The sequence below is a fragment of the Acidiluteibacter sp. genome, from assembly GCF_055129545.1.
Window position 1 is genome coordinate 115,344 of record NZ_JBSRUB010000012.1, and the last position, 57,671, is coordinate 173,014.

Sequence of the window (57,671 nt, forward strand, 5' to 3'; positions counted from 1 at the left end):
ACAGTAATTGTTGCAAAAGATCCAAAATTTACTACGATGTGTGAAGAGATTTTTGGACCAGTAATTACCATCTTTGTATACGATGAAAAAGATTTCGAAGCAACCTTGGATTTAGTAGATGACAATGCATATGCATTAACAGGTGCTATTTTTGCAAAAGATAGAATTGTAATCGAGCACATGTGTAAGCGATTGGTTAATGCAGCCGGTAATTTCTACATTAACGATAAGCCAACAGGCGCTGTTGTAGGTCAACAGCCATTTGGTGGAGCTAGAAAATCTGGTACGAATGATAAAGCTGGAGCAATGCAAAACTTAATGCGCTGGGTTTCTTCTCGTACAATGAAAGAAACTTTCGTAACTCCTGTAGATTATAAATATCCATTCTTAGGATAATCCAATTAGAAGAAAAACTAACAAACGCCTGTTAAGATTTTAGCAGGCGTTTTTTTTTAGGATACAACTTTATGATTAGTTTTGGATAGATGAATAAGCTCTGGAAAAAAATACCACCAATCTTTAGAAATAAGTATGTGTTTACGTTTATCGTATTCATTGTGTGGTTGTCATTTTTTGATCAAAACAATTGGATCGCTCAAATGCAATATCAGTTTGAATTAAACAAACTAGACAATGAGCGGAAGTTTTATGAAGAAGAAATTAAAATTGTCACTCAAGATTTAAAGGAATTACAAACCAATCCTAAATCCTTGGAGAAGTTTGCGCGTGAAAAATACCTCATGAAAAAAGACAACGAAGAGGTGTTTGTATTGATTGAGGAAGATTGAAATTAATTTATCAATAAGTAAATAAAACAATGTATCAATAACAGATTGCCTCGCAATCTCAATAAAACATCAAACATAAAAAAGGCTCATTTCGCAAGAAATGAGCCTTCAATTTTTAGTGCTTTATCTTATTTTGTTGGAAGTACTTTAGTAGAAACTTCTCCAAATCCAACTCTAATTCCATTTTTTTCAGCAAATCCACGCATGATAACGGTATCGCCATCATTGATGAATGTTCTTTCTGAACCATCAGTAAGCTTTATAGGTTTTGTTGCATTCCAAGCCAATTCTAGCATGGATCCATAAGAATCAGGAGTGTGTCCCGATATAGTTCCACTGCCATACATGTCTCCGGCTTTTATGTTGCAGCCATTAATGGTATGGTGCGCCAATTGCTGTTCCATGTTCCAATACATGTATTTATAATTCGATTTAGAAACCACAGATTCAATGCTTCCTTCTGGTTGAATTGAAACTTCTAAATTAATATCAATGTTCTTGTTTCCCTCAAATTTTAAATAAGGAAAAACTGCAGGTTCTTGAGTTGGTCCTGCCACTCTAAAAGGCTCCAACGCATCCATTGTTACCACCCATGATGAAATCGAAGAAGCAAAGTTTTTTGCTAAAAATGGTCCCAACGGCACATATTCCCATTTTTGAATGTCACGTGCACTCCAATCATTGAAAAGCACCATTCCAAAAATATATTTATCTGCCTCATCAGGAGAAATGTGATCACCCAGTTCTTTGCCAGGATAAGTAATAAATGCAGTTTCTAATTCAAAATCCAGTCGCTTACATGCACCAAAAACTGGAGCGCCATCGTTGGGTTTTTGTTGTCCTTTTGGTCGGTGAATAGCCACCCCTGAATTGATGATAGAAGAAGAGCGTCCGTGATAACCAACCGGAATATATTTCCAGTTCGGCAATAAAGCATTGTTCGGATCTCTAAACATCGTTCCTACATTTGTAGCGTGCTCTATACTAGAATAGAAATCAGTATAATCGCCAATGTTGGCAGCTAAATGAGTTTCCACTCTATCAATAGGTGTAATTACTTCCAATAATGCATTCTCTTTTTTTCTAAGTTCATCATTTCCTTTGGTGAAAATTTCTGAAATACGGTCACGGATAGCTCGAGTATACCCTTTTCCTTGCTCTATAAATTTATTTAATGAACCTTGATTGAAAATATTTTCGGTTTCAATTCCATCAAAATAGCCTAATTCAGAAAGGCATTGGAGGTCGATCACGCTATTTCCAATTCGAGAGGCCACTCTTTTCGACTTTTTTTCATTGCTTATGATACCAAACGGAAGGTTCTGTATTGGGAAGTCCGAACCTTCATTTATTTCAATCCAGCTAATTAGCTCAGGGTTGTTTGCTCTTATATTCATTTGAAATGTCTTTTAATTTAATACAAAAGTAACATTTTGCGTCTGGATAAAAAATGATGCAACCACATCAGAGGTTTTTGCGTCTACAATTCACAACTACTGAAAAAGGGCTACTTTGTAGTATTGAAGAAAGATTTAAGTTGTATAATTATGATACTATAATTAAATTAGCCCAACTTTAAATAATTAATCGATTTTAAGATGAGAAGAAGTCTACAACTCTTTGCCTTTACCCTAACAGTAATGCTCTCTAGCATTACATTTTATTCTTTCGGACAAGCGCCTACAGTCAATGTTTTTGAAGAACGCTTTGATGGTCCTACTGTAAATATGACTTCTTCTTCCGCCTCCGGATTGAACAACAATCGTTGGGCGGTAACAAATAGAGTAGGAGCTCAAGGAAGTACTCCTTACAGTAGTGATTCTGCAAAAGTAGTTGATGGGGATATTCTTTTTCTGACTTCTCCTGTTATTGATATGTCACCATATGTTTCTGCATTGTTGAGTTTTGATCATGTTGCCAAGATTGAAGGGTTGGATAGAGCTTATGTAGAATTGTCAATAGATAGTGGGTTGACATGGATTCATTTAGGGAAAAAGAACACCAATTACCAAGGACAAACCAATATGTTGGCTGATAGCAGCTGGTCTGAATTATCAGATGTAGTCGGTTGGAGAGGAACACCGACAGCCGCGAATATTATAGCATACCCTCAGCCAAATTGGTTTAGAAAAGAAAATTTTGACATTTCAGCATTAGCGGGAGGCCAGCCGAAGGTAATGATTCGTTTTGCATTAAAGAACGGAGGTAACTCTCAACCGGGTCCTGCTGGAAGAGCCGGTTGGTTTTTAGACAATATAATTGTAGCAGGTGCATTTTGCGAATTGTTTCCTCCTGCTGTAAATTTATCTCCTCCTACGTCTTATCCTGGATCTTATGGTGATGGTCGTGTTTACGATACTGGTCCCTTTAATTTTATTTCTACTGTGACAGATCAGTCTGGAATCCTACTTAGTTCTACTTATGTGGCTTATGCTCGATATGACAACAGTACACCAAGAGTTTTAATTATAAGAGATACAGTACCTATGGTAAATGTGTCTGCATCTAACTTTAGAGGAACAATTCCTGTTGCAAACGTTGGGGATTCTATTCGATATTCACTCATGTTTACAGATGCGAGTGGTTGTTTCAATAGAACACGTTTTCCACTAGCTGGAGAGCGATACATGATTATTTACCCAGATTTGCCACAACCTTGTCAGCAATTGCCTGAATTTCAATTCCCTTATAAAGAAGATTTTGAGACATTCCCAAGAGACGAAACAGGGAAAATGTACAATAACTGGGTGAATTTACAAGGAGACTTCCACGATTGGTGGGTAGGAGTAGATTCAACTCCAACAGCAGGTACTGGTCCCCACGGTGGGAAATCAGGAATTAAGTTTTTGTACTTAGAGGCAACAAGTCATATTGGTCAGGAGGCTCATATCGTTTCTCCATGCTTGGATTTCTTTGAAACACCAAACCCTACATTGGAGTTTTGGTACCATATGAATGGACAACATAGTAATGAATTACACATTGATATTTACGATGAATCTCTACCAGGCTGGGTGCTAGATGTTTCGCCCCCTATTATTGGAGATCAGGGCGATTTTTGGAGATTAAAACAAATTAATTTCTATAACTATAGAGATCGTGTGGTACAAATTAGGCTTCGTGGAAAAGCTGGTAAAGGTGGTGATATTGGAGACATTGCTATAGATGACTTCTATATTTACAATGGACCAATTCACAATGCTGCAGTTACCAAAGTGTATAGAGCTCCGTTTACTCCTAAAGTAAATGATCAATTGACTTTTGAATTAGAGAATTTTGGAGTTATTCCGATCACCACACTAAACGCTACATATAATATTTATGATCGCTTCAACAATATCGTAACTACTAATACTGAAACATTTAATGGATTAAACTTATTGCCGGCTGCTAAACAAGATTTAACGTTCTCAACTCCTTTTATTGCGCCTGATAGTATTTTTTATGCTCAGGTAATTGTTAATTTGGCGCAAGATACTGCGAATAAGAATGACACTAATATTACTCAATCTTATGGTGTAAATATGCGTCCGGTTTCCTATTATGATAACTATGATGTGGATGCAAGAGCAAAAGACTGGGTAAATTTCCCATTGAATACCGGTGTTGCTGACAAATGGAAGCGATACAAGCCCGGCACTGGATTTGGAACACCAAAACAAGCGTTTTCGCCTGATTATGTTTGGGCAGTGAATGGAAATCAAAAATTTGGTCCTGGTGTCGATAATCAGTTAATATCACCATTTATTGACATGAGTAACACTGATTCTACTTTTGTACAATTCTATATGAATAGGGATATTCCTATAGGAGATGGAGTCCATTTGGAATACAGTTTAAATAGAGGAACCACATGGAACCTAATCGGGGATGATGGAAACCCACCAGCAACTTTGAATTGGTACAACAGCGTTAATTGGCAAGGGATACCTTGTTGGGCAGATACGACAAGTGGTTATGAATTGTCACGGATAAAAACTACTTACTTAGATGATTCATCTGAAGTTCTATTTAGATTTAGATTCATGTCAGATACAAATGACTTCGCTGGTTATGGAGCTGCTGTAGATAATTTTAATATCATTAATCCTGAACCAATTGATGTAGCAGTTACAGAAGTGTTTTCTCCATTATCATATTGTGATATCGACTCAGCAGTAGTAGAATTTAAATTGGAGAATTATGGAACTACATCTATAAGTTCTATACCAGTTATTATTTCTGTAATTGATGAGAATAATGTTGTTGTGAGTTCAATAAACGAAACAGTAAATGTCACATTAGGTGTGTTTGATGCTGTGCAGTTTACTTCAGTTGGAAGAGTAATGTTTCCTTCTTATGGCAACTTTAAGGTTCAAGTAAGAGCTGATTTGCCTGGTGATGGTGATGCTAGAAATGATACTGCTTTTAAATACACTGAAAGTTATTATGGATGTGATCTGACTTTGAAATTTTCGACTAGTCTGACGATTGGAGGGAAAGGTTCATGGGAAGTACTAGTAAACAATGCATCTCCAGAAAGGAGATTATTTGAACTAACAGATACTTTGTTACCTCAGACAACATATACTAAGACTGTTTGTGTAAAAGATAGTCAAGAAGTGAAAATTAATCTTCAAGATGCGAATACCAATTTAATTCGTTTCGAAGTATTTGGATTCGGCTATAACTACTGGAGAACCCTAGGAGGTAATCAAAACGTTAATTCCCCTTCTTTCGATTGGATTTGTCCGGCACAATTAACAATGGGAGTGACTAATATTGAATTGCAAGGATTAGAAGGAAATCTGCCTTTGGCAATTGATTATCCAATTGAAGTAACTTTATTAGACAATGGATTAGATTCTATTGATGATGTGAAAGTAAATCTTCAAATTGACAATGGAACCATTATTACTGAGACCTTGGTTTTTGATCCTGAATTGAGGTATAAAGATGCTAGAACTCATGTATTCCAAGATGTTTGGACAGCAACTCCTGGAGTTCATAAATTCAAATCATGGACTAGTGAGCCAAACAGTAATAATTTCCCTGATACAAGACCTTCAGATGATACAGCATATTTTGAAATGAATGTGTTAGATACTATCGCAGCAGTTTCTGTAAATAATTATTGCAATGATTTCGAGAATCCTTCCAAAGCATGGAGGGCCTTAAATTTTAATACTTATAAAAAAGCTGGAAATAGTTTTCAATTGGGAACGCCAACTAAAACAAATTTAAATTCTAATAACAGTGGACAAAATTCTTGGGTGACAACCTTAGATTCGAATAATATTAATTATGATTCATCTAGCGTTATTTCAGATTTCTTTCAATTGGGTGCTCAAAAATGTTATGAAGTTAATTTCTTCCATCGATTTGAATCGGAGGAAGACAATGATGGAGGACATTTTCAATACTCTATAAACGATGGTAAATCATGGGTGACGCTATATGATAAGAGTGGTACAGCCACTGAATGGTTCAATACTGAACATGTTGCAGCAATGTTAAACAATAATCAGAATGCAGGATGGACCGGTTCAAGTGCTTGGATACAATCTAAAAATACTATTGGATTGTGGGAAGATAAAAACACTATTTTTAGATTTAGGTACCAATCTGATGGTTCTGTTACAAGCGAAGGATGGCAATTTGATGACTTCTGCATCAATGAAATAACAAAATCTGACTCAATGAGATATCAAACATGTTTCCCAGTTGGGATTAACACATTTGAATCTAGAAATATTTCATTAAGTCAAAATGTGCCCAACCCAACTAATGGGGTAACTACTATTACTTATGGTTTAACTAAGTCTGGTCAATTGAATTTTAATGTGACAAATATGTTGGGTCAAACCTTCACTCAGTTATCTGAATTCAAAAGCGCAGGAGATCATTTAATTGAATTAAATGTCGCTGATTGGGCAGACGGTGTGTACTTCTATTCAATCGAATTTGAAGGCGAGCGAATCATAAAAAAGATGATTATTTCTAAATAAGAATATATTGTTATATATTTAGAGGGAACTAGTAAATACTAGTTCCCTTTTTTATTTAATAATTACATGTAATGAAGCACTTTATACTATTTTCTAACTTATTTTTATTCCTGACGTTTAGTTTTGCTCAAACAACGGTGTTATCGGTGGAAGGTTTTGAAGGTACCACGAATCAATTTACAAGTTATGCGGCATCCAATCCTGTTGCAGTTTGGAGTCCCAATGCAGTGTATAGTAAAACAGGGACAAAATCATATCGGGGTGTTGTCACCTTCAATGATACCTTGTTTTTAGAGTCTCCTGCATTTTCCACCATGGGATATTTGAATGTAAACCTTTCCTTTAGTCAAATCTGTAAAATCGGAAGTTTAGATAAAGGAATGATTCAATATTCAATTAATAATGGGGCCACTTGGACTTACTTAACAGTTAATGAATATTTAGGGTTTGGGCTTTTTTCTCAGAACGTATTTTCTTCTAGATCTTATTCTGATTGGGTCACAAGTCAGCCAACAACTATCCCAAATAATACATGGTGGAAAGACGAGCGGTTTAATATTTCGTCAACTGCAAATAATAGCCAAGTTAAAATTCGATTTGTTTTGGTAGATGGTGACTTCAATGGACCCGCTTCTAATTATGGTTGGTTGTTGGATGATTTTAAAGTGGTCGGATCAGCTTGTGAGTTAGATCCCCCTGTTCTATCAAATGCAACTATAATTACTGGGTCTGTTTATAATACTTCCCCAACGAACCTCTCCATCGATGCCGTAGATGCCTCAGGAATTGCTTCCGCTAAAGCTTTTTATACCTTAAATGGAGGTTTGTTAGATTCTATTACTTTGATAAACGGAACAGGAAATACGTGGACTGGCAGCCTGCCTGCCGCTTCTATAAATGATACCATTTGTTATTATTATTCATTCATTGATAATTCAAGCTGTTTTAATAAAACAACATTGCCGTCTGGCCAATGCTATAAATATTATATCGATCCTTTACCACCTGTACAATGCATCGGAACTCCTATCAATTCATATCCATATAACGAGGCATTTACTTCATTCTTGGTAGGAAATACTGGAGCATTGCTTAGTGGTTGGGAAAATTCCACGAATGATGATTTTGATTGGTTTGTGAATACAGGAGGCACACCCTCTACAGGTACAGGACCAACATCCGATCATACAGGAGGGAACGGCAAGTATTTATACATGGAAGCTACAGGGCCACTGACTAATGATGAAGCGCACCTAATTACGCCATGCTATAATCTAGCAAGTAATACATTTTATCAGTTCAGTTTTTGGTATCACATGAATGGAGTGGGAATGGGTGAGCTGCACATTGATGTATTTGCAAACAACAATTGGGTATTAGATGCAATTCCTGCCATAACAGGAAATCAAGGCAATCAATGGTTAAAGGCTAGGCTTGATTTGTCGAGCTACTCTGGGCAAACCATAAAAGTGCGTTTTAGGGGAGTGAAAGGAGCTAGTTTTACTAGCGATATAGCACTAGATGACATAAATATTAGCGTTACAACAGGTGAGGATGTATCAATAGTATCGGTGAATAACCCCATTGATAAATCGTGTCTATTAAATCCATTACAAGATGTTCAAGTAACGATTTTTAATCCGGGAACAATCGGAGTTTCTTCTATTCCTGTTGCCTATCAATTAAATAATACCGCTATCGTAAGGGCAATAGCTACAGGAACTATTCTCCCGAATGGGACTCAATCTTACAGTTTTTCGCAACAAGTTACAATAACTCCCAATACATTAAACACGATCAAAGTGTGGACGGAGTTAAGTACTGATGTAGATCCTAGTAATGATACCTCGAGTTATACTTTTACTGTGAATTCCACAGTGAATGCCTTTCCGTTTCTAGAATTGTTTGATTCTTTCACGACCGGCTCCCCTGGAACATTAATCAATGGTTGGGTAAATGATGATTTAGACGATATTGATTGGAATGTCAATACAGGAGGAACGCCTTCTGCAAATACTGGACCTTCTCAAGACCATAATTCTACGGGTTCTGGAAATTACATGTACATTGAAACTAGCGGGATTCCTGCTGGTTCTGAGGCATTTTTAATTAGCCCTTGTATCGATTTAACCAATGTATTATCGCCTGAGTTAGAATTTTGGTATCACATGTATGGCTCCAATATGGGGGCACTGCATTTGGATATTTGGTCGAATGGAGCTTGGGTTTTAGATGTAATGCCAATTGTTTCGGGGAATCAAGGAAATGTATGGAAGAATCAAAAAATTAATCTATCAACCTATAACAACCAAGTTATTAGAGTTCGATTTAGAGGTGATGTGGGGTCTGGTTTCATGAGTGATATTGCCATTGATGAAGTTTCCATTACCAATTCAGCTAGAGTTGATGTTGCATTGAATTTACTCTCAAGTCCAATTTCACGAGGTTGCCAAACACCTTTGAATCAAAATGTGACTGTTACTGTGCAGAATTTTGGGAATGTAACTTTGTCAGCTATTCCAATAGCTTATCAAAATAACAATGGCATCATTTATCGTGATACAATAACCGGAAATTTAGCGCCATTAGCGAGTCGAACCTTTTCTTTTGCCCAAGGAGTTAATTTGCAAGCGATAGCCAACAATGACTTTTTGGTGTGGGTGGAGTCCTCATTAGATCTAAATGCCACTAATGATACCTTGAGACGGATCGTATCTACCAATGGAACGGTTAGTGTTTTTCCAGTGATAGAAAATGTTGATGCATTTGTGACTGGCGTTCCTGGAACCTTTTTAAATGGATGGGAAAATGAAACAATCAATGACAATCACGATTGGTATGTAAATTCTGGAGGAACACCGACATTACTTACTGGGCCCACTGGTGACCATACAACAGGGAGTGGAAATTATTTATGGCTGCAATCAGATGGAAATAGCGGGAAAAGTGCTCGATTATTAAGTTCCTGTTATGATTTTACAGCAGCTAATTCGCCGCAGTTGAGTTTTTGGTACCATATGTTTGGTGCTGATATGGGCACATTGCATTTAGATTTAATTATCAATGGGTTCTATATTCAGGATGTAATTCAACCCATTTCCGGAAATCAAGGACAAACTTGGTTAAATAAGGTGGTTGACTTGTCCGGATATTCAGGAGATGTGAGATTAGTTTTTAGGGGTGATGTGATTACAAAATCTGGAGCCATTGCAGGAGACATCGCATTGGACGATATTCAGATTACAGAGCTACCAGTAGGATTAGCGGCACAACAATCAACATTTTTTATTGGAGAAGTATTTCCAAACCCAACTGTTGGGACTGCTCATATTGTGGTGAATACTGCATCACAAGAACAACTTAATTTAACCATTTTAGACATCAAAGGACAAGTGGTCGGAACAGATCAATTTCAATTAAACGGCGGTCAACAAACCGTTGAAATGCCTGTAGCTAATCTCGAACAAGGTATATATATCTTGCAGTTCAATTCAGAGAATAAGACTTTTACTCGAAGATTGATTGTGAAATAAAAGTGCCCTTCGATACTATTTTTAGCTCCCAGAGTAGTTTAGGAAAATAAATAACCCTTTTGTGGGACACTAAAAATCACTCAGGGTACTTATTTGAATTATAAATCCCACTGTTCTTCAACTTGAAGTGCAGTGGGATTTATGCGATTATAAAACTTATATGATTGTCTACAATTTCTCTTATTAGTCATTAATCGTTTTTGTCACACTTAGCGCAGAAGTTCACACTGAGCTCCGCCGAAGTGAAGTGAACCATTAATAATTAAAAAGTGGTAAATCTTCCATTAAGTCATTCACTTCCTTTTTAATTGCTTTCAATTCAGCTTCATCAGTCTTGTTTATTATTGCACGGTCGATTAACTCAGCAATCAATGGAATTTCTTTTTCAGTAATCCCTCGTGTCGTGATCGCTGGAGTGCCAATACGAATCCCTGAAGTCACAAAAGGACTTCTTGTATCGAAAGGTACCATATTCTTGTTAACAGTAATGTCAGCTAATCCCAGGACTCTTTCAGCTTCTTTACCAGTAATGTCTTTTGAATTTAAATTAATCAACAAACAATGGTTATCAGTTCCGCCAGAAATAATGTTAAAGCCTCTTTTTACTAACTCTTCACCCAATAATTTTGAGTTTTTCATCACTTGTAGCGTGTAATTCATAAAGGAATCCTCTAATGCTTCTCCAAATGCTACTGCCTTTCCTGCGATTACATGTTCCAAAGGCCCACCTTGCGTGCCTGGGAATACTGCAGAATCCAACAGTGCGGACATCATTCTCACTTCTCCCTTTGGAGTTTTGATGCCCCATGGATTTTCAAAATCCTGTCCCATCATGATGATTCCACCTCTCGGACCTCTCAACGTTTTATGAGTAGTCGTAGTTACGATATGGCAATATGGAAGCGGATCATTCAAGATTCCTTTTGCAATCAATCCTGCTGGGTGAGAAATGTCTGCCATTAGCAATGCGCCAACTGAATCAGCGATTGCTCGCATTTTTTTATAATCCCAATCTCTACTATAAGAAGAGGCGCCGGCAATCATTAATTTCGGTTGTTCTTTTTTAGCGATTGCCTCAATTTTATCAAAGTCAATTCTGCCGGTAGATTCTTCTACACCATAAAAAGTAGAGTGATATAATTTACCTGAAAAATTCACAGGTGATCCATGTGTCAAGTGGCCTCCATGAGAGAGATCAAACCCTAGAATAGTATCCCCAGGATTTAATACCGCCAACATGACTGCTGCATTGGCTTGTGCACCTGAATGTGGCTGAACGTTCACCCATGCTGCATTGAATAATTCTTTCGCACGGTCAATCGCCAATTGCTCCACTTGATCCACGATTTGACAACCACCATAGTATCGTTTACCAGGTAATCCCTCAGCGTATTTATTCGTTAAAACCGATCCCATTGCTTTTAATACTCCTTTACTTACGTAATTCTCAGAAGCTATTAATTCCAATCCTACAGTTTGTCTTTTCTTCTCTTTCTTGATTAACTTAAATAGTACTTTGTCTTTCATAATCGATATATCTTGGACGGCTAAAATTAGTCAAATACTTCGTATTTTTTAATGAATCAATAAGTCAATAATTGAATCAGTCAATCAGTGAATAGTTGGATAAGTCAGTGTTGGATTCCTTCTTTCAAAGACGGACAATTCGTATTCTTTAATGCTTCAATACACTAATGAGTCAATAGGGTATTACTTTAATGAGTCGATCAAAAGCGCTTCTGGTTACTATTTTAATATACTACCCTTAGTAGATCTTGTAGCGCATCTCGGTACATTTTAAAAAAGTACCCTGAGTGGACAAAGCGCTGCTTTGTTTGTATCGAAGGGCACTTTTTTAAACCACTCGATGTCCTACAACATTTATATCGAAGGGCACTTTTGTTTTTACCGAGATGTCCTTTTAAAAGAATATACCTGCTAACAAAAAAAAGGAAGACTATTGGTCTTCCTTTTTTTGATTCATTTCATATACTTTCTTACCACCGTAGGCTGCTCCTGCAATTAAGAGAAACGAAAGTCCTCCATCAATAGGAACACATGGAGGAGGGAAACAAGGACCAGGCCCACCGCCACCACCAGGACCACCACCAGGTGGTTGAGCTTTTAAATCGGACGTTGCCAAAACGAGGATGGCAACTAATGGTATATATTTTAATATCTTCTTCATAGTATCTTCTATTCTGATTGCAAATATAGAAATTTAATTAGAAATTAAACTTCTCTGTAATGACTTCATTATTTGTACGAACCACAATTAAATGGATTCCTTTAAGAGCAGATGTATGAGCCAACTGTTGACTTCCTGCACCTTCCATTCCGATGAACTGAGTCGCTGCTACTTTTTGACCATTTAAATTGTAAATGTCGATTTGTGCTTGTGATCCTTCTGCAACATTGAAGTCCAATTGAACGATGTCGCCTCTTTTCAAGATTGAAATACCTGAATTGGCTGATTGGTTTTGATCAGCTTTTGCCAACAAGTCTTTACAATCTTCAGCCGACTTGAACAAATGCAAGTTGAATCGATCGTACTTTCCAATAGTAGATGCAAAAGTATAATCTGCAGTTGAATTCAAATCAATGACTTTTCCTTCCATTTTATCTTCCAATAATACGCAGCTGTAAATCGATAGTAACTCCGATACATCTTTTGCTGCTATGGTGTAAGAGCCATTTTCTCCAGCGGTGAATGCAACAGGAATTTTCTGGTTCTCAGAAAATGTATTAATAGTGCTATGTACCATATGAATTGATCCTTTTACTAATGTTATTGCAGGAGCACTTTTTAATGGGCTTTCAAGGAATGGTGCATCGTTTTCATTTGATCCATAATTTGCCGTTGCAGAAGTATGAAGAGATAATTCATGACTGTAATTATTCCCTAAACTTTTAACTAAAAGTTTAAATTCCTTTTCTTCTTTTTGTCTGTAAATTAAACTTGAAGCTAATGAAAATTTATTGCTTTCACCGATGTTTAGTGTTTTAGAGGTGCCTGACGAATTGTTAACCCAAAAGCCTTGACTATGAGGAATAAATCCACCATTAAATAGTCTGTAGCTACCTGAGGATTGCTCGTAAATATAAAATTGGCTAGTAACACCAGTAGGTTTACTAACAGAATTAAAATTTACAAAAGAATAGTGAGGGTTTCCAATAAAGTTCATTCCAGGCTGTAATGTAAAAGATCTAGTCCCAGTAAATGGCGTACCTCTATGATCAATAGTCTGTGCTGAAAAAGTAGTTAAATTATCCCCTAAAAATAATTCAACACCTTCTCCGGCGATTAATGGTTCAGCTATTGAAGTCACATATCTGTATGCTTTGGTGGTGTTGTTATACTTTGTCACACTATAAAAAATTGGGCCACCTGAACCATCTCTAGCATCTCCATCGTTACCACCTACACCACTCATAAATAGTTCTTGATCCCAATCATCGATAGTAGTGCTTTGAACTGGTGTTGTTAAATCTGCATAATTTGCAGGGCGCGTGCTAAAATATCTTTGCATTATAAAATTGCCTACAAATGAGTTACTAACCGACTGTTCTATTTGTGCATTAGTTGTTGCATCAGAGATAAAGGTAAAGGTTCCACCATCATTGATCAATTGTCCTGATGAAATTTTAATATATGTCTTTAATTCCCATGCGCCGCTTTTAAGAGTAACACTATTTGAATTATTTACAAATACATTAAAAAAGCTTACCGGTGTTGCACTATTATTTCTTAACTCTTGATTTACAATGCCAGTAAATGCTATTAATCCAGTTGATGCGTCTATTGTTCCAGAATTAGTCAAATTTCCTGATACATATAAACTATCATTCGTGTTAAAGGCTATGGTAGCTCCTGTCTCAATAGTCACGTTCTTTGCAAAACTTGAAGCACCATTAATTAAGACAGTCCTTGGCGAAGGAATTGTAACATCGTCGTTTTGGGTAGGCACACAATTACAACTCCATGTTAAAGGGTTGTTCCAGTCATTATCTGAAATAGCAGTGTATGTTCCATTAACTTCAGCTAAAGTAAAGTAGGCGCCATCTGGAAGATTTACACCAGTAAATTTTATTGAGTTATTTATAGCATTGTAGATTAATCCAGTGGTATGAAGCCTTGTACCACCGTTTGTGAAATTTCCATCATTTGTTTCTATTAAAATAGCGTAATTGTTTGGGTTTACTGCGAACTCATTCCCTTCCAAAAAGAACTCTAAATCGATGTTTCCTGGATTTTGAAATCTATTTACTCTCCAAGTTTGATTCCATCGTTCAATTGTACCTGAGGGAACTGATGTATTGGTGCCGAAGCCAGCATTGTCGTGGCCAATATTTAAAAAGTCGTATTGTATATTTAATGAAGTGGCATTACTCATTAAAAGGTTACCACGACCTCTGGCAGAATTTGAAGATTGACCATTAAAAAAGCCTACACCTATAACTTCATTGTTGTAAGTTGTTCGCCATTTATAAAAATTATTTAAAATTGGTAAATCGTATTTTGATGCTAAGTAAGTTCTTGCAATAACCGATTCAACATCAGAAATATTGTTGTTGTATATTATTATTTCTGCTATCTCACCATTTAACGGAAAGCTATAATTACCTCCTGCTTTTCTCATCCCCACACTAGATGTATCGTAATTCGCAAAAGCTGTTCTTGTTAATGTTCGGCTTGCTGTTATTGTTTTTTGACCTAGTGTTCCAGAAGTAGCACCACCAGTTGATGTTATTGTTACAATACCAAATTCATTAATTTTGTTTTTAATGAGATTGTACTGTGTAGGAGAAGTATATGGATTGAAAATCTCATCACCCTTAGAAAATAATGCATGTTTGTTTAATGCCATCACTACTCCATTTAGTGGATTTTGTGATTTGTATACTGTAATCATTGAAACTGCTCCTGTTGTAATTTCAGCAGTAAAATCTAAATAATCATTCACTCCATCAAAAACAACAGTGGGTTTGCTATTCAATCCCGATGCTTTAAATGTTGGTTGATTAAGAGATGTTGGTTGATTTAAATGATTAGTGTTGGTTGATAGGTCTAACCAATTAGAAACTGGGTCATTATCGCTAAGTGAAAGTTGACTTGCATCTAACCATACCTCTAAAGTAGAAGAATTACCAATTCCTCCTGGGCCAGTTTGACCAATAAAAACTAAGGGTAAAAGCAGGTTGAAAATCAAAGGGATAAAGTGAATTTTCTTCATCGTTAATATAATTATTTTAATTTAATGTGTAAAAATACACTATTTTTTTAAAGAGAGCGCATTTGATCCGATTATTCCTGCTGACACCAATATATATATCAAAGGATTGTGGACGAATCCTACTAATATACGTAAGTATGGATAAAAAGTTTGGAACGAATCAAAAATATACGCCATGACTAGGAGTAAAAGTGCTAATATAATAATAGATCCATATATGACAAATGCAAATAAGTGCGATTTGTTTTCAGGATGACTATATTTTAAGCCAAGAAAGGTAAAAGTAATGAATACGATAGTAAAAAGCAGGGTTAACCCCAATTTAAGTTGATTTAAATCAGATACATTCCATTCGGATAGAAATGCTAATTCAGTCGTTTTTTGATAGTAAAAGGTGGCGCCTTCAATTTTGGCATTGATGCTCTTAAAAAGGACTTCTCTCATATAACTAAATACAAATAGAAGGATTAGTGTAAAACTCCAAATTAGTTTTCTTACCATTTGAAATAATTGAAGAATTTAATGCGCAACATCCAGAGTAGAAAAACTACCCCGTATACAAATAAGGTGAACGTGTAGGAATGATGAAAATCCAATTGATCCGGAGCATACACGACCACTAAAGCCAATGCGATTACACGTAGCACATTGAGGGCGTGTATGATACTTATTCCAATAAGAATAAAAACTAATTTTGACCACCACTTTCCTGCAAATGACAATATAAAGGTAGCATATAAAATAAACAAACTTAAACCATCGCATGGGCCACCAATGATGACTCCACTGCTACCTTGAATTCCTAATAAAGTAGGGGCGGTAGAAATTTGATCAATAGTTTGGTAACCCATTAATTCCAATATCCATTCTCCCAAGCTAATAATTTGAGCAATTAGAAATCTATCAGTTTCAGAATATGGTACTATTATCCACTCATATATACTTAACAAACCTACATAGTAAAGGATCATTTTAGTGGTAAAAATCAAACCGGATTTATTCTTAAAATAGAAGACTTTTAGTTTTTCAAACATAGTTGCAAAATAAAGAATATAATTCGTTTCTTTGTTCGTTGTAGTGTCACCTTCGACCTAATTTATGCAAAATCAAACTACCTCATCTTCCACTTTTCAAATTGATCCCAGGGTATTTTTGATGTACCTCATGCGTTATTGGTATATTGTACTTTTAGGTTTGGTTTTTTCTGCTGCTTATGCGTTTTACCAAGTTCGTTACACCCCCCCAACTTATTCAACCAATGCACGAATGTTGGTGAAAGATGAATACTCCTCATGGGGACAAGAGTATTTTTTGCCGGGAATGGAATTGGTGAGTGGAAGAAATCGATTAATCAATGAAATCGGGATTATATCTTCATATCCATTGATGGAACGTGTTGCTAAGAAATTAGATTGGCAAATATCTTATTACAAGTTGGGGAATATAAAAACCTCAGAAATGTATCCTAAATCTAGTTTTTCCGTCGACTTAATTAAAGGCGAAAGAATTGATGGGCGGTGTTTTGTTAAATTTTTTGGCAATGATCTTTTTCAAATCAGCAGTTCTCCAGAGGAATTTGCCGATTCAAGTACCTTTAAACAAGGTGAGCCTTTTACCTTTCAAAATGCAACTATAGTAATAAATCAAACCTATAGTGAAGTTGATGAAGAAGGTGACATTTTTGCATTTGAATTTAATTCGACTAGCGGAATGACTAGATATTTTCAACAATCGATTACTGTTGATGTTGAAAATATGGAATCTTCCATATTGATTCTTTCGCAGCAGAACCAAACACCTCGAAAATCCATAGACTTTTTGAATGTGTTAATGGAGGAATACATTCAGTGGGGGATGGACCAGAATAGTGAGATTGCGGTCAACACAATAGCTTTTGTTGATCAACAGTTGAAAGGTATTGCAGATTCCTTATTGATTACGGAATATCAATTGGAGCGTTTTCAGCAAAAGAATTTTTCTGACCGTATTTTTATTTCAGAAGGAGGGAATAATATGGTCGAGGTTTTTGAACTAGAAGAGGAATTGACACAGCGGAGTATTCAACGTGAGTATTATTCTGCATTGATTAAAACGCTGAACTCAGAAAAGTTTACTGCCTTTCCTTCTGCTGCTGTGTTTGGTTTCCAAGATCCCAATGTGGATCGGATGACCATCAGAATTCAGGAGTTAGTAGAGGATGAAAAGGAGGCCAGTTTTCGAATGCAGGGAGCAAACTTAAGATTTGAACAACAGCAACAAGAATTAGATCGCCAAAAAGACGCATTATTATTAGTTGCAGAAGCAAATCGTTCTCAAGTGAATGCTTTAATTGATTCTCTGAAAAGAGTGATTGCTGAAGAAGAGATTAAGGTGATGCGGATTCCTAAAGAACAACGTGAATTCTTAAACTTAAAACGGGAGAATAAATTGTTGAGTGATTTGTATACTTTTTTATTAAATAAGCGATCAGAGGCTAGTATAGCAAAAGCGTCCAATGTTCCCAAAGCCCAAATTTTAGATTATGCAACGCCATATAGAAGTTACAATGTTGGCGAAAAAGCTTCAGCTGTCTATTTAACTGCCTTTTTATTTGGTCTGTTTTTGCCTGTGGGAATAGTTCTGCTTATTTACTTTATGAATTCTAAAATTGTTGACCGGTCAGATTTAGAGAAGATAACGACTATTCCAATATTGGGCTCTATAATGAATAAAAAGGATTTAGACAGCAATATTGTGGTGAGTACGAATCTGAAATCCATTGTATCCGAAGCCTTCCGAAGTATTCGTACCAATATTAACTACATGGTAGAAGGAAAAGAACAGCATGTAGTTATGGTGACTTCCTCCATTTCAGGTGAAGGAAAAACGTTCACCTCCATAAATTTAGCGGCCATTTATGCGGCTTCAGGAAAAAAAACCATTTTAGTTGGCGCTGATTTAAGAAAGCCAAAAATTTTCAAAGACTTTGAATTAACGAATGAAGTGGGATTAAGTACCTTCTTAATTCGAAAAGGAGAGCTCAACGATTGCGTTAGAAATACTAAAATAAATAATTTAGACTTGATTTCTTCAGGACCTATTCCTCCGAACCCTGCTGAGTTAATTGAAAGTAACAGAATGAGTGAGTTTCTAGTAGAATTAAAAAAGGTGTACGATATCATAATAATTGATACACCGCCTGTTGGATTGGTGACTGATGCATTAATAATCAATAAACATGTGGATGCTTCGGTCTACATTGTTCGACACGGCTACACGAAGAAATCTTATCTTGAAAATATCAATCAATTGTATGCCGATCACAAGATTAAAAACTTAGGCATTGTAGTAAATGCAGTGAAAGAAAAGAGTGGGCCGCTTGGCTATGGCTATGGCTACGGTTATGGTTACGGTTATGGTTACGGTTACGGCTACGGGTATTATTCTGATGATGCCCACGATAACTCCCGGACAAAGAATGATTAAAGGCGGATTGATTTGGGATTTTTTTGGTAAAGTGATCAACCAAGGAGTATCTTTTATTGTGTCTATTTTTTTAGCGCGATTGCTCTTTCCTGAGGACTTTGCGTTGATTGCTATGGTGATGGCCTTTTATGGGTTAGCCCGTATTTTTATAGATTTTGGCTTTTCTGCTGCAATTGTTCAGCGATTAAATGTTTCACAAATTCAATTGAGTTCGGTATTTTGGTTTAGCACCGTAGTTGGTCTTTTGTTAAGTTTCCTATGCTTTGCATCTGCTCGTTTAGTGGCTAATTTTTACGAACAAGAGCAAGTTTATCAGGTAGCAAAAGTTATGTCCTTTATCATAATAATAAGTGCACTGGGTGGAGTACATTCAGCTATTCTGCAAAAAAATATTCAATTTAAAAGCTTATCGAAAATAAGTATTACAAGTGCAATGTTATCAGGGTTTGTTGGTGTTCTATTGGCTTTTAATGGATTCGGGGTTTGGAGTTTAGTGGCTCAGTATTACTTGTCAGGAATAATTCGACTTTTCCTTTTGTGGCAAGCTACAAAATGGATTCCATCCTTTAAATTTTCCTGGGTAGAGTCTAAACCCTTGTTTCTATTTGGAAAGAATATGTTTCTTTCTCAATTGTTGGATACCTTTTATACGCAATTAGATGTATTTGTAATTGGAAAATTGTTCGCTCCTGCTACTTTAGGTTTTTACTCTCGCGCTAAAAGTTTGAATCAACTTATTGCACAGCATTCTGCTGGAAGTTTAAATGCAGTTTTATTTCCTGCTGTAAGTAAAATTCAACAGGATAAAAAAGCAGTAAAAGCATTAGTAGTGAAATTTTTTCATTTGGCTGCTTTTATTTCTTTTTTTTTAGGAGGATTGATGTATTTAATTGCTCAGGATGTTATTATCTTGTTGTTTACAGATAAATGGTTGAGTTCAGTCCCCTATTTTAAAATTATGGTTTTATCTACCTTTGTATATCCGGTAAGTGCAATCGTATTAAATCCAATTAATAGTTTAGGTCGATCAGATATATTTTTGAAATTAGAAATTGTAAAAAAGGGTTTAATAACTATAGTATATTTTGTAGGCTTTCAATATGGTCTCCTCGAGTTTCTATATTGTATGTTAGTTTATGGATTTGTTGCTATAGTGTTAAATTGTTATATATCCGGAAAGTTAATAGGTTGGAGATTACGCGATCAGTTAGGTTCTCTTCTAAGCTATGGTGCTCCAATATATATTATTACTTTTATTATTCAATCGATGCTTTCAAACTTTGAGATGTCAATAATTTTACATTTAATTGTGAACTCAATTTTATTTCCAGCGTTTACTCTATTTTATTCTATTGTTTTTAAATTGAAGGGATTGTTCATCTTAAGGAATGTATTGCAACCATTTTTAAGAAAACTTTTTAGTAGAGGTTTGTAATTAGTATAAATTTATTTTTTAATGACGTAATTTTGGTTTATTCTCTTGGAGTAATTAGTTTAGATGACTTAATTATACCTAGATTAGTAATCTTAAATAAATGTTCATATTTTCAATATAGAGTAATTTCAAAATTATTAAATGATCAACGTAACGAATACTTTTTTACCTCCAATTGAAGAATTTATTGAATACCTTACCATTGCCTGGGATAAAAAATACATAACTAATAGAGGTGAATTAGTTCTTAGGTTAGAAGAAGAATTGAAGCGTTATTTGCAGGTTAAAAATTTAACCTTGACTGCAAATGGAACGCTCCCAATTCAAATGGGTTTAAAAACTTTGGGATTAAAAGGGGAGGTGCTAACAACTCCATTTTCATATATTGCAACTACTTCATCCATTATTTGGGAGAACCTAAAGCCGGTTTTCGTAGATATTGATCCAGTCCACTGGACAATTAATGAAGAATTAATTGAAGCTAAAATTACTGAGAGTACTACAGCAATATTAGCAACTCATGTTTTTGGAAATCCCTGTAATGTAATAGAAATTGAAAGAATCGCTGAGAAATATAATCTTAAAGTTATTTATGATGCTGCACATTGTTTTGGTGTTAAATATTTAAATAAATCGATTTTCAATTATGGTAATTTGAGTACGTGTAGCTTTCATGCGACAAAATTATTTCATACGGGTGAAGGTGGATGCTGGGTTACAAATGATGATTCAATACAAAGTGATATGTTTTTTGCACATAAATTTGGACATGATGGGCCTGAAAACTTTAAAGGATTAGGGATTAATGCAAAAATGTCTGAACTTCAAGCAGCCCTAGGGTTAGCAAATTTTAAATATATTGATGAAATAATAAAGACAAGAAAGATTGCAGTAGAATATTATAATTCGAGGTTGGATTTGAAAAGGTTTGAGAATATTACAATTCGTAAGGATACCGAATGGAATTATCAATATTACCCAATTTTATTCAAAAATGAGCGAGAATTACTAGCTGCTCAAGAAAGACTTCAAAAACAAAATATTATTCCAAGAAGATACTTTTATCCTTCTTTAAATAATCTAAGCTTTGTAGGTAATATTCAAAAATGCCCAATAAGTGAAAATATTTCTAGTAGAATTTTATGTTTACCTTTGAGTGCCCAAATAACAACTGATGAGATTGATAAAGTTTTTAAGTACCTATAATTCATGAACAATAAACAATTATTTATTATTGGAAATCCACGCTCCGGAACTTCGTTGTTAAGGATAATTTTACATAGTCACTCTAAAATTTCAATTCCTGAAGAATGTCATTTTTTCTTATGGTTAGAAACGAAATATAGTAACTGGAATAATACTTTAAAAACTGAGTTCCTCAAAGATTTATATGCCTCAAGAAAATTTGAAACTTGGAAAATAGATAAAAGTAAATTTGAAGAGGAATTCTCTTCTTCTAACTTTAAAAATTATGCTTCTTTAGTAACATTTATATATAGTTACTATGCAAGAGATAAAGGTAAAGAGAATATAGAATATTGGGGAGATAAAAATAAGTTATGGCGAGATAAATTACACAAAGTACCCGAGTACTTTCCTAATGCAAAATTCATACATTTAGTTCGTGATGGTAGAGATGTTGCATGCTCATTTATTGAATTAGATAAAAAAAAGAGTTCTAATATGGATTCTATATATTATCCAAACTTACCAACTGATATTTCTGAAATCGCTCAAAGATGGAACTTAAATATTGAAAAAATTAATGAATTTCTATCTTTGCAGGATAAAAGAAAATACATTGAAATTAGATATGAGGAATTGGTTAGAAATACCAAAGATACAATCATGAAAATTCTATCTTTTTTAGAATTAGAGTTTGAGGAAGAGTGTTTAGATTATTACAAAAAGGATTTTTCTAAAATTGAACCTATAGAATATATGGACTGGAAGTCAAAATTAGTTCAGAAGCCCGACATTGGTAATATTTTTAAGTATAAAAAAATATTAAATACTTATGATATAAGTTTATTCAATTCAATTGCTAGAGAATCCCTTTTAAAGTATAATTATGAACTCTGAAAATTATTACAATACAATAGCTAAAGATTACCGAAACATTTCAAGAAGAAGAGAGAAATATTTAAAGAAAGTTGATTCTTTGATATTGAGTCACAATAAAACTAACGTGATAGATTATATGGATGTTGGTTCAGGAGACGGAATTAGAGCTTTGAAATTGGCAGAAGAAATGAATGTGATTAATTTACAATTAGTTGATAATAGTGAGATTATTAATTTATTTAACTTAGGGAGTAGTGATATTGAGGTAAATAAATGTCTTACTGCAATTAAAGATATAAATCTAAAAAAGAAATTTAATTTAATCACATGTTTATGGAATGTTTTGGGACATGTGGGAAATTTTCAAGAAAGGCTGTTAAGCCTAAAAGCATTGAGGGAACATTTATCTGCTGAGGGGTCAATTATCATAGACGTAAATAATAGATACAATATAAAGGAATATGGATTTAATTCTGTTCAAATAAATCTTACTAACGACTTAAATAAAATAGAGAATGCTGGTTATTTTGTTTTAGAACACGATGATTGTAAAACAGAGGTTTTTATTCATTCTCCGTTTGAATTAAAGGAACTATGTGATGTTGTAGGTTTGAAAATTGAAAAGGAGATTTACATTAATTATTCAACTGGCGAAATAGAAAATTCTATATTCGAAGGCCAATTATTTTATATTCTTAAACATAAGTGACTTGAGAAGTGAAGTTTTTGATTCTGTAAAGGTTAGTGTGCGATTAATGGTCTTCAATAATGTTGAATATATAAAACAAGCAATTGAAGGGGCTTTAAATCAAAAAACAAATTTTTCATTCGAAATTGTGATTGGGGATGATTTCTCAACTGATGGAACTAAGGAGATTTTAAAAAATTATGAAATGACATACCCTAAAAAAGTTAGGGTACTAAAGCGCCCATCAGGAGGGGAATATTCAAAGTTTCGCAAGGGGAAAAATCAAATTGCAAATTTTGCAAATATTATTGATAATTGTAAAGGAGAGTATATAGCACTGCTTGATGGGGATGATTATTGGTCAAACGAAAATAAATTACAAACGCAATTTGATTTGCTTGAGTCTGATCAATCCATAGCACTTGTATTTCATAGAGTGAATTTATTGGTAAATGGCAAGGAAAAGGAGTTCCAAAATCCCAAACAATTTCTTAATTCTAAATTTAATTTTTTAGAGTTTTTAAGATTTAACAATTTTATTGCCACGAGTTCAGTTTTTTTTAGAAAACCAGTAGAATATAAATTTCCTGAGTATATCATTAATTTGCCATTTGCAGATATTGCCTTTTACAAGTATATTACATCATTTGGGAGTTTTTTTTGCATTGATCAGGTAATGGGAGTATATAGAATTCATGACGGTGGAATTTGGTCTGGTGCTAAAACTTCTACTACATTTAATAAGAATATCGATTTTTATTTAGGATTATATCCAAATTTATCCTCTGAAGAAAAAGTTGTTTTGAGTAGAAAAATTAGGGATCTTTCAAAAGGGTATATTCGTCAGAATTATAAAAATATTAGTTTGACATTAATTGCCAAAATAATTGTAGGAAATTTAAAAGTTTATAGACCATTAAAAATTCGATACAATAAGTTTTGACATGGAAGTACTAGTGAGTATAATTATTCCTTGTTATAATTCTGCCTCAACCGCAGCTGAGACATTTCAGTCTGTTTTGGATCAGACCTATCAAAATTGGGAAGCTATCATTGTAAATGATGGTTCGCCTGATGAGATTGAGGTGTTAGCTGCTGAATGGGTTGCTAAAGATTCTAGATTCAACTATTATAAGAAAGAGAATGGTGGATTGGGAACAGCTAGGAACTATGGAATTAAGATGTCTAAAGGAGAATATATTTTGCCATTAGATTCTGATAATAAAGTGGAAGTGGATTATTTGGAAACGGCAATACCGATTTTCCAGTTGGATCCTAAAATTGGTGTTGTATACGGGAATGCATTTTTTTTTGGAGAAAAGAAAGGAGTTTGGAATGTAGGTGAATATGATGAATTTAAACTGATAAAGTCTAATTATATTGATGCCTGTGCAATCTTGAAAAAAGAGGTGCTAGATGTAATTGGTTTATATGATACTAATTTTCCTTATCAAGGGATAGAAGATTGGGAGCTTTGGTTAAGGTGCATTAAGAATAAAGTTAATTTTTATTATCTGGAAAAAATTGCTTTTCATTATAGGGTTTCGAATTCCTCTATGATCCATTCGTTTACATCTGAAATGACAGAAGCTAATACGAAATATTTATATAAGAAGCACTTTTGGTTTTTAATACAAATCTACATTAAGTACCGACGTGAAAACAAAATTTGGTTGCGGAATATTGCAACTGTCTTAAAGGCATCAATATCGCTCCATTGAATTGGATTATTGCCTTTTAAGTATTTTTTATTGCTTGAGGATCAAGCTTTCTCTATCCATATATTTCCACCTTGATTTTTGTACATTAAAGGCATGTTACTAAAAACCTCTTGATAATGTTGGTGCAGTTGATGTGTGAATATTTTTATTTTAAATTCATTGTTGTACATTAAGAAGGCTTTCAAAATATAGTCCTCATTCCAACTTCTTCCTTCTTTTATCCAGCTTTCTGGATATTCAAACCCTGCGAATACGTCGTGAAAGTGAATAAGAACGCCTGATTTTAATATTGGTAGAATTTCAAACAGAATGTGGTTTACATCACTATTTGTTTTTGAAATATGAGTGCTGTCAATTAGTAAAATGTCGCCTTTGTCTAATTTTTTAAACTCTTCCAATGGAATGTCTTGTACAAATTTTTCATGAATCGTAACGGAGTCATAATCTTTTTTGGTCAATAAAGATTTTAATCGTTCTGGATAAGGTTCAATGAATGAAATGTTATTTTTTAAGTTAAAAACATCCCTAGTATCTAACATGACTGCAGAGGAATATCCTGAGCCTACTTCAATAATGTTTTTTGGTTGAAAGTGTCGGATAAAGAAATGTAATATTAGTGCATCAGAATAAGAGTAATACGTATTGTTGAAAAAATATCTCTGCCCATCTGTTTTTTCAGTATTAAAAGGAACTTCACTATAGTAAGCTTCAAAAGCTCTTATCAATTCTTTTTGAGTATCGATGTTTAATTCAATTCCATTTATCGCTGAATCGCAGGCCCAAGCTTTATTGTTAGTCGATTGAAAATTATTCAACTCCACTACAGGGGAATAAAAGTGGCCTGGCGGTACCCAGCAATTTCTTTTTAATGCTAGATAACGCGAAAATATTCGTGATGGTGCAGAAATTAGACTTTTAAGGCTCATAGGTTAATGAATCTCATATTTTAATTAATATGCTACAAAATTAAGGATTATTAGTTGAGGTTCGAAACATTGAAAAGTAAGAGGTTAGATTAACTTGTAATTCACCATGAATTATATCGTCTGAAATAAGTTCTTATAGATTTGAAAATATAGGTTAATTGGTAGAATAGATTATTAATTATAATTTAGTCCATTATAAAATAATAGCAATTCCTTGGAGTTAGATTTATCCATAATTATCATCAATTATAATACATATGATCTTGTATTTGATTGTGTTAAGTCAATACTAAAAGAAACACACGCGATTACTTTTGAAGTAATAATTGTGGACAACGCCTCCAAACAAAGAAGTATTGAACAAATTATAAATTTAGATGATAATATTCGTCTAATAAACTCAAGTGAAAACCTCGGTTTTGGAAGGGCAAACAACTTAGGAATGCTTCATGCAAAAGGGAATCATTTTTTGTTATTAAATTCTGATACAATTATTATTGATAATGGCATTGAAAAATGTTATTCCTTTTATTTAGAGGAAGTAAAGTGTGGGTTGTTAGGATGCAAAGAATTGGATATTGATTATAAGGTGGGTTTACCATCAAGTTTTTATTTGGAGAAGCATACGATTTTCAATTATTTTTTAAGAATGCCCTTATTTCAAGTTTTTAGGTTAAAATCTAAAGATGGAGAAATGAAAATGAGCGCTAAAGATTATAGGGCAAATTCAATTTCAGGAGCGTTTATGTTTTTTGGTAGAAGTATTTTTGAAGCAACAAAGGGGTTTGATCCTGATTTTTTTATGTATTATGAAGAAACAGAGTGGTGTAGAAGAATAAGAAAAGAGTTTCCAATATTTTATAACGATGAAATTGCATTCATTCATTTAAAAGGGAAAAGTGCTTCACCAGATATAATGGTTAGACAAATGCACCTTTCATCTGGCCTTTTTTGGTATAAAGAAAGCCTACTATCTTATTTTATGTTTTTGATAATTAGCTATTTTATCTATTTGCCTTTTTGGTTTTTACTTTGGGTTTTTTCCTCAAAGAAGAGTAGTAAGATTCATTATATGAAATATATAAGAATTTATCTTAGTCTTTTTAAATATTACACTTCTTCCGTCCTAAAATACTCTAATCGCTTTGGAGCTAGAGACCAAATGTTGAAATTGAGGGAGTTGTAAGCCAATTTCTTCTTTCTACTATTTGATCTATTTATGCTATCATTTAACCCAAAGGATTAAAGTTTTTACCATTTGAATAAAGACTTATCGAGTTTCTTCGAATTCTATTTTTAGGTAAACTGTAAACTGTTTAATTAGTTTACAGTTTAAAATGTTGTATTAATTGAAGAAACATTTACAAAGGTAATTTGCTTAAAAAGGCCTGTAAAAAAGGATGGCTTTTTCATATGAGTCATAATTGTATTTAAAGGATTCCCCTGTATATTTGTATTCTATCAATAACGTTGATTGTTGGTAAATCGAGCTTTTTGTTGGCTTAAAAATATTATTGGTTAATGCTACACACATTTATTCTTCATTTTCGACCCATAGAAAACTACCCACCAATTCAAAATTTACTAACAGTGCTATCCGAGCAAGGTTCAAAGTTTATATGTGTCTCCACAAATGGAGATCTAAGTCCTAAATTTAATATAAAGGATGTTAAAATTATAAGACCTGGAAGGGTCTCTAATGGTAAATTTAGGCTATGGGTAACTTACCTAAGTTTTAATATTACATCGCTTTTTTTATTGATTTATTGCAGGCCAAAATCTATTTTGTATTATGAAAGTTCATCAGCAATGCCTGTTTATATCTATAAGCGATTCTTTAATAAAAAAGTAAAAGTTCATATCCATTATCATGAATATACAAGTATTAAAGAATATGAAAAGTCAAGCTTTTACGAAAGGATCTGTCATAAAAGGGAAAAGTATTTGTACAAAACTGCAGATTGGATTTCCCATACGAATGAAACTCGGTTATCGAAGTTTTTAAAAGATGAGAATTTGATTTTAAATTCTAGGCAACATAAATTTTTACCAAATTATCCGTTATCAAATTGGGGTATTAAAAATACCGTTAGAAGAGAGAACGAACCGTTAAAGCTAATTTATGTTGGATATGCTTTGGACGAAAAAAGTAGCTTTATCTCAGAGCTAGTATTTTGGTTATCAAATAGTAGTTTGCAAGTGATTCTGGATGTATATCTAGTTAAAGAAGATAGTCTTCCGAGTAAACTTTTAGGAATACACGGTTCAGTAAAAGTTCAAATTTTTGATTCAATAGCCTATCAAAAAATACCTCAAATACTTTCAAAATATCATGTAGGTGTAATTTTATATCGTGCACCAACTGATAACTACCGATTTAATGCTCCTAATAAACTTTTTGAATATTTGCAATGTGGCTTAGATGTATGGTATCCCGATACGATGCAAGGTATTTTTGAATATGATTCATTTGTTAAGCCTAAAGTCATTCGGCTAGACATGAATAACTTAAGTAGTTTGGATGTGAGAAAATTATTGGTAAGCAAACAAGGAAAAGAAACACAATTCTCATTTGAAGAAACTTATTTGCCATTGAAAAAGAAATTATTTCAACTATGAAAATTTTATTAGTTGGTTCCAATAAATCATGGGCAATCGAAACAAACTTTAAGAAACATCTGGTTAATTATGCTGAGGTGGATGAGTTCTGTGCCCATGATATGTTTTTAGATTATTATACTCAATCAACTTTTCATAAAGTCATTTATCGATTGGGTTGGTCTGCAGTTTTAAAAACGATTAATCGAAATTTAATTTCCTATGTGGTAAATAGTCAACCAGATGTTTTGTGGATTTTTAAAGGAATGGAAATCTTTCCTTCGACCCTAGAGAAAATTAAATCATTGGGTGTGAAATTAGCAAACTACAATGCAGATGACCCATTTGAATATACATTTAAAGGGTCGGGAAACAAAAATGTAAAGAATAGCTTATCACTGTATGATCATCATTTTTCATATAGTCGTCGAATTGTTGATCGATTTCAAAATGAATTTAAGTTAGAAAGCAGTTGGCTGCCTTTTGCATATAATATTGCTAAACTGCCCAAAAATAAGATAGAATATACTGATGTAGTTTGTTTTATTGGTAATCCTGACGAAGAAAGGGCTAAGCTTATTCAATATTTGGGTCAAAACGAAATTAAAATACATCTCTATGGGGCTAATTGGCAGAAATTTATTAGAAACAAAAGAAACATAACAATTTTTAAAAGTGTGGTGAATGAAAATTTCATTGATACAGCTCAAAAATACTATTGTCAATTAAATATTTTTAGACCTCAAAATATCAATAGCCACAACATGCGAACATTCGAAATGCCTGCATTGGGTTGTGTGATGTTTGCACCTAGAAGTAAGGAACATTTATTGTTTTTTGAAGAAAATAAAGAATCATTTTTTTATTCTACAAAAGAGGAATTATTAGCTAAGTTTAATCTTTTTTTTGAGTTGAATGAAAATGAAAAGAAGTATATTTCAGGAAGAGCTTACAAGAGAAGTATTGAAGAGAAATATAGCTATGCTGATCGATCTGAAACGGTTATTCAAGTATTTAAGAAATTGATTAAATCTGAAAAATAAAAGATAGGTTTATAAAGAGTTTAGTTGTTTGTTCTTAATTCTTTGAAGTATGATTAAAATTTTTATTAAAAAATTGAAGTTTAAATTACATTAATATTTTTTTTAAATAAAAAGCATCAATTTATTTGTGAATTGGTATCATTTTCGGATCTAATAATCTTCATTTTTTACATATGTTTGTATGCTTATTGAAAATAGTTACTTGAATATTAGAGTTGTTAAAAATCAAGTAGAAATAGCAACGATTTACACGATAAATTTATGAAAGTCTTAATTTTAGCAGGAGGGTTTGGTACTCGAATCAGTGAGGAAACTTCGCTTAAACCAAAACCAATGATAGAAATTGGAGGAATGCCCATTTTATGGCACATTATGAAAACATATTCTGCCTTTGGTTTTAATGAATTTGTCATTCTTTTGGGTTATAAAGGATATGTTATTAAGGAGTATTTTTCTAATTATTTCCTGCACCAAAGTGATGTGACTATTGATTTAGCATCCAATAACATTCAAATCCACAACAATGCATCAGAGCCTTGGAAAGTGACCTTACTAGATACTGGAATAGATTCGATGACAGGAGGTCGGATAAAAAGAGCAAAAGAACACATTAATAACGAGCCCTTTTTATTGACCTATGGCGATGGTGTCGCAGATGTAAATATTGCTGAATCAATAAATTTTCACAAGCAGCATGGGAAATTGATCACGATGACTGCTGTGCAACCTGCGGGTCGTTTTGGAGCTTTAGATATTGCAGATTCAAATCGAGTTTCTAGTTTTGTTGAAAAACCGCCTGGTGAAGGCAATTGGATCAATGGGGGCTATTTTGTTTGTCAACCAGAAGTCTTGGATTACATTGACGGGGATGATACCGTTTTTGAAAAACAGCCATTGGAGAAATTAGCCACTACTGGTGAACTGTATAGTTATAAGCACAAAGGTTTTTGGCAATGTATGGATACGTTAAGGGATAAAAATCATTTAAACACTTTATGGGGCACAAAAGCACCCTGGAAAATCTGGTAACCATGTTTAATAATTATTATAAGAATAAGAAAGTATTAATTACAGGGAATACTGGTTTTAAAGGATCTTGGCTAAGTATCTGGCTTGAAACACTGGGTGCTGATGTCTACGGAATATCTGATAAAGTTCCGACGGAACCCGCTCTATTTGATATCGCCAATTTAAAAGATTCCGGATCAAATGCTTTTGAAGATATACGAAATCTAGATTCACTGACGCAATTGGTAAAAAAGATAGAACCTGATGTTGTTTTTCATTTAGCAGCACAACCCATTGTCAAGTTATCTTATGACGATCCTATTGAAACTTTTAGCACGAACGTAATGGGCACGGCAAACCTGTTACAGGCTGTTAAGAGTTTAAATAATAAGTGCTCTGTTATAATGATCACCAGTGACAAATGTTATGAAAATGTAGAGTGGGAATGGGGATATCGGGAAGACGACCGGTTAGGCGGAAAAGATCCTTACAGTGCTTCAAAAGCTGCAGCTGAAATTGTCATTAAGTCTTATTTTGAATCTTTTATAAAGGATAAAAAGAAAAATATAAAAATGTGCTCCGTAAGGGCAGGAAATGTGATTGGTGGAGGTGACTGGGCCTCTAATCGACTAATTCCCGATATATACAGAGCTTGGTCGCAAAAGGAAAATGTACACATAAGAAGTCCTTATTCAACAAGACCATGGCAACATGTTCTAGAACCTTTAAGTGGTTATTTAAATCTTGCTCAAAACCTTGATAAAAATGAAGAATTAAATGGATTGTCATTTAATTTTGGACCTAATTCTAATCAGAATCAATCTGTTTTAAATGTATTGAATGAGTTAGAAAAGCATTGGGACAAAGAACATGAAGGTGAATTATTTACAATACAATCAGATGCTTCATTTCATGAGGCAGGTCTTTTAAAGTTGAATTGTGATAGAGCGCTTCAATATCTAAATTGGAAACCCAACTTAGATTTTAGCGAAACATTGGAGTTGACTTCAAAATGGTACAATGAGTTTTACAATGGAGATCATTCCAATTTAAAAACTTTTACCATAAACCAAATAGAATATTTTTGCGAAGAAGCCCAAAAGAAGAATATAGAATGGACCAAGTAACAGCAATGGAAGGAATCACTATAGCGCCATTAAAAATTATTAATGGTAGCGAAGGTAGCGTCATGCATGCATGTAAAAAAAGTGATAACGTTTTTGACAACTTTGGGGAGGCTTATTTTTCTACTGTAAATTATGGTGCAATAAAAGGGTGGAAAAAGCACCTTAAGATGACATCAAACATAGTAGTTCCATCTGGTGCAGTTAAATTTGTATTTTTTGACGATAGAGCAGATAGTAAGACAAAAGATCGTTTTTTTCAAGTGACACTGTCATTAGAAAACTACTGTCGTCTTACTATTCAACCTGGTGTTTGGATGGCATTTAAAGGGTTGTCCTCACAGAGTAATCTAATTTTAAATGTGGCAAGTATAGAGCATGATCCTTTGGAGTGTTTGGTTAGGCCCATTGAAAGCTTCTCTCCATCTTTTACAATATAGTATGTCCAAAAATATTTTAATAACAGGCGGGTTAGGTTATGTTGGAGGCAGATTAACTCAATACCTAAGTTCCATTGGGAATCAAGTATATGCTTTAAGTAGATCGAAAAGGGATGTTGGACTTAAAAATGTAACAGTACTTTCTAATGAATCTGTTATAGAAGAACATGTTTTAAGAGACATTCATATAGATGTAATCATTCATCTTGCAGCAACAAATGAAATTATATGTGGGTCAAACCCCATTTTAAGCAATGAAATAAATATTAATGGGACGTTGAAATGGCTGAAGTGGGCTGAGGCAAATCAGGTGGGGCACTTTATTTATTTTTCTACAGTGCATGTGTATGACCGTCCTTTAAAAGGGGAATATTCTGAAACCTCGAATTGCAATCCAGCTCATCCTTATTCTATCACTCACAAGGCTGCTGAAGACTATGTAAATTGGTATCACCGAGATTTTAATATTAATTGTAGTATCATTCGGTTGTCAAATTCATTTGGCTTTCCAGCTTTTAATACAGCTGATCGTTGGTCCCTTTTTGTGAATGATATCTGTAAGCAGATAGTTGCTGATAAAGAAATTGTCATTAATTCGAATAGATACCAGCAAAGAGATTTTATTTCACTTTACGATGTTTGTTCTGCTGTGGAATTAATAATTGAAAAAAAAGCATCTTTAGAAAAGAAGTCTTATCCGTGTGCGATTTATAACCTAAGTCAAGGAAGTTCGAAATCACTAATGGAAATGGCAGTAATGGTTCAATCTATTGCAGAAGAATACTTCAATGAAAAAATAAATCTACTATTTGATAAAGAAAAAGACGCTCAGGAGAAGGAGTTAGTGATATCAAATCAAAAGCTTAAAGCGCTAGGCTGGTCAAACAGTTTAGTAGAAGAAAGAGATGAGATAGTTGGTTTACTTGATTTTATAATCAAATATAACTTAAAATGAAATTATTAGCAGTTTCTACTAGTTGTTTCACCACGGCTAATAGAGAGTTTTATCGTAGATTAAATGCAGATGATTTTGAAGTGACCTTAGTAATCCCTTCTGTCTGGAATTTTGGTAAAGAAACGTTGCCTGCTGACTGTCCAGAGTCTGAAGATCCAACTATTAGATTTCTCAAACCGACAAATTTTCATCAACGACTTTATCGACTAAGAGGTCTGAAATCAACTATTCTGGAATCAAAACCTGATGTTATTTATTTCGAAGGAGATCCTGGAAGTTTAATGTGTGCTATTTTGGGAAGAATTGCAAAAAGAAATGGAATAAAATTAGCTGCTCTATCCTGTGAAAATTTATCCCAAAACCCATTAGCAGTTGTAAAAAGAGAAGGTGGTAAACAATTCATAAATAGTCTAATAAAGTATTTATTAATTCAATATTCTAAGAAGAGATTAGCTTGTTTATTTGTAATTAATTCTGCTGGGTTATCTTATTTTAAAAGCCTAGGATTTAAAAAAGTAGTCAAGACACCATTAGGCTTTAATGAGCAAGTATTCAAAATAAATATAGAAAAACGCAGGGAGATTCGAGCACGTATAGGTGTTAGCGATAACACCATAATTATTGCTTACTATGGCAGACTTGTATATGAAAAGGGAGTGCATCTGCTTGTGAAGGCCTTAGAGGATTTAGAGTTAAATAATTATAGAGTATTAATTGATAAATTTTCTAGATATGCCAATGCTTATCAAAAGGTATTGCATGAATCAATTCTCCAATCAAGTATAAATAAGTATACGATTTTCTTCGAGGCTAAACATTTAGAAATAGCGGACTATATGAACGCCTCGGATATAACAATTCTCCCATCGATTGTTACAAAAAAATGGGTAGAACAATACGGTAGGGTCGTACCTGAAGCAGTTGCCTGCGGAAACTTAATGATTGTGCCTTCTGAAGGTGCACCAAAGGAGTTTTTTGATAAGGATTATCCCTTTGTTTTTAATTCAGGAGATGTAACAGATTTAAAACTTAAAATTGCTAAGGCTGTTGAAGCGATAAATGAATCAAAATTTGATAAAGAGTATTACGCATGTAATTCATTAAAGAATTACAGCATGAAGGCTCATGTGGCTAAATTTAAGTCAGTTATTTTTTAGTTTAAGGTGTTTTCTTGTTTTGGCAAGTTTATCCTATTTACCTTAACTTTAAATTGTTGAATTATTGCAATTGGAATTAATAATTGCAACAATTTTAGTGTATTTTCTTTTTTAATTCTTAATAATTAGGTTTATAGGTTTTTTTTAATATGTTTTCAATAAAGCTTTCTCATTTATTTTATCTATTTGTTTTTAGCTATTTATTGCTTTTTTTTGACTATTACATTTGGTCAGCTATAGGCATCACGTTTTCTATTTTTATTTTTATAACTTTTCTTAGTCGATTAGGTACTGTCGTGCCAATTAGAGAGTTAATTGTTTTGATTGCTTCTCTCCAATGGATTGTGGGAGCTAAACTTTCATATTTGGCAGGCAAAGTACATTATCGATACTATATGTATGTTGATGAAGAAACCTATATGTCTTATGTCGTTCCTGCGACCTTATTGTTTGCAGTAAGTCTTTATGTTTTTAAAATAGACTTAAAGGTAGAACGTATAAAATCTCTATTCGTTTTAAATAATAAACTTCTTTCTCGGCATTCAAAGTATCTACTTTTTATTGGTATCTCGGCAACGCTCATTGCGAGTATAATTTCAATACCAGCTCTCTCTTTTTTTTTATATCTGTTAAGTTTATTTACTTACGTAGGGATTATTTATTTATTTTATCTACACCCTAAAAATAAATGGCTAATATTTTTTAGTGCAATGGGCTATTTTTTAATAACCTCAATTGCGGCAGGTATGTTCCATGATTTGCTATTAATCGGCGTCTTTTTCTCATTTTTTATTGTAGACAAAAAAGTTGGTTTGTTGAAGAAGCTTATGTTGTTTTCTCTTAGCTTTTTTTTGGCTTTTATTATACAAGCCGTAAAAGCAGACTTTAGAGAACAAGTATGGGGTTCAAATAATTCAGTTAGCCCAACAGCTGTTTTTTATGCGTTAGTAATGGAAGAGCTATTTCCGACAGAAGAAACTATTAAAACCAATAGTAAATCAAATTCAGAAGAAGAAAATTCTTATGAAGAGAATACTCGCTTAAATCAAGGCTGGATTATTAGTAAAGTCATGGAAAATATTCCTAAAAATAAAGACTTTATGGGAGGGTCTACAATTTCTGAAGCAATTGTTGCTAGCTTAATTCCTCGTTTTTTAGTTCCTGATAAAAAAGGTACTAGTAGTGCACTAGAAAATTTCAGTTTAATTTCTGGTCTAGAGCTCCAAGAAGGTACTTCTATGGGGCTATCACTAGTCGGTGAGTTTTATGCCAACTATGGGCGAACAGGAGGTATGATTGCACTATTTATTTATGGATTTTTATTGAATTGGATTATGAAACTGTTTCTAATTAATTTTGCAGGTGCATCTCCAATTGCTTCTGTCCTTCTAATCGTGCTGCTTTATCAAGTAGTAAAAGCAGAAACAGATTTTATAAAAGTAGTTAACCATTTGTTTAAGTCATTTGCTATAATTTTTTTGGTGAATTTTTTAATTTCAAACTTAAGTACCAATCTTTTTATAACTCAGGATGAAAACAAAGAGTAGTTTTTACTTCTTGATCAAAAATGTTTATAAAAGGCTTGAGTTCAATGTTTAAATTTTTTGGTCATTGTTTTTTTAATTATAATACTTTAAAAACGTTATTTTTGAAACCTGTTGATTAAAGTCTTGGTGAAAGTTAGAAGAGGCTTTGATACACTTTAATTAATAATGATGGAGTTTTATGCAAGAGGTTCTATAAAAGAAAATAACTGAATGAGCATTCGGTATATTAAAAATTCAATTCTTTGACTATAATCAAATAATAAATGCTGGCAATTATAACAGGAGTGAGTGGCCAAGATGGCGCTTACTTAGCTAAAGAATTAATAAAACAAAATATCAGAGTGATAGGACTGATTAGAAATGAACAGTCTTCATTATTGGGGTTAGATTACCTTAAAGTTAGGGAAGATGTGGGGTTAGTAATGATTGACTTGGAGGATGCGAAAAAGGTTAATGCCTTTATTTCAGAAAAGAAACCTGATTTTATTTTCAATCTTGCGGCTCAAAGTTCAGTTGCTGAATCGTTTAAAAATCCTCATTCCACTATACTTTTTAATTTACATTCTACCTTAAATCTTTTAGAAGCGATAAGAAGCCATAGCCCACATACACGTTTGTATCAAGCCACAAGTAGTGAAATGTTTGGTTCTGTTGATAGCTTACCAATTTGCGAAAACACATTATTAAACCCACAGAGTCCTTATGCAATTTCCAAGTCTTCTTGTCATCATCTGGTCAGGAATTACAGGGACTCGTATCACTTGCATGTAAGTTCAGGTATTCTTTTTAATCATGAATCAGTACTTCGCCAAGAGAAGTTCTTTATTATGAAAATCATTAAAGCGGCTTTAGATATTAAAAATGGAAAACAGGAGATATTAGAGGTTGGAAACATTGATATCAAGAGAGATTTCGGATACGCACCTTATTATGTTAAGGCAATGATAAAGATGGTGCAAATGGATAACCCTGATGATTATATTATTTGCAGTGGAAAGTCAATTAGCTTAAGAAGTGTAATTTATCATCTATTTACTTTTTTAGATATTGATCTAGACAGAATTCGTATAAATGCAAACTATTTCAGACCATCTGAAATTCAAGATATTTATGGAAATAATTCGAAAGCTAAAATTAAGCTTGGTTGGGATTATCATATGGAGTTTACATCGGTATTAGAAGAGATTTTAATTGAATATCAAAACAACTTTTACAATGGCTAAAATAACTTATTTTTTACGTAAAAGAAGAGTAGGTGCTAATTTCAGTGTTGAACAAATATTTGAAGATTTAGCATATCGGTTCGGTAAAAAATTTACAATAGTGAATTATTTTTTACCTTTTGTAAGCTCTGGACTTTTTAAGAGGATAGTAAATGTTATAGCTGCATATTTAAATCAGAGTGATGTTAATCATGTTACGGGAGATATAAATTATGTTGCTATATTACTTCAAAAGAGCAAAACGATTTCTACGATCCTTGACTTAGGTATTTTACATCGAACCTCAGGTATAAAGCGAAGAATATTGTTGAATGTTTGGTTTAAATGGCCCGTTTATCGAAGCAGATATGTTACAGTTATATCCCAAGCAACTAAGGATGACCTATTAGATAATGTAAGTTGTGACCCCGAGAAAGTTAAAGTTATTTACGTGCCTATTAGTAAGTCATTTGTGCGTTCGGATCAACCTTTCAATAATGAGTGTCCATGTATACTACAAATAGGAGGTGCTCCAAATAAAAATTTAAAAGGGCTTATTTCTGCAGTTGAGGGAATTAATTGTAAACTTCTTATAATTGGGAAGATTTCAGAAGAAAACTTGACACTTTTAAAGAAAGGAAATATCAGTTATGAAAATAAGGTTGCTATTCCTTTTTCAGAAATTATAGCATCTTATATTGCTGCAGATTTGTTATTTTTTGCCTCAACTTTTGAAGGATTTGGTATGCCAATTTTGGAAGCTCAAGCGGTAGGAAGACCTGTTATTACTTCTAATATTTTATCGATGCCTGAGGTTGGCGGTAAAGCTGCTATTTATGTTGATCCATATAATACTGTTGAAATAAGAAAAGCTATTTCTGAAGTTATACATAATGAAAGCCTAAGGAATGAAATGGTTTTAGGAGGGTTTGAAAATGTTAAGCGATTTGATGCAGATCAAATTGCCAGTCAATATGAAGAACTTTATCATCAAATATTACGTTAGTTTTTTATTTTCTAATTACTTGAAATCAGTAATATTTTTTGATAAGCAAGTTCTTTTTACAATTCCTTAGAAAGGGTTGTACATTATTCAATAACACAAGAATGAATCCGTTTATAAATCTTCGTAAATCAATTTAATTATGAGTTTTGTAACTTTATTCATTCGAAAAAGATTGAAATATTCTTTCATTAGCATAGAAAATGTATTCGATGTTCTATTGCCATTTTTAAATGGGAAAAAAGTGGAGTTACCCCATGAGAGTGTTGGACTGCTTCCTAGATTGAAAAACCTTTTTTTTATGGCCAATTTCAAGACCTCCATCAAACACATTACTGGGCATGATCATTATTTGTTATGGTGGCCATTTAAAAAGACCATATTGACCATTCATGATATAGAAGCATTGAAGCGTAAAAAAGGGGTGAGGCGATGGATCTTTAAAAAATTATGGTTCGATATTCCAATTCACAACGCTGCTGTTGTGACCACCATTTCTGAATTTACTAAAAGTGAGTTGCTTTCTATAGGGCAGTATGCTGCTGATATACAAGTGGTGCCTAATCCGCTAACCTTGCCACTGAGCCTTACCCCAAAAGAATTTAATGCTGCTTGTCCACGCATTTTAACCATAGGTACAAAAGCGAATAAAAATCTTCCTCGAATGATTGAAGCAATGGAAGCCATTAATTGTGAATTAATAATTATCGGTCAGCCTACTGAAGCGCTAATCGATATACTGAGCAAACATTATATTAAGTATGAATTTAAATTTGGCCTAAGTAATGAGGATGTGATGACAGAATATAAAGCCTGTGATTTGGTTTCTTTTATCTCTACCTATGAAGGATTTGGATTGCCCATTATAGAAGCTCAGGCGGTTGGCCGCCCTGTAATTTCAAGCGCTATTTCGTCTATGCCGGAGGTAGCAGGCGAGGGAGCCTTATTAGTTGATCCGTATAATATTGAAGCTATTCGTTACGGTCTAATGCAATTGATAAATGATGAAGAGTTGAGGAGTGAACTAGTGAGGAAAGGGTTGCAAAATGTAAAACGATTTCAACCTCAATTAATAGCGGTTCAATACCAAGCTATCTATGATGGTTTAAATGAGGGTAAATCTTCTTAATTAACCAAAAATTGAAGTAACTTTACTTCCAAATTTTATTTGTAAATAAATTAGATTTTGTACTCCATTTCTACCTATAATTATCAAACTTTCAATTCTAATACCGCTGTAAAGATAAATAACTGTCAAGTTTTTTTTGAAGGATCGATATCCAATTTATCTACCCTTCAAAATATATTGGGTTCGGATGAGGAAATAATAAAAATTATTGAATTAGCTTACAGCAAGTGGGGAGAAGAGTTCGTTAATCAAATAGAAGGTAGTTTTTGTGTTATTCTATTTGATGAAGAGAAAAGAATGCTCTTGATGTATAGAGATCGGTTCGGGATAGTCCCCTGTTATTTCCATAAAACCGACCATCTTTTTGCTTGCTCAACACAAGTGAAACCCTTACTAACCTTACCCAACTTTAAGCCAGAATTAGACCGAGTAGGCCTCGGTGATTATTTATCTTATGGGTATGTTCATGCACCAAAAACATTGGTAAGCGGTGTGAGTCAGTTGTTGCCTGGTCATTACCTCAAATTAACAGACGATGAAGTGAGTCTTCATGCTTATTGGTCGGCAACCGATACCTTTGATTACACCATAGATGGTAGAACTGAAGAGCAACATGAGTTCCATATTAATCGAATTCAGGACGAAATAAAGACGTCAATTCTGATTTTGGAGGAGGAGTTGTCTAAACTACAAACACCTGACGACGTTTTGAGTCTTGTTGGGTTGATTGACCATCCTACACCTTATTCCATTCGATATCTTTTGGGGAGAAATCAGCCTATTGAGCAACATCAAGCTATTGGCAGTTCTATTGGTCATGCCGTTCTTTGGGGAGAAGGTCCAATCTTTCAAGTCTTAGAGTCATTTCAATCGCATCGATGGTTGTTGAGTTATCCAAAAAGCCTGAGACGTTTTGTAAGTAAATGGCTTAAAATTCCTTATAAAAAGGAGCTAAAAGAGACTTATCAGCAGTTGATTCAACAAGACTATTATGACTTAGACTATTTATATCCTGCCTATAAACGTTTATACCCGATAGCGCCTTTACAGCAGAGTTTGAGCGTAAGTTTTGAAGATATACCGAAAGAAATAGCTAAATCTACTGTTGTATATCAAACTGCAGGGTTTGCTTTTCCATATTTATCCAAAGTTGGTTTATTGGAAATGCAGACGCAGTTAACGAATGCACAATTACTGGCGCTTTACCAAGTGACAAAAAATAGAACGCAAGCGGTAGAATTTCCTTTTTTGTCACCTAAACTACAGCGTTACTTATTGCATTTGCCAGATGAACACAAAGTGTTTTTGCGGCAAAAATTAAAATCAACCATTAAAGACATTGATAATCCTCATCTATTATTGATTGCATTAAGTGAAGAAACTCAATCTGAACTTTTGAGTCGATTTCAGAATCGATCATTTGTGAATGGACAATTTAAAGTTGATATTGGGAGGAGATTTGACCGGTTAACAGTCGTAAAAAGGAAGCAGTTGTTGGAATCAATTTTGTTATTGGAGCTATGGTTAACAGAAAATAAAATAGATGAGTAAGAAGCCAAAAGTAATCGTCTTTATTGATTGGTTCTATCCGGCTCATAAAGCAGGTGGCCCTATTCGTTCAGTTTACAATACAGTGATGGCTTTGAGTCAAGAAGTAGACTTTTATATAGTGACCTCAGCATACGATATAGGAGAAGTTAAGCCCCTAGATGGTATTCAAACTGGAATATGGCTTCAAAAAGAAAATTATTCCATCATTTACCTGGAAAAAGAAACACAAACCAGAAAGACATATAAATCCCTGTTAAAGGAAATTGAGCCAGAGACTATTTATTTAAATAGTTTGTTCTCTGTGGGATTTACATTAAAACCGATATTGGCGAATACAAATAAAATAAGAACGGTTTTAGCTCCAAGAGGAATGTTAAAGAAAGAAGCTTTAGCCATAAAGCCCTTAAAGAAAAGAGTCTTTTTATCTTTAATGCGTTCAACCCGATTAATGAATTCGATCACTTGGCATGCCTCCTCTGATATAGAAGCAGATGAGGTGTATCTTCATTTTGGATCTAAGTCAGAAGTTCTTGTTGCTCAGAATATGGCAGTTTCGATGCTTGAACGTCCTGTATCAACCATATCAAAGGTGACTGGTGTATTGCGATTAGTTTTTATTTCAAGAATTAATGCGATTAAGAATTTAGATTTCTTATTAGAAGTATTAAGTGAAATCAAGAATCCAAAGATCTCATTGGATATTTTTGGACCAATAGAGGAGGAAGATTATTGGCAACGCTGTACAAAAGTGATCCAAAAAAAAGAATTGAATGTAAGCTATAAAGGGATTTTAGGTCAATATGAAAAAGAAAAGGTGCTGTGGAATTATGACTACCTGGTTTTGCCTACAAAAGGAGAGAATTACGGACATGTAATAGTAGAATCCATATTGGCATCATTGCCAGTCGTTATTAGTCAGGAAACTCCATGGGTTAATTTAGAAATGGAAAAAGTAGGATTTGATTTGCCACTAACGCTTCATTCATTTGTGGATTGCTTTCTTCGACTATTGAATCAAGATTTAGAGAGCTACACTGATTATGTAAATGGAGCTAGAGCCTATTCCAATAGTAACATTGTTAATTCAAAAGTACTCTCAGACAATAAAAAATTATTCTTAAACGATTAGAATTGATAATTTAGCCTTCAAATAAAAAAAGATGACTTATATATTAGGACTGAATGCATACCACGGTGATTCTTCTGCTTGTATTTTAAAGGATGGGATCGTAATTGCAGCAACAGAAGAGGAGCGATTCAGAAGAATTAAACATTGGGCGGGCTTTCCAACTCAAGCCATTGAATTTTGTCTTAAAGAGGCCGGAATAAGTATTCGAGATGTCGACTTTATTACTATTTCTCGTGATCCATCTGCAAATATTCACAAGAAAATAATTCACAGTGTAAAGAATTTGGTAAGTGTGAAAGCGCTGAAAGATCGATTGGCTAATTCTAAAAAAGTAGGAAGTGTAAAGTCTGAGTTAAGCGCTTTTTTTAATGTTTCTGAGGATGCTATTAAAGCTGAGGTGGTGAATGTAGAGCATCACCGAAGTCATTTGGCAAGTGCCTTTTTTGCTTCCCCATTTGAAGAGTCCGCGATCTTATCTATTGATGGATTCGGAGATTTTACTTCAACCATGATAGCAACTGGAAAAGGAACTAAAATTGACGTAATTGATAAAGTGATTTATCCCCATTCTGCTGGTATATTCTATACCTCATTGACGCAGTATTTGGGTTTCTCTCATTATGGTGATGAATATAAGGTGATGGGGTTAGCTCCATACGGTGAGCCAAAGTATACCGAAGAACTGAAGAAAGTGATTCGATTTACACCGGACGGATTGTTTGAGTTGGATACAAAGTATTTCAAACATGCTAAAGAAGGAGTGAGTATGAGTTGGGAAGGCGGAGATCCAAAAATCGAATCCATTTACTCAGAAGAATTAGTTAAATTGTTAGGTCCTGCCAGAATGAATGGTGATGAGCTCACACAGAAACATAAGGATATTGCAACCTCAGTTCAGAGAGTTACTGAAGAGTTGATTTTTCATATTTTAAATCATTTACAAAAGCGTACTGGCCTAAAGAACGTTTGTATTGCAGGTGGTGTTGCACAAAACTCTGTTGCAAATGGTAAGATTTTAGAGCGAACAAGCTTTGAAAAAGTTTATATTCCTTCAGCAGGTCATGATGCAGGAACCGCTATGGGGTCTGCACTTTGGCTGTTTAATCACATCCAAGGGAATGATCGATTGCCTGCAGTTTATGATGCATATACAGGGTATAGAGCAACAAATGAAGAAGTAGAGTCTTGCTTGAAAAGCAATAATGTGGAATACAAAAAGTATAGTGATGAAGAGTTACTTGAAGTTGTAGCACAATCTCTAGTCGACGGAGCGGTAGTGGGATGGTATCAAGGTAGAGCAGAGTTTGGACCAAGAGCATTGGGGCATCGTTCGATACTTGTAGATCCTACTCGAACAGATGCAAAGGAACTGTTGAACTCTAAAATTAAACGTAGAGAAAGTTTTCGACCCTTCGCACCTTCCATTCTAGAAGAGTATGTTAGCGAGTATTTTGAAAAAGTAGATAAAGTCCCATTTATGGAGAAAGTGTATCCAATTAAACTTGAAAAGCATAAAGTTATACCTGCTGTAACACATGTAGACGGAACAGGTAGATTACAAACTGTGGGTAAAGGAGATCGATACTACGATTTAATAAGTAAGTTCATGGAAAAGTCAGGGGTTCCTATTTTATTGAATACATCATTCAATGAGAATGAACCAATAGTGAATACTCCACAGGAAGCATTAGACTGTTATTTAAGAACTGAAATGGATGTGTTAGTTTTAGAGAATTATGTTGTCAAAAGAAACTAAAGATATAGTATTATTTTTTGTGATACTCCTCGGTATTGTCATTGGAGTTTTATTAATGGGTTCATTTTCAAATCAAACTGATTTTGGTGATGCCGCTTTAGGAAATGGCACTGTGTCTTATTTTGCCAAGGATAAAGATGGAAATTCAATACATTATTTACCCAAAGAGGATGCGGATAGCTTTATCAATGGTATTAAAAAGTACACTAGTTTTAAAACGGTTTTATTCCTAGGTAATTCTCAGTCGCATAGCATTAATCAAATGGAGCATGGAGATAATACCATGTCAGGTTTTTTATTTGAAGAGTTGCTAAATGATAGTATACTTTTTTTGTCTGCTAGTATTCCAAATGCCAACTTGCAAGAGCATTATTTATTGTATGAATTTTTTAGACAAAAATTAAAAAATATTGATTTACTAATCCTTCCTGTTTTTTTTGACGACTTTAGAGAGGATGGAATTAGGGATGCTTATTTTGGAGGATTTGCAAATGGTCAATTCTCTGTAAGCCAGTCGGGCGAGGTGTCGAATACTGTTAATCAATTTTTAGAAAAGAATTTTAGTTTAGGAAATGATACCATCTTTCCAATCAATGAAAATAAACCTAATATTTCTGAAGGAGATTTTAAGGCTTTAAATGAAACAACTCAAGACGCTGTTGAAAAAGAATTAAATAGTGTTTTATTTGAAAATTTTAATTTTTGGAGAAATAGAGAAGAAATTAGAGGTGACTTTTTTACTAAATTATATTTAGGAAGAAATACTGTATTCAATATATCTGCTCAAACTACACGGAATATGATTCCTGCAAGATATGAAAGGAATTTTAACGCCTTGAAAACAATACTTGAGAACTCAGAAGCAGACTCCATTAAAGTGTTATTGGTTATACCACCTTTAAGAACTGATATTAAATATCCATATAACAAGGACGAATATTTTGAATTTAAGAATAGCTTGAAAAGTTTAAATTCAAGTAATGTTACAAGCGTCGATTTAGAAGGAATTGTTGAATCCAAATTCTGGGGTTACGCTGCTCCAACACAACTATTCAAAACAAAAGATTATGATTTTATGCACTTTCAGGCAGAAGGGCATAGAGTATTAGCAGATAGTATTAAGCCATACGTTTTCAAATTATTAAGATGATTTTTAACTCAGTAACTTATCTTTTCTTTTTGTTTTTGGTGGTATTGCTATATTGGGTATTGCCTTCAAAGCCAAGACAGATATTGCTCTTTTTGTCAAGTATCGTTTTTTATGGATTTTGGAGATATGAGTATACACTACTAATACTATTTTCTGCATTAAATGATTATGTTTTGTCAATTATGATTGATAACACAGAGGATAAGCGTCGGCGTAAATTGTTGCTGATTTGTAGTTTGGTTGTTAATCTAGGGATACTAGTATATTTTAAGTATTTACTATTTTTCGCTGAAAACGCTGTATCCTTACTCAATTTGTTTGGGTTGAATATTGAAAATCCCACCTTCTCGATTATTTTACCATTAGGGATTTCATTTTATACATTTCAAACAATATCCTATACAGTGGACGTTTATCGTGGTTTTTTAAAACCATATAAGAACTTCTTCCTATATGGAAGTTACGTAACATTTTTTCCTCAGCTGGTTGCAGGTCCGATATTAAGAGCTCAAGAAGTTATTGGTCAATTGGAACATAGGACTTCATTTAAAATAAAGTTTTTAAATGAAGGGATTTTAAGAATCTTAATGGGGATATTCTTGAAGGTTGTTATTACTGATAACATAGCTCCAATGGTAGAAGAAATCTATTCAATAAATGTAATGGGTTTATCAGCTTTGGATGTTTGGGCTAAAGCCTTTCTGTTTGGATTTCAAATATACTTTGATTTCTCTGCATATTCACATATAGCCATTGGCTCAGCTATGTTAATGGGTATAAGTTTTCCCGAAAATTTTAATTATCCGTATATGGCTGTTTCGTTTAAAGCCTTCTGGAAACGGTGGCATATTTCTTTGTCAAGCTGGATAAGAGATTATTTGTATTTGCCATTAGTTGGCGTGAAAGTCATGGATAAAAGTACAGGAGGTATAGGAATAGTGAAGCCTAAGTCTTCTGATGCGACAAGAGCATTGTTATTAACTTGGGGCATTATGGGGCTTTGGCATGGTGCAAGTTGGGCATTTGTTTTTTGGGGAGTTTATCATGCGGTTTTGATTTTAGTGGAAAGGAGAGTGAGTAAATACTTCACATTTATATCAGATAGAATAAGGTTAATAATTGGATGGATGGTTGTATTTCCTCTTGCAATGCTCGGTTGGTTGCCGTTTCGAGATAACTCTATGTCTAACGTGTTAATAATGTTTCGAAAGGTTTTCTTTTTTGAGGGCGGATTTTCACGATCTTTTAGTGAGAATGTATACTTAATCACGTTTCTTTTAACTTTGCTAGTATTTGTATCTTTTATATTTCACGATTACTTTCTTAAATATATCAAGAATAAGTTTGTGCTTTATGCATTAATTATTTTTCTTTCAATTGTTTTGATGACTACATTAGATTTAACATTTTTGAGACCAATTAGTCAATTTATATATTTTCAGTTTTAAATGAAAATTTCCATCATCACAGTTTGTTACAATAGTGCAGCTACAATCAAGGATTGCATTCAATCAGTAGTGAATCAATCTCACGCCGATTTGGAATACATCGTAATAGATGGGCAGTCAACAGACGTTACATTAGATATTGTTCATTCCTTTGGAAACAAAATACATTGTGTAGTCTCTGAAAAGGATAACGGAATGTATGATGCCATTAATAAGGGGATTAAAATGGCTACGGGAGAGGTGATTGGGATATTAAATTCCGACGATTTATACATCGACGAACACGTCATTTCTGAAGTGGTGGAGAAAATGAAATCATCCAATGCAGATGCACTGTACGCTGATTTGAATTATGTAGATCAATTAGATACCGATAAGGTGGTACGCTATTGGAAGTCTGGAGCGTATAAATCCAACTCCTTTGTTTCAGGATGGATGCCGCCACACCCTACTTTTTTCATCAAAAAGGAATTTTATAACCACTTTGGGAGTTTTAGTTTAGATCTGGTCTCAGCTGCCGATTATGAATTGATGTTGCGCATGGTGCTTAAAAATAAAGCGAAGTTGGTTTACCTGCCTAGAGTAATCGTACACATGAGAGTAGGAGGAATGAGTAATGCTAGCCTGTCTAATCGATTGAGAGCAAATAAAGAAGATCGAAAAGCATGGGAAATGAATGGACTACAGCCTAAGTCCTATACTTTGTTATTTAAGCCGCTAAGGAAAATTGTGCAGTTTATAAAGCGATAAAATTCTGTAAAGCGTTATTTTAAAGGGCATCTCGATACTAATCTTTAAGGACATCGAGTGCTATTAGTGCCTCTCGATATTATTTCGTTTGAAAACGGAATCATACCTCGACTCAGCTCTGCAACCACTCGAGGTACTAATAGTGTATCGAGATGCGCTTCAAGATTCATTCGATGACCCTTTAAAATGAAATAGAGAACTATAATCAAAGGACTTCGAGCGGTTGTTGAGTATTTTGGAGGATTGATCCCAACAAGTGCCCTTCGATACAATTTTTAGTACCTCTCGATACTATTTCGTTTGCAACGAAATCACTCGAGGCACTAAAAACCATTCAGGGTTCTTCTTGGGAAAGTATCAGCTTGCCTTCCGAAATGAAATGAAGGTAGGAGAAGCGCCTTGATTATTACCGAGAAGCGCTTTTTGAAAAAACCTTCTTTGCATGCTGACTTATAAGGTTAACATCACCATCCATTAAAGCTTCTTTTTTCTTCCGACTCCATTTTTGAACTTGCTTTTCACGATTGAATGCATAATCAATTCGATTAAATTCTTCGTAGTAGATTAATTCAACAGGACGATGTTTTTTTGTAAAATTCGCTCCTTCTCCTGCATTATGTTGCTGAACTCTGTCCTCTAGATATTTTGTGCTTCCTGTATAGTAAGCATTGTTTGAGCATAGCAGTATATACATATAGCCTTTCATGATGATGAAATTACTAAAAAGATAGATTAAGAATGATTGGTTTAATCGAATTGTTAGCTCATCTCGATACAATTGCACCTAACGGCACAATCACTCGATGTCCTAACCTAACAATTCGATACAATTGCGCATAACGACACAATTTAAGAAGTGCCCTTCGATACAATTTTTAGTGCCTCTCGATACTATTTCGTTTGCAACGAAATCACTCGAGGTACTAAAAACCACTTAGGGTACTTCTTGGGATAGTATCAGCTTGCCTTCCGAAATGAAATCAAGGAAGGAGAAGCCCTTAAAATAGTATGGAAAATGAAATGGAGAACTCAAATCAAAGGTCATCGAGTGGCGCCGTTAGGCGGTGTATCGAGATGCCCTTTGAAAAAAAAGCCCCTGAAATAATCCAGAGGCTATAATTTTATAGTGAAAATCTATTCTTAGAATTTCGTGCGTTTTCTTCTTTTGTTAATGATGCTGTTGTATCGTTTTTTGTAGAATGAACTCTTTCCTCTAAATGCATAAGAAAAGGAAATTTGACCGACCATATAGCCATCATTACTATCAGGGTTTCCTCTAATTGATCCTTGATCATAGAATCCTGAAGCAGGAAAGTTTGCATCTCCTTCAATGGCTCGTCTTTCTTGCGTTCTATTGGCTAACAATTGAGATTCTATAAAGGGTAAATCACTTGAAGCGGCATATCTAGTACTCACGTCATCTAAATAATCGGTGAAAGTAGCCCGATAGCCCAATTCCATTCCAATTCTGAAATTTCGTTGGAAGGTGAAATAAAAACCTGCTCCAAATGGCAATGCAAAACTTACTGTTTCATATTCTTTAGATTGACCTTCAGTCCTAAGTTGTCTTAAATTGTAGGTGGAACCCTTGTATTCTGCAGTTGGATTAAAATAAAATGCACTAAATCCACCAAAGATATAGGCCTTGAAATCATTCCGATAGCGTCCTGTTCTGTTTAAATCTCCAATGGTCCAGAAGTAATACTCAACAGTAGTTGCCAATTCGATCACATCAGTTTGAAAGCTTAAGTTTCTAGCCCGCTTAGTGGGCTCATTTGTTAAACTGTCTGCTCCTGATAATCGAATATAATTCAAGGCTAATTTTCCCGCGAAACGATTGTGAAAGCGATATCTAGCGAAACCACCTGCTGCAAATCGAGTTGCTTCAATGTTTGCATCTAAAAATGAATTTTGAGGATCACCATTCGGTCCACCAAGTTCACCCACAAAATTGGATGCACCTAATGTAACTCCTACATCCAGGTTATATTGCGCGTTTACGCAAATGCTTGATACAACAAGCCCTATGAAAATACATATTTTTCTCATGTTACAAATGTAAAAAAAATCTTTAACTGTTAACGAAATTTAAATAAAATACTTAAGGTAACCATTAGTGATTGTTTAATTTAGCCCGCATTTAAAGCGTTACAGAATGAAAAATAAGTTGATTGACTTATTCCAAATAGAATTTCCCATCATACAGGGTGGGATGGTTTGGAACAGTGGATGGAAATTAGCCAGTGCTGTAAGCGAATTTGGAGGATTGGGATTAATCGGAGCAGGTTCTATGAAACCTGATTTACTGAAGGAACATATTCAGAAAACGAAGAAGGCGACTCAAAAGCCGTTTGGGGTGAATGTCCCTATCTTTTCGCCATATGCAGAAGAGCAAATAGAATGCATCATTAATGAAGGCGTTCAAATTGTTTTTACTTCTGCAGGAAGCCCTGGTAAATATACAACATTGTTAAAGTCGCATGGGATTACTGTGGTACACGTAGTTTCAAGCGCCACTTTCGCACTAAAAGCAGTCAATGTCGGAGTAGATGCAATAGTAGCTGAAGGTTTTGAAGCAGGTGGACATAATGGGAGAGAGGAAACGACCACATTATGTTTGATTCCAGCTGTGAAACAAGTGATTGATGTTCCATTGATCGCTGCTGGTGGGATTGCGACTGGTGCTGCCATGCATGCAGTAATGGCGTTAGGTGCTGATGGGGTGCAAATGGGTAGTCGCTTTGCAGCTTCAACTGAGGCGTCATCACATGAGAATTATAAAAAACTGATAGTATTAGCCAAAGAAGGTGCTACGCAGCTTCGATTAAAGCAATTGGCGCCTGTTCGATTATTGAAAGGTGACTTTTTCGATGCGGTAGTGAAGTTGGAAGAGTCGGGAGCCTCTATTGATAAATTACAAGAATTGTTAGGGAAAGGCCGAGCGAAAAAGGGTATGTTTGAAGGAGATTTAAAAGAAGGAGAATTGGAAATTGGTCAAGTGGCTAGTTTGATAAATGATGTCCTTCCTGTTAAACAGATTATGGACAATTTACTGCAAGAATATTATGCTTCTATTCAAGAAGTATCACTGGAAAAATATAAATTTTAATGATTCAATACGAAAAGTTTACGCTGGACAATGGACTAAAGGTGATTGTCCACCGAGATGAAACCACACCAATAGTCGCATTTAATTTACTGTATGATGTTGGATCTAGGGATGAAGATGAATCTAGAACTGGATTTGCCCACTTATTTGAGCATTTAATGTTTGGAGGTTCGGTGAATATTCCCAACTACGATTCCCCCTTACAGGAGGTAGGTGGAGAAAACAATGCGTTTACTTCCAATGACATCACCAATTATTACATCACGTTGCCCAAAGCCAATTTAGAAACTGCTTTTTGGTTGGAATCTGATCGGATGTTGAGCCTAGCTTTTACAGAAAAAAGTTTGGAAGTGCAGCGAAGTGTCGTAATCGAAGAGTTTAAACAACGGTATTTGAATCAGCCTTATGGCGACGTATGGTTGTTACTTCGACCATTGGCCTATACCAATCACCCTTATAAATGGGCAACTATCGGCAAGGAGATTAAGCACATTGAAGAGGCGACTATGGAGGATGTGAAAGCTTTTTTCTTTACACATTATCGTCCCAATAACGCAGTGCTTTCTGTTGCAGGTGATGTTACCAAAGATCAAATTGAAAAGTTAGCTAAGAAATGGTTTGGCGATATTCAAGAAGGAAAAGAAGCGCCTCGAAATTTGCCAAAAGAGCCAAAGCAATTACAAGCACGAAGCTTGACCGTTGAAAGAGATGTGCCATCTGATGCGATATATATGGCTTTTCACAGTTGCAATCGGTTGGATCCAAATTATTATGCCATCGACTTGGCTTCTGACATATTGTCTAGAGGGGACTCTTCTCGTTTATTTGAGTCGTTAATAAAGGAACAGGGTTTGTGTTCCAATGTCAATGCATACATCACAGGCGATATGGATGAAGGGCTGTTTGTGGTTACTGCTACCGCTAATGATGGCGTTTCATTGGAACAATTGGAGGCGGCTATTTTAAAGCAAATAGAATTGTTGAATTCAGAAGGAATCACTGAATTGGAATTGCAAAAAGTAAAAAATAAAGTGGAATCTGCTCATGCTTTTGGGAATACATCGGTGTTAAACAAAGCCATGGCTCTGGCTATTGCCGAATTAATTGAGGATGCTTCATTGGTCAATAGTGAAATGGAACTGTATCTATCGGTAACAGCAGCGCAAATCCAGGCGTATTGCAAACAGATATTGATTCCAACCAATTGCTCCACATTGTACTATAAATCGACAAACAAATAATGTTAGATAGAAAATTACCGCCTAAGTTTAATACCATTGAAGAAGTTAACGTGATTCAAGCTCAAGAATTAATCTTGTCGAATGGAATCACTGTTGGTTATATCAATGCAGGCACCGAGAAAGTGATCAAGATAGAAGTGGTGATGGATGCTGGTTTAACTGAAGCCAAGCATCCCGTTATTGCTTTTGCTGCAGCAGATTTATTGGATAAAGGAACCACATCCATGTCTGCCAACCAAATTGCGACTGCTTTTGATACGTTGGGAGCATACATCAATACTGAAGTAAGTTACGATAAGACGAGTTTGTCGGTGTTTTGCTTGAGCCGAAATGTTGGTAAGGTGTTAGAGTTGCTATTGATGGTGTTGTTAGAGGCTTCTTTTCCAAAAAAGGAATTGGACAATTATTTGAACAATCAACGACAAAAAATGAAGGTGAACTTGGAGCGAGTGAGCTATTTGGCAAAAAAGCGCTTTCCGGAATTGATTTTTGGAAAAGATCATCCCTACGCGAGGACGGTTGAGCTCTCCGATTATGATGCAATTGCATTGGAAGATATTATTTCCTTTTATTCTTCTAAATTATTGTCGAAAGGAATGCGAATTCAAGCATCTGGGGATGTGAATGAGGCAGTGTTGAATCAAATTGCAAAAGCTTTTGAGTCCATTCAGTTGGCCGACAGTGAGGGTGTTGCTTTTGAGCATCAACCTAATGTTTTGGCAAGTAAGCAACAAATTAAAAAGCCAAATGCTGTTCAGTCTGCCATTCGAATTGGAAAGGAAATGTTCAACAGAACGCATCCTGATTATGTGAAGATGCAAATGGTGTCCACTATTTTGGGAGGATATTTTGGTTCTCGATTAATGGCTAATATTCGAGAAGATAAAGGGTATACCTACGGAATTGGATCGGCCATTGTTCCATTGAAAAATACCGGTTACTTCTTTCTAACTACTGAGGTTGGAAATGAAGTGAAAGATGCTGCATTGATTGAGATTTATAAAGAAATTAAATTATTGCAAGACGAATTGATTTCGGATCAAGAGTTGAAATTGGTGAAAAATTATGTGTTGGGAAGTTTTCTAAAAAGTGTGGATGGGCCTTTTGCGCAAATGGATAAATATCAATTGGTGAAAGAGAATGAGTTGGATTACAGTTATTTTGATCACTACCTTCAATCCGTAAAAGAATTGACCAAAGAAGAAGTAAGAGAGTTGGCGAATAAGCACCTTCGAATAGATTCATTGAGTGAGTTGGTGGTGGGGTAATTTATTAATTCTTGGTAAAGAATCTGCAACCTTTTGGTTTTGAAATGAGTCATAGTTCAGAATAAATGCTAATTTTAGCTAAACTGATAAAACTGACTACTATGAAGAATCAATTCCTCTTTACTGCAATCTTATTTTTCTGTTCCATTCAATTGTCCGCTTCCCATTATGTAGGTGGAGAAGTATATTGGAAATGTATTCCTGGAACTGGTAAATACATTTTCTACATGGATTACTATCGTGATTGTGCCTCAAATACAGCCAATATTGGACAAGGGCCAGTAAACTTATCAGTTTATAATGCACCCCTTCCCAATAATGGCACATTGAATTCAATACAATTAGCTTTTGTAGTTCCAGAGCCTGGTGTGCCACTTGGCCCAAACATGGGAGCTTCCGTTGCACCCATTTGTACTGGTTGTGCGAATTCTGCACAACCAATATCTTGTGTAACTCAAGATCGAGGAACACTGGAAAAGTATTCATATAGATCACAACCGATAACTTTAACTGGTAAGCCACCTACGAATGGTTGGGTGTTTGGTTTTACCGCTGCTTGTTGCCGTTCAGGAGATGTAAAGAATTTATCCAATACGGGTACATCCTCAATGTATAAAGCCATAATGTATTCGGATGGTCGGGCATCACAAGACCCTTGTTACGATAGTTCTCCATTGTTTAAAGAAGAACCATCTGTCATTATTTGTGAAGGGTATGATTTTCAGTTCAACAATGGAGCCTTCGATGCCCAATTTGATTCTTTGTCATTTCAATGGGCAGATGTAGTCAATTCAAGTTCAAGTGCTACTAATTATGTGCCGCAAATCAACAATTGGGCTGCAGGTTATTCTTTAAATCAACCTACACCAACTGCTGTTATGAATCCATTGAATAAATCAGCTACCATAGATGCACGAACTGGAAATGTGAATCTATTTGCAATTTTACCTGCAAATGTGCCTGCCAATAAAGCGGGAATCTACGTTACTTCCACTCAGGTAGATGCTTGGAAGTTAAGTCCCTTCACTGGTAAACGAATTAAAATAGCCACTATCTTCCGGGATATGCCATTTAATATTTTTAGGTGTCCTAAGATTAATTTTACTTTTAATGATGTAAACAGTAACCCTATAAATGTGAATGAAGTCAATAAACCACCATTTGTTTTCTTGAATAGTGGAAGAGAGGCAAAAAGTATTGACACTACAATTGTTTTAGGGGATTCTCTGAAATTTGATTATGTAGTGATAGATACCAATGTCAGTCCTTGTGACACCACATTATTGACTGAAGTATCTATTCAGCCAAGTGGAGCACAATTTGATTCTAGCTTCACGAATCCAAATGGAAATTGCATGCAGCCACCTTGTGCTATATTGTCTCCAGCACCTACTGGGCTGCCAAAACGATTGACAGGATTTGCTACTTTAAGTACACAGTTTAATTGGCGAGCAGATTGTTCACATTTGATGGCGTTGGGTGCCTCAGTGCAAGCGGATGCGAGTAGAAACTTTCAGTTCGTATTTAAGATTTATGATGATTTTTGTCCTATTCCGGCAGTGAATTACAGTACTTTAAATGTGATGATTAAACTGCCTGAAGTTCCTCAGCCCCCTAAAGTCTATTGTTTTGATACGACCAATGGTGGGATGAGCTTCTTTTATGAATTAACAGGTTATAATGCAAACAGGTTTAATAGTGTTGAAGTGTATATAGGACAGAGGCCTAAAGGAACTTTATGGGGCTTTTCTTTTATTGGTATTCCAACTATGTTCATCACTAATAATACAGGTCAAGGATTTATTCCTACGAATCAATTTGATCCTAATCAGGAGTATGCCATCAAATTGAAACATCGAGATTCAATTTGTACTTGGGATGTAACATCTCAGTATAGTAATGTTATTTCTGCTGGTCAGACTGACACTGTTCAGTTTAATTTAAGTTATAAAGACAGCACCTTAAGCTTAACGAATCCACCAAATGGGAATCTGCAATGGTATAAAAATGGGGTGTTAATAACCAATGCAACAAGAAGTGGCATAGCTATTTCAGATACTGGTAGGTACGAAGTAGAAGTAACTATCGGTGGTTGTGTGTTCAGAAGTCAACCTTATATTATTACTGTGGTGAATAGTAATGAATTGAAGATATTCGTTTCTGAGTTGTCTATTTATCCGAATCCAACAACCAATCAAATAAACATTGGTGGACTTTCGGACAACGAAAGAGTCAAAAGTATTCGAGTGTATAATTTAAAAGGAGAATTGGTTGCTTCAACCTTTAATGGTAATTCTATCGACTTAATTTCATTTCAAAATCAATTGTACCTTATACGAGTTGAAACTAATCTGCAAGTAATGATTAAGAAAATAATGAAGCAATAAAAAATTAAGGGAGTCGATTAATTTAATTTTAAAGCAACCTATTGATAGTTCTGCCGTCAACTAAGGGAACCCTAAATTAAATTATCTAGATATGAAAAATCCAATCCTAATAGCCACAATTCTTTTTTTCTGTTCATTTCAACTTTTTGCGAATCATTATGTAGGAGGTGAAGTGTATTGGAAATGTATTCCTGGTACAGGAAAGTATATTTTCTATATGGATATGTACAGGGATTGTTCATCAGGTAGTCCTAGTTTTGGACAAGGTCCGCTTAATTTAAAAGTCTATAACACCCCACTTCCAAATAATGGCACACTTAGCTCGATACAATTATCTTTTGTAACCCCTGAGCCAGGCAGCCTTCTAGGTCCAAATGGTGCGTTGGCAGTACAGCCAAGTTGCAATGGCTGCGCTAATTCATCACAGCCTATATCTTGTGCTACTCAAGATCGGTTAACGTTAGAAAAGTACGTCTATCGTTCCCTTCCAATAACTCTCTCGGGTAAGCCTCCAACGAATGGATGGGTTTTTGGTTATACAGCAGTATGTTGTCGACCTTTTGAGGTGAAAAATTTATCAAATTTAGCCTCTTCTGCAATGTATAAAGCAATTATGTATGGAGATGGTCGACCATCACAAGATCCTTGTTACGATAGTTCTCCCCAGTTTATGGCCGAAGTAGAAGCTGTTGTGTGTGAAGGATATGATTTTCAATTCAATAATAATGTATTTGATTTAGATTACGATTCATTGTCTTTTAAATGGGCAGAAGTGGTGAACTCAAGTGCAAGTGCTTCTCAGTATGTTCCTCAAATCAACGGCTGGGCTACAGGTTATTCGCTAAATGAGCCTACGCCAACTCCCGCAATGAATCCATTGAATAAGTCTGCAACAATTGATGCTAAAAATGGAAATGTGAATATGACTGTTGTTTTACCTCCATCAGTCCCTGTGAATGTCAATGCTAAATACCATACTTCCACACAGGTAGATGCATGGAAGTTTAATCCCAATTCTGGTCAACGGGTAAAGGTCGCTTCGGTTTTCCGTGATATGCCATTTAATATTTTAAGATGCCCCAATATTAATTTTACTTTTAATGATGCAAATAATAACCCTGTTTTAGTGAATAGTGAGAATAAACCTCAATTTATTCAAGTGAATGGTAAGGCGAATAGTAAAAATCTAGATACGACCATTTTTATTGGAGATTCATTGCTTGTCGACTATGTGGTAATCGATACCAATATAAGTCCATGTGATACTAACTTTTTAACCACTGTTTCAATGGAGCCTATTGGAGTTCAATTTGATCGAAACTTTTCAAATCCGAATGGAAACTGCAACCAACCACCTTGTGCGACAATGAATCCAGCACCAGTTGGTCAGTCAAAGGTATTAACAGCTCCTGCTGTTTTGAATACTCAATTTAAATGGGTGACGGATTGTGCTCATCTTGCAAATGCAACAGGAACAGAATTGAATCGAAAATTTCAATTTGTGTTTAAATTGGCTGATGATTTTTGTCCAGTTCCTTCAGTTAATTATGCCACATTAAACGTAACCCTTCAGCTGCCAGAGCTTCCAAATCCTCCTAAAGTTTTTTGCTTTAAAGATTCTGGGAATGGGATTTCTTTTTCATTTGAATCAATGAATAATGATCCAATTCGGTACTCAAAATATTTGGTGTATTTGGGTCAACGCCCAATAGGTTCTGCGGCTAATTTTTCTTTTCTACCTAATCCAATAGATACCATTAATTCCTATACTGGGGTTGGCTCCATTTCTGCCAATCAATTAGCTCCGGGAATTGAGTATGCTATTCGATTGAAACAGCGAGATTCTATCTGTGGGCTGATTCGACTGTCTAATTATAGTTCAATTTTATCCAAAAGTCAGTCTGATAGTGTGCAATTTCAATTGGTGTATCAAGATAGTATTTTGAGTGTTCAGAATCACTTTGCTGGTAATTTACAATGGTATCGCAATGGAGTAGCAATGCCGAACGAAACATCTAAATCCATTCAAATTACAACTACTGGAAGTTATGAATTGCAGGTAACTATTGGAGGTTGTACTTATAGAAGTTATCCTTATGTAATTACAGTAGTTGGAAATACAGAATTAAATTCTGGAATCTCAGAGTTGTCTGTTTATCCAAATCCAACAACCAACCAAATAAACATTGGTGGTCTTTCTGGAGATGAGGAGGTTAAAAATATTCGAGTGTATAACCTAAACGGAGAGTTAGTGATTTCGGAATTTGGTGAGCGATTGATCGATTTAAGTGCACTTCGAAATCAACTATATATCATACGGGTGGAAACAAATTCTAGAATAGTGGTGAAAAAAATAATTAAGCAATAGAAGGTGTTTTTACAAAGGGGTCTTTATTTTTAATAGTTTAGCAAACTAATGGTGTTAAAATAACTTCCATTTAGTCACTACTAAATTTTGAAAATGAAAAAACGATTCCTTTTTACTTTATTTATCTTCTTTAGTGCAGTACAATTATTTGCTTCCCACATATCCGGTGGAGAAGTGTATTGGAAATGTATTTCTGGTACAGGGAATTATGTGTTTTACCTCGATTTATATAGCGATTGTGGAAATCCAACTGCGATTCCAATTGGCGTGACCTATAATCTTCAAGTGTACAACACTCCACTGCCTAATAATGGAACATTGAGTTCTATTCCATTAACCTATTTAGTGCCTGAGCCAGGTGTAATTCTCGGACCAAATGCCGGAGAGGTGATTGCACCATTGTGCAATAGTTGTTCAAATTCTGGACAGCCACTTAACTGTAATTTTTCAACTCGAAATAAAGGAAC

44 protein-coding genes (2 of these 44 cut by a window edge) are annotated in these 57,671 nt (G+C 34.6%); 35 read left to right on the plus strand and 9 right to left on the minus strand.

Annotated features, from left to right (window positions below; all coding sequences use genetic code 11):
• Positions 1 to 396, plus strand: the 3' portion of a protein-coding gene (pruA, locus tag ACTB0X_RS05680; protein ID WP_463024020.1) for an L-glutamate gamma-semialdehyde dehydrogenase. It extends 1,227 nt beyond the left edge of the window; only the last 396 of its 1,623 coding nucleotides appear in the window; its start codon lies off the left edge, out of view; it ends in the stop codon at positions 394 to 396.
• Between the two features lie 89 nt (positions 397 to 485).
• Positions 486 to 788 carry an FtsB family cell division protein gene (locus tag ACTB0X_RS05685; protein WP_463024021.1) on the plus strand — a complete coding sequence of 101 codons (303 nt, stop codon included), beginning with the start codon at positions 486 to 488 and terminating at the stop codon, positions 786 to 788.
• Positions 789 to 916: 128 nt separating this feature from the next.
• On the opposite strand, the gene fahA is transcribed toward ACTB0X_RS05685, so the two are convergent.
• The gene (gene fahA, locus ACTB0X_RS05690; protein ID WP_463024022.1) at positions 917 to 2,185 is read right to left on the minus strand and encodes a fumarylacetoacetase; all 1,269 of its coding nucleotides are present in this window, start codon (positions 2,183 to 2,185) and stop codon (positions 917 to 919) included.
• 201 nt (positions 2,186 to 2,386) lie between these two features.
• On the opposite strand from fahA, the gene ACTB0X_RS05695 reads away from it, so the two are divergent.
• The gene (locus tag ACTB0X_RS05695) at positions 2,387 to 6,775 is read left to right on the plus strand and encodes a T9SS type A sorting domain-containing protein (RefSeq protein WP_463024023.1); all 4,389 of its coding nucleotides are present in this window, start codon (positions 2,387 to 2,389) and stop codon (positions 6,773 to 6,775) included.
• A 71-nt stretch (positions 6,776 to 6,846) separates the two neighbouring features.
• Positions 6,847 to 10,308 carry a T9SS type A sorting domain-containing protein gene (locus ACTB0X_RS05700; RefSeq protein WP_463024024.1) on the plus strand — a complete coding sequence of 1,154 codons (3,462 nt, stop codon included), beginning with the start codon at positions 6,847 to 6,849 and terminating at the stop codon, positions 10,306 to 10,308.
• Positions 10,309 to 10,563: 255 nt separating this feature from the next.
• On the opposite strand, the gene glyA is transcribed toward ACTB0X_RS05700, so the two are convergent.
• The 5 genes from glyA to xrtF form a co-directional block, all read right to left on the minus strand.
• Positions 10,564 to 11,838 (minus strand): serine hydroxymethyltransferase, encoded by a 1,275-nt coding sequence (glyA, locus tag ACTB0X_RS05705; RefSeq protein ID WP_463024131.1) that lies wholly within the window; start codon positions 11,836 to 11,838, stop codon positions 10,564 to 10,566.
• A 427-nt stretch (positions 11,839 to 12,265) separates the two neighbouring features.
• The gene (locus ACTB0X_RS05710; RefSeq protein WP_463024025.1) at positions 12,266 to 12,496 is read right to left on the minus strand and encodes a PID-CTERM protein-sorting domain-containing protein; all 231 of its coding nucleotides are present in this window, start codon (positions 12,494 to 12,496) and stop codon (positions 12,266 to 12,268) included.
• 37 nt (positions 12,497 to 12,533) lie between these two features.
• Positions 12,534 to 15,542: a T9SS type A sorting domain-containing protein gene (locus tag ACTB0X_RS05715; protein ID WP_463024026.1), complete on the minus strand. Its 3,009-nt coding sequence runs from the start codon at positions 15,540 to 15,542 to the stop codon at positions 12,534 to 12,536.
• 39 nt (positions 15,543 to 15,581) lie between these two features.
• Positions 15,582 to 16,043 carry a hypothetical protein gene (locus tag ACTB0X_RS05720; RefSeq protein ID WP_463024027.1) on the minus strand — a complete coding sequence of 154 codons (462 nt, stop codon included), beginning with the start codon at positions 16,041 to 16,043 and terminating at the stop codon, positions 15,582 to 15,584.
• Complete coding sequence (gene xrtF, locus ACTB0X_RS05725) at positions 16,037 to 16,576, minus strand: exosortase family protein XrtF (RefSeq protein WP_463024028.1); 540 nt, start codon at positions 16,574 to 16,576, stop codon at positions 16,037 to 16,039. Before xrtF ends, ACTB0X_RS05720 begins: the two co-directional genes overlap by 7 nt.
• A 64-nt stretch (positions 16,577 to 16,640) precedes the next feature.
• On the opposite strand from xrtF, the gene ACTB0X_RS05730 reads away from it, so the two are divergent.
• The 7 genes from ACTB0X_RS05730 to ACTB0X_RS05760 all read left to right on the plus strand — a co-directional run bounded on the left by ACTB0X_RS05730 (position 16,641) and on the right by ACTB0X_RS05760 (position 24,915).
• Positions 16,641 to 19,007 (plus strand): polysaccharide biosynthesis tyrosine autokinase, encoded by a 2,367-nt coding sequence (locus ACTB0X_RS05730; protein ID WP_463024029.1) that lies wholly within the window; start codon positions 16,641 to 16,643, stop codon positions 19,005 to 19,007.
• On the plus strand, positions 18,973 to 20,442 hold the full coding sequence (locus tag ACTB0X_RS05735) for a lipopolysaccharide biosynthesis protein (RefSeq protein ID WP_463024030.1): 1,470 nt from the start codon (positions 18,973 to 18,975) through the stop codon (positions 20,440 to 20,442). Before ACTB0X_RS05730 ends, ACTB0X_RS05735 begins: the two co-directional genes overlap by 35 nt.
• Positions 20,443 to 20,583: 141 nt before the next feature.
• Positions 20,584 to 21,648: a DegT/DnrJ/EryC1/StrS family aminotransferase gene (locus ACTB0X_RS05740; RefSeq protein ID WP_463024031.1), complete on the plus strand. Its 1,065-nt coding sequence runs from the start codon at positions 20,584 to 20,586 to the stop codon at positions 21,646 to 21,648.
• A gap of 3 nt (positions 21,649 to 21,651) precedes the next feature.
• Positions 21,652 to 22,524 carry a sulfotransferase family protein gene (locus tag ACTB0X_RS05745; protein ID WP_463024032.1) on the plus strand — a complete coding sequence of 291 codons (873 nt, stop codon included), beginning with the start codon at positions 21,652 to 21,654 and terminating at the stop codon, positions 22,522 to 22,524.
• Positions 22,514 to 23,215 carry a methyltransferase domain-containing protein gene (locus ACTB0X_RS05750; protein ID WP_463024033.1) on the plus strand — a complete coding sequence of 234 codons (702 nt, stop codon included), beginning with the start codon at positions 22,514 to 22,516 and terminating at the stop codon, positions 23,213 to 23,215. The genes ACTB0X_RS05745 and ACTB0X_RS05750 overlap by 11 nt, the downstream gene beginning before the upstream one ends.
• Position 23,216: 1 nt before the next feature.
• Positions 23,217 to 24,137 (plus strand): glycosyltransferase, encoded by a 921-nt coding sequence (locus ACTB0X_RS05755; RefSeq protein ID WP_463024034.1) that lies wholly within the window; start codon positions 23,217 to 23,219, stop codon positions 24,135 to 24,137.
• 1 nt (position 24,138) lies between these two features.
• Positions 24,139 to 24,915, plus strand: a complete 777-nt coding sequence (locus ACTB0X_RS05760; protein WP_463024035.1) for a glycosyltransferase family 2 protein — start codon at positions 24,139 to 24,141, stop codon at positions 24,913 to 24,915.
• A gap of 41 nt (positions 24,916 to 24,956) precedes the next feature.
• On the opposite strand, the gene ACTB0X_RS05765 is transcribed toward ACTB0X_RS05760, so the two are convergent.
• The gene (locus ACTB0X_RS05765) at positions 24,957 to 25,841 is read right to left on the minus strand and encodes a class I SAM-dependent methyltransferase (protein WP_463024036.1); all 885 of its coding nucleotides are present in this window, start codon (positions 25,839 to 25,841) and stop codon (positions 24,957 to 24,959) included.
• Positions 25,842 to 26,055: 214 nt separating this feature from the next.
• Here ACTB0X_RS05765 and ACTB0X_RS05770 point away from each other — a divergent pair, with 214 nt between their 5' ends.
• From ACTB0X_RS05770 to ACTB0X_RS05855, 18 genes are all read left to right on the plus strand, one after another.
• Positions 26,056 to 27,027, plus strand: a complete 972-nt coding sequence (locus ACTB0X_RS05770; protein WP_463024037.1) for a glycosyltransferase family 2 protein — start codon at positions 26,056 to 26,058, stop codon at positions 27,025 to 27,027.
• Positions 27,028 to 27,362: 335 nt separating this feature from the next.
• Positions 27,363 to 28,460 carry a glycosyltransferase family protein gene (locus ACTB0X_RS05775; protein WP_463024038.1) on the plus strand — a complete coding sequence of 366 codons (1,098 nt, stop codon included), beginning with the start codon at positions 27,363 to 27,365 and terminating at the stop codon, positions 28,458 to 28,460.
• A complete protein-coding gene (locus tag ACTB0X_RS05780) occupies positions 28,457 to 29,482 on the plus strand; it encodes a glycosyltransferase family protein (protein WP_463024039.1) in 1,026 nt (341 codons plus the stop codon). The genes ACTB0X_RS05775 and ACTB0X_RS05780 overlap by 4 nt, the downstream gene beginning before the upstream one ends.
• 261 nt (positions 29,483 to 29,743) lie before the next feature.
• Complete coding sequence (gene rfbF, locus ACTB0X_RS05785) at positions 29,744 to 30,511, plus strand: glucose-1-phosphate cytidylyltransferase (protein WP_463024040.1); 768 nt, start codon at positions 29,744 to 29,746, stop codon at positions 30,509 to 30,511.
• Between the two features lie 2 nt (positions 30,512 to 30,513).
• A complete protein-coding gene (gene rfbG, locus ACTB0X_RS05790) occupies positions 30,514 to 31,617 on the plus strand; it encodes a CDP-glucose 4,6-dehydratase (RefSeq protein WP_463024041.1) in 1,104 nt (367 codons plus the stop codon).
• Positions 31,605 to 32,054: a hypothetical protein gene (locus ACTB0X_RS05795; RefSeq protein ID WP_463024042.1), complete on the plus strand. Its 450-nt coding sequence runs from the start codon at positions 31,605 to 31,607 to the stop codon at positions 32,052 to 32,054. The genes rfbG and ACTB0X_RS05795 overlap by 13 nt, the downstream gene beginning before the upstream one ends.
• A 1-nt stretch (position 32,055) precedes the next feature.
• A complete protein-coding gene (locus tag ACTB0X_RS05800) occupies positions 32,056 to 33,009 on the plus strand; it encodes an NAD-dependent epimerase/dehydratase family protein (protein WP_463024043.1) in 954 nt (317 codons plus the stop codon).
• The gene (locus tag ACTB0X_RS05805) at positions 33,006 to 34,166 is read left to right on the plus strand and encodes a glycosyltransferase family 4 protein (protein WP_463024044.1); all 1,161 of its coding nucleotides are present in this window, start codon (positions 33,006 to 33,008) and stop codon (positions 34,164 to 34,166) included. Before ACTB0X_RS05800 ends, ACTB0X_RS05805 begins: the two co-directional genes overlap by 4 nt.
• Positions 34,167 to 34,315: 149 nt before the next feature.
• Positions 34,316 to 35,713, plus strand: coding sequence for a hypothetical protein (locus ACTB0X_RS05810; RefSeq protein ID WP_463024045.1), 1,398 nt, complete (start codon positions 34,316 to 34,318; stop codon positions 35,711 to 35,713).
• Between the two features lie 263 nt (positions 35,714 to 35,976).
• The gene (locus tag ACTB0X_RS05815; RefSeq protein WP_463024046.1) at positions 35,977 to 36,936 is read left to right on the plus strand and encodes a GDP-mannose 4,6-dehydratase; all 960 of its coding nucleotides are present in this window, start codon (positions 35,977 to 35,979) and stop codon (positions 36,934 to 36,936) included.
• Positions 36,929 to 37,921, plus strand: a complete 993-nt coding sequence (locus ACTB0X_RS05820) for a glycosyltransferase family 4 protein (protein WP_463024047.1) — start codon at positions 36,929 to 36,931, stop codon at positions 37,919 to 37,921. Before ACTB0X_RS05815 ends, ACTB0X_RS05820 begins: the two co-directional genes overlap by 8 nt.
• A 139-nt stretch (positions 37,922 to 38,060) precedes the next feature.
• Complete coding sequence (locus ACTB0X_RS05825; protein ID WP_463024048.1) at positions 38,061 to 39,047, plus strand: glycosyltransferase family 4 protein; 987 nt, start codon at positions 38,061 to 38,063, stop codon at positions 39,045 to 39,047.
• 57 nt (positions 39,048 to 39,104) lie between these two features.
• Complete coding sequence (locus ACTB0X_RS05830) at positions 39,105 to 40,598, plus strand: class II glutamine amidotransferase domain-containing protein (protein ID WP_463024049.1); 1,494 nt, start codon at positions 39,105 to 39,107, stop codon at positions 40,596 to 40,598.
• Positions 40,591 to 41,727, plus strand: coding sequence for a glycosyltransferase (locus tag ACTB0X_RS05835; RefSeq protein ID WP_463024050.1), 1,137 nt, complete (start codon positions 40,591 to 40,593; stop codon positions 41,725 to 41,727). Before ACTB0X_RS05830 ends, ACTB0X_RS05835 begins: the two co-directional genes overlap by 8 nt.
• Positions 41,728 to 41,758: 31 nt before the next feature.
• A complete protein-coding gene (locus ACTB0X_RS05840; RefSeq protein ID WP_463024051.1) occupies positions 41,759 to 43,483 on the plus strand; it encodes a carbamoyltransferase family protein in 1,725 nt (574 codons plus the stop codon).
• A complete protein-coding gene (locus ACTB0X_RS05845) occupies positions 43,464 to 44,633 on the plus strand; it encodes a hypothetical protein (protein WP_463024052.1) in 1,170 nt (389 codons plus the stop codon). Before ACTB0X_RS05840 ends, ACTB0X_RS05845 begins: the two co-directional genes overlap by 20 nt.
• Positions 44,630 to 46,081: an MBOAT family O-acyltransferase gene (locus tag ACTB0X_RS05850; protein ID WP_463024053.1), complete on the plus strand. Its 1,452-nt coding sequence runs from the start codon at positions 44,630 to 44,632 to the stop codon at positions 46,079 to 46,081. Before ACTB0X_RS05845 ends, ACTB0X_RS05850 begins: the two co-directional genes overlap by 4 nt.
• On the plus strand, positions 46,082 to 46,831 hold the full coding sequence (locus ACTB0X_RS05855; RefSeq protein WP_463024054.1) for a glycosyltransferase family 2 protein: 750 nt from the start codon (positions 46,082 to 46,084) through the stop codon (positions 46,829 to 46,831).
• 406 nt (positions 46,832 to 47,237) lie between these two features.
• Here the strand turns inward: ACTB0X_RS05855 and ACTB0X_RS05860 are convergent, their stop codons facing one another.
• Both ACTB0X_RS05860 and ACTB0X_RS05865 read right to left on the minus strand, forming a co-directional pair.
• Positions 47,238 to 47,537 (minus strand): GIY-YIG nuclease family protein, encoded by a 300-nt coding sequence (locus tag ACTB0X_RS05860; RefSeq protein ID WP_463024055.1) that lies wholly within the window; start codon positions 47,535 to 47,537, stop codon positions 47,238 to 47,240.
• 434 nt (positions 47,538 to 47,971) lie between these two features.
• Positions 47,972 to 48,880: a DUF6089 family protein gene (locus tag ACTB0X_RS05865; RefSeq protein WP_463024056.1), complete on the minus strand. Its 909-nt coding sequence runs from the start codon at positions 48,878 to 48,880 to the stop codon at positions 47,972 to 47,974.
• Positions 48,881 to 48,986: 106 nt separating this feature from the next.
• Between ACTB0X_RS05865 and ACTB0X_RS05870 the strand changes: the two genes are divergently transcribed.
• From ACTB0X_RS05870 to ACTB0X_RS05895, 6 genes are all read left to right on the plus strand, one after another.
• On the plus strand, positions 48,987 to 49,940 hold the full coding sequence (locus tag ACTB0X_RS05870) for an NAD(P)H-dependent flavin oxidoreductase (protein WP_463024057.1): 954 nt from the start codon (positions 48,987 to 48,989) through the stop codon (positions 49,938 to 49,940).
• A complete protein-coding gene (locus tag ACTB0X_RS05875; RefSeq protein WP_463024058.1) occupies positions 49,940 to 51,181 on the plus strand; it encodes a M16 family metallopeptidase in 1,242 nt (413 codons plus the stop codon). The genes ACTB0X_RS05870 and ACTB0X_RS05875 overlap by 1 nt, the downstream gene beginning before the upstream one ends.
• Positions 51,181 to 52,449 carry a M16 family metallopeptidase gene (locus ACTB0X_RS05880; RefSeq protein ID WP_463024059.1) on the plus strand — a complete coding sequence of 423 codons (1,269 nt, stop codon included), beginning with the start codon at positions 51,181 to 51,183 and terminating at the stop codon, positions 52,447 to 52,449. Before ACTB0X_RS05875 ends, ACTB0X_RS05880 begins: the two co-directional genes overlap by 1 nt.
• A gap of 101 nt (positions 52,450 to 52,550) precedes the next feature.
• Positions 52,551 to 54,836, plus strand: coding sequence for a T9SS type A sorting domain-containing protein (locus tag ACTB0X_RS05885; protein WP_463024060.1), 2,286 nt, complete (start codon positions 52,551 to 52,553; stop codon positions 54,834 to 54,836).
• 91 nt (positions 54,837 to 54,927) lie between these two features.
• Positions 54,928 to 57,204 carry a T9SS type A sorting domain-containing protein gene (locus ACTB0X_RS05890; RefSeq protein WP_463024061.1) on the plus strand — a complete coding sequence of 759 codons (2,277 nt, stop codon included), beginning with the start codon at positions 54,928 to 54,930 and terminating at the stop codon, positions 57,202 to 57,204.
• A 93-nt stretch (positions 57,205 to 57,297) separates the two neighbouring features.
• A protein-coding gene (locus tag ACTB0X_RS05895) for a T9SS type A sorting domain-containing protein (RefSeq protein ID WP_463024062.1) crosses the window boundary here: on the plus strand, positions 57,298 to 57,671 show its 5' end (the start). 1,918 nt of this gene lie beyond the right edge of the window; 374 of the gene's 2,292 nt are visible here — the first part of the coding sequence; its start codon is at positions 57,298 to 57,300; its stop codon lies beyond the right edge, outside the window.

Excerpts from the sequence above, each read along its gene's own strand:
- ACTB0X_RS05685 (WP_463024021.1), top strand. The coding sequence starts at position 486 with ATGAATAAGCTCTGGAAAAAAATACCACCAATCTTTAGAAATAAGTAT.
- fahA (WP_463024022.1), bottom strand. The coding sequence starts at position 2,185 with ATGAATATAAGAGCAAACAACCCTGAGCTAATTAGCTGGATTGAAATA.
- ACTB0X_RS05695 (WP_463024023.1), top strand. The coding sequence starts at position 2,387 with ATGAGAAGAAGTCTACAACTCTTTGCCTTTACCCTAACAGTAATGCTC.
- ACTB0X_RS05700 (WP_463024024.1), top strand. The coding sequence starts at position 6,847 with ATGAAGCACTTTATACTATTTTCTAACTTATTTTTATTCCTGACGTTT.
- ACTB0X_RS05710 (WP_463024025.1), bottom strand. The coding sequence starts at position 12,496 with ATGAAGAAGATATTAAAATATATACCATTAGTTGCCATCCTCGTTTTG.
- ACTB0X_RS05715 (WP_463024026.1), bottom strand. The coding sequence starts at position 15,542 with ATGAAGAAAATTCACTTTATCCCTTTGATTTTCAACCTGCTTTTACCC.
- ACTB0X_RS05720 (WP_463024027.1), bottom strand. The coding sequence starts at position 16,043 with ATGGTAAGAAAACTAATTTGGAGTTTTACACTAATCCTTCTATTTGTA.
- xrtF (WP_463024028.1), bottom strand. The coding sequence starts at position 16,576 with ATGTTTGAAAAACTAAAAGTCTTCTATTTTAAGAATAAATCCGGTTTG.
- ACTB0X_RS05730 (WP_463024029.1), top strand. The coding sequence starts at position 16,641 with ATGCAAAATCAAACTACCTCATCTTCCACTTTTCAAATTGATCCCAGG.
- ACTB0X_RS05735 (WP_463024030.1), top strand. The coding sequence starts at position 18,973 with ATGCCCACGATAACTCCCGGACAAAGAATGATTAAAGGCGGATTGATT.
- ACTB0X_RS05740 (WP_463024031.1), top strand. The coding sequence starts at position 20,584 with ATGATCAACGTAACGAATACTTTTTTACCTCCAATTGAAGAATTTATT.
- ACTB0X_RS05745 (WP_463024032.1), top strand. The coding sequence starts at position 21,652 with ATGAACAATAAACAATTATTTATTATTGGAAATCCACGCTCCGGAACT.
- ACTB0X_RS05750 (WP_463024033.1), top strand. The coding sequence starts at position 22,514 with ATGAACTCTGAAAATTATTACAATACAATAGCTAAAGATTACCGAAAC.
- ACTB0X_RS05760 (WP_463024035.1), top strand. The coding sequence starts at position 24,139 with ATGGAAGTACTAGTGAGTATAATTATTCCTTGTTATAATTCTGCCTCA.
- ACTB0X_RS05765 (WP_463024036.1), bottom strand. The coding sequence starts at position 25,841 with ATGAGCCTTAAAAGTCTAATTTCTGCACCATCACGAATATTTTCGCGT.
- ACTB0X_RS05775 (WP_463024038.1), top strand. The coding sequence starts at position 27,363 with ATGCTACACACATTTATTCTTCATTTTCGACCCATAGAAAACTACCCA.
- ACTB0X_RS05780 (WP_463024039.1), top strand. The coding sequence starts at position 28,457 with ATGAAAATTTTATTAGTTGGTTCCAATAAATCATGGGCAATCGAAACA.
- rfbF (WP_463024040.1), top strand. The coding sequence starts at position 29,744 with ATGAAAGTCTTAATTTTAGCAGGAGGGTTTGGTACTCGAATCAGTGAG.
- rfbG (WP_463024041.1), top strand. The coding sequence starts at position 30,514 with ATGTTTAATAATTATTATAAGAATAAGAAAGTATTAATTACAGGGAAT.
- ACTB0X_RS05795 (WP_463024042.1), top strand. The coding sequence starts at position 31,605 with ATGGACCAAGTAACAGCAATGGAAGGAATCACTATAGCGCCATTAAAA.
- ACTB0X_RS05800 (WP_463024043.1), top strand. The coding sequence starts at position 32,056 with ATGTCCAAAAATATTTTAATAACAGGCGGGTTAGGTTATGTTGGAGGC.
- ACTB0X_RS05805 (WP_463024044.1), top strand. The coding sequence starts at position 33,006 with ATGAAATTATTAGCAGTTTCTACTAGTTGTTTCACCACGGCTAATAGA.
- ACTB0X_RS05810 (WP_463024045.1), top strand. The coding sequence starts at position 34,316 with ATGTTTTCAATAAAGCTTTCTCATTTATTTTATCTATTTGTTTTTAGC.
- ACTB0X_RS05815 (WP_463024046.1), top strand. The coding sequence starts at position 35,977 with ATGCTGGCAATTATAACAGGAGTGAGTGGCCAAGATGGCGCTTACTTA.
- ACTB0X_RS05820 (WP_463024047.1), top strand. The coding sequence starts at position 36,929 with ATGGCTAAAATAACTTATTTTTTACGTAAAAGAAGAGTAGGTGCTAAT.
- ACTB0X_RS05825 (WP_463024048.1), top strand. The coding sequence starts at position 38,061 with ATGAGTTTTGTAACTTTATTCATTCGAAAAAGATTGAAATATTCTTTC.
- ACTB0X_RS05835 (WP_463024050.1), top strand. The coding sequence starts at position 40,591 with ATGAGTAAGAAGCCAAAAGTAATCGTCTTTATTGATTGGTTCTATCCG.
- ACTB0X_RS05840 (WP_463024051.1), top strand. The coding sequence starts at position 41,759 with ATGACTTATATATTAGGACTGAATGCATACCACGGTGATTCTTCTGCT.
- ACTB0X_RS05845 (WP_463024052.1), top strand. The coding sequence starts at position 43,464 with ATGTTGTCAAAAGAAACTAAAGATATAGTATTATTTTTTGTGATACTC.
- ACTB0X_RS05850 (WP_463024053.1), top strand. The coding sequence starts at position 44,630 with ATGATTTTTAACTCAGTAACTTATCTTTTCTTTTTGTTTTTGGTGGTA.
- ACTB0X_RS05855 (WP_463024054.1), top strand. The coding sequence starts at position 46,082 with ATGAAAATTTCCATCATCACAGTTTGTTACAATAGTGCAGCTACAATC.
- ACTB0X_RS05860 (WP_463024055.1), bottom strand. The coding sequence starts at position 47,537 with ATGAAAGGCTATATGTATATACTGCTATGCTCAAACAATGCTTACTAT.
- ACTB0X_RS05865 (WP_463024056.1), bottom strand. The coding sequence starts at position 48,880 with ATGAGAAAAATATGTATTTTCATAGGGCTTGTTGTATCAAGCATTTGC.
- ACTB0X_RS05870 (WP_463024057.1), top strand. The coding sequence starts at position 48,987 with ATGAAAAATAAGTTGATTGACTTATTCCAAATAGAATTTCCCATCATA.
- ACTB0X_RS05875 (WP_463024058.1), top strand. The coding sequence starts at position 49,940 with ATGATTCAATACGAAAAGTTTACGCTGGACAATGGACTAAAGGTGATT.
- ACTB0X_RS05880 (WP_463024059.1), top strand. The coding sequence starts at position 51,181 with ATGTTAGATAGAAAATTACCGCCTAAGTTTAATACCATTGAAGAAGTT.
- ACTB0X_RS05885 (WP_463024060.1), top strand. The coding sequence starts at position 52,551 with ATGAAGAATCAATTCCTCTTTACTGCAATCTTATTTTTCTGTTCCATT.
- ACTB0X_RS05890 (WP_463024061.1), top strand. The coding sequence starts at position 54,928 with ATGAAAAATCCAATCCTAATAGCCACAATTCTTTTTTTCTGTTCATTT.